Genomic DNA, 44,803 nt, shown 5'->3' on the forward strand with positions numbered 1-44,803 from the left:
CGATACTGGTTGTATCGGGGCGACCCCGACAACGCGGCGAGCGTGCGTGCCAGGCGTCGCCGGGCAGACGGGACTTTCGAAACACGCCCTAGCCGTCCAGGCGTCACGTCACCCGGAGAATGCCTCCGCGAAAGCCCCCGAACTCTGCTGCACCCCGCTGCAGTTGGTCAGCGCGTCGTCCGCGGCGGTGCCCTCCTCGCACTGCTGGTCCCGGAACGTCGACCACATCGACACCCAGGAGATGCCCTTCTCCTCGGCGAACGCCCGCACCTGCGCGGCGTCCGCGAGCGTGAACGTCTCGCCCGCGACGTCGTTGACGCCGATCATCGAGGTGAGCGCCATGCCCTTCCAGGCGTCGGCGTCCCCCGTGCCGAAGACCTCCTTGAGCTGGGCGTGCGCGGCGGTGGCCGAGGTGATGGCGTACCCGCCCATGTCCCCGGCGTACGACTCCCCGTAGTTCATCGTCATCAGGTTGACGGCGGACACCTGGACGTCGTACTTGTTCGCCGAGGTCAGCAGCGCGAGGCCGTCGGAGTCCAGGCCCGACGGCATCACCGGGAGGGTGAACGAGACCTCCAGGTCCGGGCGTTCCTCCTGGAGCGCGGCTATCGCCCGGGAGCGCAGGGCGACCGAGCCGGCGTCGGTCAGTTCCTCGCCCTCGATGTCGAAGTCGGCCTGGGTGGAACCGGCCGCGTCGAGCGCCGCGCCGTAGGCCTCGGTCAGCTCCGCCACGCTGGCGCAGGTGGCCGCCAGTTCCTTGCCGGACGCGCCGCCGAAGGAGACCCGCACCGAGGCGCCCGTCGCGGTGAGCGCGGAGACGCGTGCGGCCACGGTCGCGTCGTTGACCGCGTAGGCGCCGTTCCACTCCGGGGTGCAGTCACTGCCGTCGGAGATGACGAAGGCCAGGTTGTACGTCGCGGGGGAGCCCGCGGCGTCGTTGGCGGAGGCCTCCGCGGCGTTGACGTAGGGGGCGTACGACGTGCCGGACGCGGAACCGGTACCGGTACCGGCGTCGGCGCTCTGTCGCGGTGTCGCGGGTGCCGCGTCCGACGTGCCGTCGGACCCCGCGGAGCATCCCGCCATGGCCAAGGCAAACAGGCAGGTGAGCCCGGCCGCCGGCCTCAGGAAACTCCTCATTGCGCATGCACCCGCTCTCGTGATTTCTGTCTCAGGACGGAAACAAAGACCGTTTCCGAACTCGAAATGTCTCACATTCGGGCGGCCCGCACCGAGGCGGTGAACACACAGCCATTTCATGGACAAATGTGGTCGAAACATGATTTCTTTGCGCCCAAAAGGGGCGATCGGCCCGGCTCCTTCGCGGGTCGGCCGCGCGGACATTCGCCCTTTCTCTCAGGTGAGAGACAGGTTCGGCCGTTCCTCATGGCTGTCTCACAAGAAGACCGGAGTCCGGGGCACATAAAGGCTCCCTAATATCCGGGGAATGCATTCCGAGCCTGCCATCGAAAGCCGTGCCGCCGCTCGCGGTCGCCGTCGCAAACGCGACAACGACTCCGCCGCCGAGGGCCCCGTGTTCGTTGACAACTCCGGACGCCGGTCCAGGCTGCTGCGCCGGATCGGCCTCCTCATGGGCGTCGGCTGTCTCGTCTACGCGGCCGTCCTCGGCGCCGCCTTCATGGGCTGGGGCACCTCGCTCAACCCGTCCTCGCTGCTGCCGTTCGGCGGCAACGCCCAGGAGGGCCAGGGCCCCGGCGGGATGCGCCCGGACGGCGGCCTCGGCAACCAGATCGGCCTGCCGGGCGGCACCCCGCCCACCGGCGCCGCCTCCCCCTCCCCGTCCGCCCCCGCCTCCGCGGCCGCCAACTGACCGGAACGCAGCCACCCCTATGACGACGACTCCCTCCCGCGGCCGGCGCCGCGCCCCCTCCCGTATCGAACGGGCGGCGGGCAAGGCCGCGGCCCTCCAGAAACCCCGCGTCATCCTGGCGGGGCTGCTGCTGCTCGCGCTCACCAGCGTGATGCTGCTCGACGGCTATCTGCGCGCCGAGGTCGGCGGCGACCAGCGGGTCCGCACCGGGGCCAGCGCGAGCAAGGTGCCCGACGACATCCTCGACGGCGGTCCGATCCTCACCTTCCGCGGCGGCCAGGCCACCACCGTCTCGGTGCCGGACAAGACGATCGCGCTCACCTTCGACGACGGCCCCAACCCCACCTGGACCCCCCAGGTCCTGGAGATCCTCGAGAAGTACGACGTGCCCGGCACCTTCTTCCTGGTCGGGTCGATGGTCTCGCGCTACCCGGGCGTCGTGAAGGACATGGTCGAGCAGGGCAACGAGGTGGGCATCCACACCTTCACCCACGTCGACCTCTCCTACCAGAGCGACGCCCGCGTCGACCGCGAGATGGAGCAGACCCAGCTGGCGCTCGCGGGCGCGGCGGGCATCACCACCACGCTGTTCCGCGCGCCGTACTCCTCGGAGACGGACGCCATCGACAACTACAGCTGGCCCGTCTACCAGCGGCTCGGCGAGGACGGCTACACCAGCGTCTTCGTCGACACCGACAGCGACGACTGGAAGAGGCCGGGCGTCTCCGACATCATCAAGTGGGCCACGCCGGAGGACGGCAAGGGCGCCTCGGTCCTCTTCCACGACGCGGGCGGCGAGCGCTCCCAGACCATCGCCGCGCTGCCGACGTACATCAAGAAGATGAAGGCGGCCGGCTACACCTTCACCACCATCAGCGGCGCGATGCAGGAGGAGCGCGCGGCGGCCCGCGAGTCCTCCGGGCAGCAGCAGGCGGCCGGTGCCGGTGCCACGGACGAGGCGGCGGCCGGGGCGGCCGGGGCGGCCGACGGGGCCGTGGGCGGGCTGCAGGCCGCCCACCGTGAGGCCACCGGCGTGCCCCTGTACGAGGGCAAGGCGCTCGTCGCGGCGGTCGCCGTCGCCGAGTGGACGGTGCCGACGCTCTCCGTCGGACTGGCCGTCGTGGGCGTGGCGGTCATGGGCCGCTTCGGGATGATGCTGGTCCTCGCCCGCCGCCACCACCGCAAGCGCAACAGACGCCGCTTCAGCTGGGGACCCACCGTCATCCGGCCGGTCAGCGTGATCGTCCCGGCGTACAACGAGAAGGAGTGCATCGCCAACACCCTGGAATCGCTGGCGCGGAGCACCCATCCGATCGAGATCATCGTCGTGGACGACGGATCGACGGACGGCACGTCCGAGATCTCCCGCGAGGCGGCCGAGGCCCTGGGCATGACGAACGTCCGCGTCATCCGCCAGGAGAACGCGGGCAAGCCGGCCGCTCTCAACAACGGTGTCCGCAAAGCCGGTTGCGACATCGTCGTGATGATGGACGGCGACACCGTCTTCGAGCCCGACACCGTGCGCCACCTGGTCCAGCCGTTCGCCGACCCGAAGGTCGGCGCGGTCGCCGGCAACGCCAAGGTCGGCAATCGCAACACGGTCATCGGCGCCTGGCAGCACATCGAGTACGTCATGGGCTTCAACCTCGACCGCCGCATGTACGACCTGCTGCGCTGCATGCCGACCATCCCCGGCGCGATCGGCGCCTTCCGCAGGGACGCCGTCCTGGAGGTCGGCGGCATGAGCGAGGACACCCTCGCCGAGGACACCGACATCACCATCGCCATGCACCGCGCCGGCTGGAACGTCGTCTACCAGGAGCACGCCCGCGCCTGGACCGAGGCCCCCGGCTCCCTCAAGCAACTGTGGTCCCAGCGCTACCGCTGGTCCTACGGCACCATGCAGGCCCTCTGGAAGCACCGCAAGTCCCTCACGGACAAGGGTCCCTCGGGGCGCTTCGGACGCGTCGGCATGCCGCTGGTCGTCCTCTTCCAGATCGTCACGCCGGTCTTCGCGCCGCTGATCGACGTGTTCACCGCCTACTCGATGATCTTCATCGACTTCCGGGCGGCCCTGCTGGCCTGGCTCGCGGTCCTGGGCGTGCAGCTCGTCTGCGCCGCCTACGCCTTCCGCCTCGACCGCGAGAAGTACCGCTACCTGCTGATGATGCCGCTCCAGCAGCTCGCCTACCGCCAGATGATGTACCTCGTCCTCATCCACTCCTGCATCACCGCCCTCACCGGCGGCCGGCTGCGCTGGCAGAAGCTCAAGAGGACCGGCGAGGTCGGGACCCCGGCCGGGGTGAGCTGAGTGGGGGCGCACAGCAGGGGCCCGGTCCGCGGCACGGCCCGACGGACCGCCGCCACGAGCACTCCGTCCGGCTCCGGCTCCGGATTCGGTCCCGGTCCCGGTCCCGGCTTCGATTCCGGCCTCGGGCCTGGTACCGGCCCCGGTCCCGTCACGGACACGGCTCCCCTGCCCGCGGTGGGGTCGCCGCCGGTGGGGCCGTCGGATGCGGGGAGGTCGGAAGCGGGGCCGCCGGTGGCGGCGCCGCGGGCGGCCGGCCGTGACCGCTACTTCGACAGCCTCCGGGCCCTCGCCCTCATCCGGGTCGTGGCGTACCACACCTTCGGCTGGGCCTGGGCGGGCCTGGTCTTCCCCTCCATGGGCGTCATGTTCGGCCTGGCCGGCACCCTGATGGCGAAGTCCCTGGAACGTCCGGCGCCCAAGGTGGTGCGCGGCCGTCTCCGCAGACTCCTGCCGCCCTTCTGGTTCTGGGGCGCCTTCGTGGTCGTGGCGATGCTCGTCCACGGCTGGATGCCGGGTTGGCAGATCGTCTACTGGATCGTGCCGCTGGGCGATCCGCCGGGCAACGCCTGGGGCGAGCAGGCCTGGGAGATCCTCTGGTACCTGCGCACCTACCTGTGGTTCGTGCTGCTCTCCCCGCTCCTGCTCCGGCTGTTCCGCCTCGCCCCGGTCCCCGTCCTGGCCGCGTCCCTCGCCCCGATCCTGGTCCTGAACTTCGCCTGGGCCGGCCCGGACAACCGCGTCGGCACCGCCCTGTGGGACCTCTCGACGTACCTCTTCTGCTGGATGCTCGGCTTCGCCCACCGCGACGGCGTGCTCCAGCGCGTGAAGCCGGCCCTGGTGGCCGTCCTCTCCCTCGCCGCCATGGCGTACGGCGGCTGGTACGCCCTCGCGCACCGGGCCGGGTACGGCACCTACGACCTGGACGAGAACCCCCTCGCGCAGGCCTTCTGGTCGGCCGGTTTCGTGATGCTGCTGATGTGGGCGAAGGCGTACTTCCGGATCGACTTCGCCGGGCTCACCCGGCTGAGGCGCCTGAACCGGCTGGTCTCCGTCTTCAACGCGCGCGCGGTGACGATCTACCTCTGGCACGAGATCGCCCTGGTGCTGGCGGTCCCGCTGATCGACCGGTTCTGGGACGTGCCCGCCTTCGAGGCGTACCTGCCGCTGGAGAGCCAGTGGTTCCTGTTCGCCGTCGGCTGGCTGCTGATCGTGGTGTTCGTGCTGCTGTGCGGCTGGGTCGAGGACGTGGCCGCCCGGAAGAAGCCGAGGCTGCTGCCATGAGGGCCGCCCCCCTGCTGCCACAATGGGCGGGTGACCCGTGCTTCCCTGAACAAGCAGCCCCACGAAGTCGCCTCGATGTTCGACCGCGTGGCGGAACGGTACGACCTCACCAACGACGTCCTCTCGCTCGGTCAGGACCGCAGATGGCGCAAGGAGGTCGCGCGCGCCGTCGACGCCCGCCCCGCGCAGAAGATCCTCGACCTGGCGGCGGGCACGGCCACCTCCTCACTGCCCTTCGCCAGGACCGGCGCCTACGTCGTCCCCTGCGACTTCTCCCTCGGCATGCTCCAGGTGGGCAAGCAGAAGCACCCCTGGCTGCCGCTCACCGCGGGCGACGCGACGAAGCTGCCGTTCAAGGACGACACCTTCGACGCCGTCACCATCTCCTTCGGGCTGCGCAACGTGCAGGACTTCGACGCGGCCCTGCGGGAGATGCACCGGGTGACGCGGCCCGGCGGACGGGTCGTGATCTGCGAGTTCTCGCACCCGACCTGGGCACCCTTCCGCCAGGTCTACACCGAGTACCTGATGCGCGCCCTGCCCCCGGTCGCCCGCGCGGTGTCCTCGAACCCCGACGCGTACGTCTACCTCGCCGAGTCCATCCGCGCCTGGCCCGACCAGCCCGCCCTCGCCGAGCACCTGCGCAAGGCCGGCTGGTCGAAGGTCGCCTGGCGCAACCTCACCGGCGGGGTGGTCACCCTGCACCGGGGCTTCAAGGAGGACTGACCGGCGGGCCCGCCGGTCAGCCGGTGGCCGCCGGACAGGCCCTCAGCCCGTGATCGGTGCGAAGGAATCCCGCGGCGGGGCCAGTTCGCGCCGCATCCCGCCCCCGCCCGGCGCCGGCAGCCGTGGTTCGCGGACGCCCGCGCCGCCGCCGCCCTCCCCCTCCGCGAAGTCGAACCACACGGTGACGACCGCCCCGCGCGGCACCTCGGCACCGGGCGGCGGGTACTGCCGTACGACGTGGTCGACGACGGCCTGGTGGAACTCGGGCCGGTCGGGCGCGGCCAGCAGCACTCCTCGTGCGGCGGCCGCTTCGCGCGCGTCCACGGCCATCAGGCCGACGAGCCTCGGTACGCGCACTTCGGACGTTTTGGGTCGTACGAGCACAGATGTCACCCCCTGCGGTACGGGAAGAGCAGCCGCGCGAGGGGCCTTCCGGAAGCCCTGGATGCCTTTCCGTGACGATTTGCTACTCACAGTCACGTGAGGGGAGTTGAGTGCTCCGCTACAGGTCCAGTCGGTAGCAGTGCGCCTCTCGCCGTGACTCGGGGGTGGTGAACACGTCAGCGAGCCGCATGCCGAGCCGCCGGGTCACGGCGATGGACCGGGCGTTGCTCGCGACGACCATGGCGACCACGCTCGGCACCCCGGCGTCCCGCACCCGTTCCAGCGTCATCCGCGCCGCCGCCGTGGCGTACCCCTGGCCCCAGTGCTCGCGGCCGAGCCGCCAGCCGATCTCGATCTCGCCGGTCGGACCCCACTCCCGGTCCCAGGGCTGGGCGCCGGTGAAGCCGATGACCCGCCCCGACCCGTCGAGCATCGTCCACAGGCAGAACCCGCGCTCGGCGTCGTGCCGGCGCTGGCGGGCGGTGAGTTCCTCGTAGACCGAGAGCCCCGCGGAACGACCGCCGTGGAACTCCATGACCTCCGGGTGGTCGAAGACCCGGTGCCACGCCACCGCGTCCTCGTCCGTGGGGACGCGCAGCCGTACTACGGGCGGAACTCGGTTCACGGGGGCAGCCCTTCAGCAGGTTGATCGATTCTCCTGAATAGACTGCCCATGTCCAGTGCCGGTCGGCACGCAATTCCGAACCTTGGGGAGAACCCGCCGTGACCGAGCCCCTCTCCGAAAACACCGCCGATGTGATCGTGGTCGGCGCGGGGCCGGCCGGCTCCACGACCGCGTACCACCTCGCCAAGGCCGGCCTCGACGTGCTCCTGCTGGAGAAGACCGAGTTCCCGCGCGAGAAGGTCTGCGGCGACGGCCTCACCCCGCGCGCCGTCAAGCAGCTCGTCGCCATGGGGATCGACGTCTCCGAGGAGGCCGGCTGGCTGCGCAACAAGGGACTGCGCATCATCGGCGGCGGCGTCCGCCTCCAGCTGGACTGGCCGGATCTCGCCTCCTTCCCGGACTACGGCCTCGTCCGCAAGCGCGACGACTTCGACGAGCAGCTCGCCCGCCAGGCCCAGAAGGCGGGCGCCCGGCTCTACGAGCGCTGCAACGTCGGCGCCCCCGTCGTCGACGAGCGCACCGGCCGGATCACCGGCGTGCACGCCAAGCTCGGCGAGGAGAAGCGCGAGGTCACCTTCCGCGCCCCGCTCGTCGTCGCCGCCGACGGCAACTCCACCCGCCTCTCCCTGGCGATGGGCCTGCACCGCCGCGAGGACCGCCCCATGGGCGTCGCGGTGCGCACCTACTTCACCAGCCCCCGCCACGAGGACGACTACCTCGAGTCCTGGCTCGAACTCTGGGACCGGCGCGGACCGGGCGAGGACCGCCTGCTGCCGGGCTACGGCTGGATCTTCGGCATGGGCGACGGCACCTCCAACGTGGGCCTGGGCGTCCTCAACACCTCCGACTCCTTCAAGGAGCTGGACTGGCGCGAGGTCCTGAAGGCCTGGTGCGCCTCCATGCCGGAGGACTGGGGCTACACGCCGGAGAACATGACCGGCCCCATCCGCGGGGCCGCGCTGCCGATGGCCTTCAACCGCCAGCCGCACTACACGCGCGGACTGCTGCTCGTCGGTGACGCCGGCGGCCTGGTGAACCCCTTCAACGGCGAGGGCATCGCCTACGCCATGGAGTCCGGCCAGCTCGCCGCCGACGTCATCGTCCAGGCCCACGCCCGCTCCACCCCCGCGGGACGCGAACTCGCCCTCCAGCGCTACCCCCGCGTCCTCAAGGACACCTACGGCGGCTACTACACGCTGGGCCGCGCCTTCGTGAAGCTCATCGGCAACCCGAAGGTCATGAAGATCGCGACCCAGCGCGGCCTGACGCACCCGCTGCTGATGAAGTTCACGCTCAAGATGCTCGCCAACCTCACCGACCCCACCGGCGGCGACGCGATGGACCGCATCATCAACGGCCTGAGCAAGGTGGCGCCGAAGGCCTGACCGTTCAAGCCGGATGGCTTGGGGCAGTTGTGGTCTACGGTGTGAGCCCGTTCACGCCGTAGACCATGACCGGTTGGCCGATTCGGGATGCGGGTGAGCCAGGCTGCGACTGCGCAGTACAGGGCCGCGTCCGAGCCCTAGCATGATCATGAACCCAGGTGGCTGAAGCCGCAACTTCCCAGCACTACGAAGCCGGATCGGCGGGCGAGCTGTAGGTGGCGGGACATCTTCTCCATGGGGAGCTCTGTCCAGGTTCACCTGGGTTGGTGACGTTGTCGTTCTTGTAGTGCTCGCTCTGATCGTCTTCGTCAGCGTTCTTGCAGTGCTGCATCCGAACGAGAGGAAAGCCCGGCGCACGGTTCGCGTCCTCCGACTGCTACTCAGGTCATTCCTCGGGCGATGAGTTCGGCGGCCGCGCACGCGGGAGCAAAGTGTGAGCTGACCCCGGCACCCCGCTCTGCGGGACCGGGGTCGCCGTCTGCCTCGCCTTTCAGGTCAGATTGCTCCGGCCAGGCCCGCCGCGTCACTGATGGCCTTGAGGTCGTTCGTCCAGGGCGAGCCGATCGTCAGATCGTTGAACGCGTTCATAGTGACCACTGCGGCGGCCTGCCGGTGCAGGGCGGCCACCAGCCCCCAGCCGACCTGAAATGGTCGACGCGGTCCTCGGGGGCGGGAGCGTGGTCTGCGGCACCGTCGACCAGCAGCTTGGTCAGAGCCTCCAGGCCAGGCACTGTCCGCCTGTTGAACTCTGCGATATCTACGGTCACACGCAAAGCGTCCCGCGCGTGGTGTCCCGTGTGCGCCACAGTTTCCGATCTGGAACATCATCGTCTGATGCACCCATGAAAGCCTTTTATGGAAACGGCACACTCTCGCGATGGGCAGCCCACTCTCGGGCGGCGGCGGTGAGGGCGGCGCGGTGCGGCAGCGGTCGAGTCCGCTCCCAGTCTTCCCACGCGCGGAAGACGGTGCGCGCGAACGTGGTGACTGTGGCAGGGGCGGCAGCGCTGTACGCGGGAACCTGCCGGGCGATTGCTTCGGCCTGCTCCGCAGTGTGGCCGGCGGAGATGAGCCGCGGGATGATCAACGCGGTGTCCGCCCATGCGGGGGCGGGGCAGGCCAGAGCCCAGTCGAGCAGCAGCAGCTCGCCGACGCGGGTCACCAGCATGTTGTGCGGCGACATGTCCGTGTGAGCGAGTCCTCGACCTTGCAGCCCGGCTGGAACATCCTCGGGAAGGAAGTCGACCCACCGTGTGTGAAGCGGCTTCTTGCGCAGCGCCTCAGGCCATGGCACCTCGGACACGACGGTGAGCGTCTGGACAAGCGGGGCGAGATCGTCGGATCCCGGTGTCAGGTCCGGGTAGCGTCCCTCGACGTACTCGTACCCGTACAGCAGCCACCCGCCGGCGTCGACGTCCCAGAGGACGTGGGGCGCGCGAGGCGCGTTCCGGGTGACTTGCGCCTCGTGGCGGTACACCCAAGCCTGTGGGTCGTCACGGCGGGTGCCCTTGACGAACATTCGGCCCGCTCGTGTGTCGACGGTGCAGGCGAGTCGAGACATGACGCCGTGCGGTGCGGTCGCGGCCTCCTCGACCGAGCCTGTGTGGTGCTCGACGGCGGTCCGGGTCGCAGGTGGTAGGTCGTGCCATTCGATGCGGTCCACCGCCGGTCTCCCTGCGTTGGTCGAACAAAAGGGCGCCGGCCCCCGGTCTGGCCACAGCGTGGCACAGACCAGAGGCCGGCGGGGGCACCGTCAGGGATGGAACGGGCTGTCCGAGCAGTTCGCGTGGCACTGCGAGCACTCGGCGAGGTCCAGCTCGGGCCAGAACTCCATGTCGATCTCGTACCCGGCGAGTGTGATCGCGTCGACCGTCCGGGCACGGAGGGCCTTGCCGCCCCCGTGCTCCTCCGGGTCGAGGTATCCGGGCTGGTGGTCCAGGAACCGGTCGAACTTCTCCTCGCAGAACTCCCGGTACGCCTTGGTGTGGAGCAGGAAGGCGTGCCAGAAGTCGTCGACGAGGGGCGACGGGCTGAGCGGCTTGTCGCTGTAGTCGCACGCGGCGAGGAAGGCGAGCATCTGCCCGACGCCACGGTCGGCCTTCTCCTCGGTCAGCTGTGGGAACTTGGCGCGCATGTTGTCGACCAGGGTCTCGCGGAGTTCCGTGCTGATCAGCGTCCGTGCGTCGGTCGCGGTGTGCTTCTGTGCGGTGGTCACGTTCCGTGCCTCCTTGCGTTGGGTGGTGCTTCGGACGTGGTGGTGCGAACCGCGGCGGGCCCCGGTTGGTGGCCGCAGCCGCGGTGGAACCCCGCCCGCCCAGAAGGAGCAGGAAGCATCCGGGCGGGCGGGGGCCTTATGCCGCTTCCGGGGCGGCGTCGGGGATGGTCAGTGCCGGGCTGTTGGCTCGCGGGTCGTCGAGTCCGGTGCCTACGAGCACACCGAGACAGGTGAAACCGGTAGTCGTGCCGATGGCCCAGAGCACGCTAAGAAAGCACCCGACGGGATCGGAGAGGCGCCGTAAGCGGGCGAACGCGTGGAGGGCGCTCACAGCTTGCCCCCGCGTGCTGCATCGCGCAGTTCGAGGATGCGCCCAACCTGGTAGGCGTACAGTTCCAGCTGCGCGGGGTCGAGCACGAGCAGGGATTCGCTGGTCCCACCGTCCTCGTAGTGGACGGTGACAGGCAGGCCGCCCTGCTCGGCGCGCTGGTCGTATATCACGTCTCGCTTCTGCGGCGTGATGTGTGTGACCTGAGCGGGGACAGGGCGCAGGGTTGTTCCGTCGTAGGGGGCAGACCACACGTCGCCGCCTCCGAGCGGCACCAGGCCGTAAGTCCGTCTGCCGTCGCCGGGCAGAGCCACGACGACACCGATCTCGCCCTTGGTGGTGTCCCGGGCGAGGTCACCGAGTCGGGGAAAGAACGGCGCGGCGGTCCCTAACTCGCCGCCCTGCGGAGGGAGATGGGGGGTTCCTCGTCGAGTCATGCCCCTGACGCTAAGAGTGCGCCAGGGGCCCCATATGAATCAGAGGAATACGACCCTCATCCGTCGAGGTGGAACCGGTCCGACATGCGGCGCAGCTTCTCGCGCGTCGCGGAGCGCTCGGCGTGGACGACGCTCCGCAGCGTCGCACGAGCCATGGGGTGGTTGCGCACCAGTTGTGGGGCGATGCGCTCGGCGGTCTCCAGTTCGACGAGTGCCTTGTCGCGGTTTCCGTTCCACAGCCACGCTCGGGCGAGGTCCATGTGATGGTGCCCCTGCCTGGAGTTGGGCAGGGCGGCGACCAGTTCGGGACCCGTACGACGGTTTATCGCGAGCGCTCGGGTCTGGTCACCGTATTCCAGCGCAACGCTGATCGCGTGAATCTGCACGTTGCCCGGTGAGAACGTCACAGAATGCCGGTCGTAGACCGGCGGTCCCTGGTGGTTGGTCATCCGTTCGGCGGCGGCGCGGGCGTGCGCGATGCGGTCCTCGGACTCCGACGGCCGACCCGCGCGGGCGGCCGACACAGCGGCGCGCAGGTGCAGAGATCCCCACATGCGGACGGCGAGAGGGTCGCCGCGGTCGTAGTCGTCCTGGATGCCGCCGAGAGCCTTGTCGGACAGTGACAGGGAGTCGTCCCAATCGGCGGTGGCCCACATGTCCCAAACGCGCATCCAGTCGGCGAGTGCGGGCATGACAGGGTCACCGGACAGGCGAGCAGACCATGCTGCACGCTCGGCGGCCATGGCGATCAGTTCGGCGTGTCCGAGGGCGTGGGCGGCCGTGTGGGTGAACTTGCAGGCGACGGCGTAGATGGCGTACGCCTCTTCGCGTTCGTGGCCGTTGGAAACCTCGGCGAGCGCACGCGCCTCACGTAGCAGGTCCGGCAGCACCCGCAGGATGGCCACGTTGGCGGCGGCGTCTCGTAGGCGGTGCAGCCTGGTCATGTCGCGCCACAGTTCGCTGGACTGCCGGGGGGTGCCCTCGAATACCGGCGTGAGGTCGTAGCGGCGTAGTTCACGCAAGATGGACGCGGCGGCGACCTGCCACCGATTGTCAGCCGGGCTGCTGGTGTAAGGGCGCCCGATCAGATCGTTGGGATGAACGTGCAGTTCAGCCGCGAGGGCGTTGAGCAGGCCAACACGGTCGATCTCGATCTGTCCGCGTTCCATCTTGGACACCCACCCCTGAGACTTCCCCAGGGCGGCGGCGAGGTCCGCCTGCGGCATGCCCAGGCGCAAGCGGGCGCGGCGAACACGGCGGCCGATCTCCTCGGCTTCTTCCAGCATGCGCGGGGCTCCATCCGTTCGGGCTCTCTCAAGAACGGTACCCATGAGGTGCGGCGGGCGTCTTCCCCCGGCGGTAGAACGACAGAATGCCCCTCGGTACGGCCTGTGCGGCCGTACCGAGGGGCATTGTTGTGCCGCGTGGAGGCGTGCCTCGTCATCTGAGTCGGGTGAGTGCGGCGAGCGTGAGGCCGCGAGTCCGACCAAGGCACCGACGACGGTCACGCCGGCGCCCTCGACGGCGTCGCGGAACTTGGCTGCGGACCGGGAGAGGACATGGAGAGGTCTCCAGACATGAGAAAACGCCCGGCGCGGGGTGCGGCGGGCGTGCGGGAAGGTGAGGTCAGGTGATGCGTTCGAGCTTGAGACAGCAGTCGGCGAGCAGGACCGTGGCGGCGGTGTTGAACGAGTTCTGTGCCCACCGCAGCGTGAGGTTTCCGGCCGTACTGCTGACGACCGACGCGCCTTGAAAGGTGGCGCTCAAGGCCTGATCGTTCAAGGCCGGGCCGCGTGGCACAAGGCCGAGCGGCTCGGCGTAAGGTGCCGCTCGACCCCTCAGACGTTCACGATCTTCACCTTCGGAGAGCCGGGGAGTTCCTCGGCCGCCTTGCACAGCGCCGGTATGTGCGACTTGTCGGAAGTGACGAGCAGTACGGGGGGTGCGCAGAGCGCGGCCGTGGCCACCACGAGTGCGTCCACGAGGCATTCGTGTCCGTCAAGACCCGAGGCGTCCAGCAACTTCTCGGCGGCGTCCGTCACCGCGTCGTCGACCGGTTTCACGTCGAACCGGGACAGCAGGAACCGGAGCCGCTTGGCGGCCTCTCCGGTTCGGCGTACTTCCAAGGGCGTCAGGGCGGAGAGCGCCACTCGTCTGCCGCTCTGCTGAGCGACCTCGATTCGCGCCCGCATCCTTTCGTCGCCGTCGACGTGCAGCGAAAGCCCTTGGGCGTCCAGGACGAGCGTGCCCTCGCTCTTTTCCTTGATCTTGAGGCGCTTGCTCACCACTCCTGTTCCGCCTGCCGCCGCGCTTCGGCGGAGACGGGGCCGAACGTCTTGCGGTCAGCGGCCACGACCTCGCGGAGTTTCTGCGCGGCGAGCCATTCCTCAAGGGCTTCGGCCACAACGGAGGAGAAGCCGTTCTTGCCGGTTCGCTCCTCGACTTCCTTGATCAGCGATTGCGCGAGCGACACGGATCTCTTGCCTGCCCGCTCGGTGGCCCGGTGGGCTGCGTGGCTGCTCATGCCCAAAACGTAACACCGCCGGTAGGAAAAATCTCGGGTGCGGCACCTCTGCCTTGATGGAACCACGGTGGCTCCCAAGGCCTGACCGGACGCACGGGGCGCGTCCTCACGCCCCCGGAAAGCCCGAAGGGCCGCAGCCCCCGAGCGGCTGCGGCCCTGCCGGTGGATCCGTGCGTTTCGGACCCGTGCGTCTCAGAGCACCCGCACCGCGCCCGACGCCGGGTAGCCGGAGAGGTCCTGGATCACCACACCCTTGGAGGGGTTGGCCGCGTCGAGGTACTGGCCGTCCCCGATGTAGACGCCCACGTGGTACGCGGAACCCTTCCCGCCCCAGTACAGGATGTCGCCGACCTGGAGATTGGACAGCGACACGTCCGTGCCGGCCATCGACTGGTCCTGCGAGACCCGCGGGAGGTCCACGCCGACCTGGCGGAACGCGGCCTGCACCAGGCTCGAACAGTCCCAGGCGTTGGGGCCGGTGGCGCCCATGACGTACGCGTCGCCCACCTGGGCCCTGAGGAAGGAGATGACCGTCGCGACGCTGCCGCTGGCCGGAGCGGAGACGGTCGTCGAGGTGGCGAGGGTGGTCCGCTCCGAGGAACGGGACACGGCGGCCTCGGCGGCCGCCTTGCGGGCCTCCTCGGCCTTCTTCTTCGCCTCGGCCTTCTTGGCGGCGGCGAGGTCCTTCTCGGCCTCCTCGGCGGCCGCCGCGGCGGCCGCGTCGCGCTCCGCCTCGAGCTGGTAGTTCGCGGCGGCCTGCTGCGTGGCGTTCGCGGACTGCGCGATCTGTGCGGCCACGTCGCCCGTCAGCACGGGCAGTTCGAGCGTCTGTGTCACCGGCTCGGCGGCGTTGGCCGATCCGGCCGCGGTGGCCACGGCCAGCGAGCCGAGTACACCACTGGCGACTCCGGCCCGCATCGCGATCGTCGACGCGCTGCGGCGGGGTTTCCGGTGGCTGCGTATGTGAGCGGTGTGGGACATGGGTACAAGCGGTATCAGGGGCTCCTCCATACCTTCAAGAAACGTGTGCTGCGCCACAATTGTTCAATGGGGGCCCCGAACACCTCCCGCAGCACTCTTTATTGACGCCGTAACGGACATTGCGGACGCAGGTGCTCAAGCCTGTGATCATGGCCTTTCGTCGTTACGTCCGGATTGCCCCGCGCCTACCACTGGTTGAGATCGTTGGCCAAGCCCGGCTCCTGGCCGACCCCCGCGAGTGTGGCGGAGGTCACGGAACGATTAACGGAAGGCCCGCGTCCGACGCGAGCGGCACGGCCGGTTCCGCTCGTGAACGCGTGCACGCGTCCACACCCACCCCCTCGGCTCCCCCGGACGTGTGAACGGGTCCAGTACCAAGGTGGCCCGTCCAGCGCCAATTTGCATGCAGCGGAACCCTCTTGATATAGAGACGACCCTCTTGACCTGCGGCGACGAGAGCAAATGTCACTTCTTGTGATCACTCTGACGCTTCGCGTGCGAAGATCACCGCTGATATGACTTCATGATCCTTCGTCAGGTGGTGGAGATCACAAAGCTCGTGCAATCCCCCGTGTCGCAGATCACAGAGCCACAGGCATAGGATGCGAGGCAGTTGGGCTTGTGACCTGCTTCACATGTTCGCGATCTTCGTCGGTGACGGTGGGGTTCGTGGGGCCGGTGAGGCGGATGCGAGCCCCGACATCGCCAGCAGTCAGTGCCGACTGAGAGGAGCGAGGAGCGGTGAACGCGTATGCGCCCATCCTCGTACTGGGAGCCCTCGGGGCAGGCTTTGCGATCTTCTCCGTGGTCATGGCCACGCTGATCGGGCCGAAGCGGTACAACCGCGCCAAGCTCGAGGCCTACGAGTGCGGTATCGAGCCGACCCCCACGCCGGCCGGCGGCGGGCGCTTCCCCATCAAGTACTACCTGACGGCGATGCTCTTCATCGTCTTCGACATCGAGATCGTCTTCCTCTACCCCTGGGCCGTCACCTTCGACGCCCTGGGGGTTTTCGGGCTCGTGGAGATGTTGCTCTTCGTGCTCACCGTCTTCGTCGCCTACGCCTACGTGTGGCGGCGCGGCGGCCTGGAATGGGACTGAGGGGCCTTTAAGCCATGGGACTCGAAGAAAAGCTGCCGAGCGGTTTCCTGCTGACCACCGTCGAACAGGCCGCGGGCTGGGTGCGCAAGGCGTCCGTCTTCCCCGCCACGTTCGGCCTCGCCTGCTGCGCCATCGAGATGATGACCACCGGCGCGGGCCGCTACGACCTGGCGCGCTTCGGCATGGAGGTCTTCCGCGGGTCGCCCCGCCAGGCGGACCTGATGATCGTGGCCGGCCGGGTCAGCCAGAAGATGGCGCCGGTGTTGCGGCAGGTCTACGACCAGATGCCGAACCCGAAGTGGGTGATCTCCATGGGGGTGTGCGCCTCCTCGGGCGGCATGTTCAACAACTACGCCATCGTCCAGGGCGTCGACCACATCGTTCCCGTCGACATCTACCTCCCCGGCTGCCCGCCGCGCCCCGAGATGCTGATGGACGCGATCCTCAAGCTCCATCACAAGATCCAGAACTCCAAGCTGGGCGTGAACGCCGAGGAAGCGGCCCGCGAGGCGGAGGAAGCGGCGCTCAAGGCCCTGCCCACGATCGAGATGAAGGGGCTGCTGCGGTGAGCGACGCCAACGGCACCGGCGCAGGGGCCGGGGGAACCAACCCCGAGAAGGACCTGGCCGCCTCCAACCTCCCCGGACAGCGCGGCCAGGGCGGCGAGGAGATCCGCGTCCAGCACGGCATGTTCGGCGCCGACAACGGCGGCGACACCTCCGGTTACGGCGGCCTGGTCCGCTCGGTGCGCCTGCCCGGTGCGACCGCCCGTCCCTACGGCGGCTGGTTCGACGAGGTCGCCGACGAACTCGAGGGCGCGCTGGAGGAGCAGGGTCTCCTCCCCGAGAACGCCATCGACAAGACGGTCGTCGACCGCGACGAACTCACCTTCCACATCGAACGCGAACACCTCGTCCGGGTCGCCCGCACCCTGCGCGACGACCCGGCCCTGCGCTTCGAACTCTGCACGGGGGTGAGCGGCGTCCACTACCCGAACGACAAGGGCCGCGAACTGCACGCCGTCTACCACCTGCGCTCGATCACCCACAACAGGCTGATCCGGCTCGAGGTGAGCGTCCCGGACTCCGACCGGCACATCCCGTCCCTGGTCTCCGTCTACCCGACCAACGACTGGCACGAGCGCGAGACCTACGACTTCTTCGGGATCGTCTTCGACGGTCACCCGGCCCTGACGCGGATCATGATGCCGGACGACTGGCAGGGCCACCCCCAGCGCAAGGACTACCCCCTCGGCGGCATCCCCGTCGAGTACAAGGGCGCCCAGATCCCGGCTCCGGACCAGCGGAGGTCGTACTCGTGAGCACTCCCAACCCGTCGCCCGGCCACCACCCCTCATCGAGTCCCTCCGGGACCACCTCCTCGATGGCATCGGCACGCGAGACCACCGAGGGCACCGTCTACACGGTCACCGGTGGCGACTGGGACGAGGTCGTCCAGTCCGCGGCCCGCGCCGACGACGAACGCATCGTCGTCAACATGGGGCCCCAGCACCCCTCCACCCACGGGGTGCTCCGCCTGATCCTGGAGATCGACGGCGAGACGGTCACCGAGGCCCGCTGCGGCATCGGCTACCTGCACACCGGCATCGAGAAGAACCTCGAGTTCCGTACGTGGACACAGGGCACCACCTTCGTGACGCGCATGGACTACCTGACGTCCTTCTTCAACGAGACCGCCTACTGCCTCGCGGTCGAGAAGCTCCTCGGCGTCGAGGACCAGATCACCGACCGAGCCAAGATCATCCGGGTGCTCCTGATGGAGCTGAACCGGATGTCCTCCCACCTGGTGTGCATCGCCACCGGCGGCATGGAGCTCGGCGCCACCACGATCATGATCTACGGATTCCGCGATCGTGAACTCATCCTCGACATCTACGAGCTCATCACCGGCCTGCGGATGAACCACGCGTACATCCGCCCCGGCGGACTCGCCCAGGACCTGCCGCCCGGCGCGGTGGACCAGATCCGCGAGTTCGTGAAGAAGATGAAGAAGAACCTCCCGGAGTACGACAAGCTCGCCACCGGGAACCCCATCTTCAAGGCCCGCATGCAGGACATCGGCTACCTCGACCTGGCCGGCTGCACGGCCCTCGGCGCCACCGGCCCGATCCTGCGCGCCACCGGCCTGCCGCACGACCTGCGCAAGAGCCAGCCCTACTGCGACTACGAGACGTACGACTTCGACGTCCCGACCGCCGACTCCTGCGACGCCTACGGCCGCTTCCTGATCCGCCTGGAGGAGATGCGCCAGTCGCTCAGGATCGTCGAGCAGTGCCTGGACCGGCTCCAGCCCGGCCCGGTCATGGTCCCCGACAAGAAGATCGCCTGGCCCGCCCAGCTCGCCCTGGGCCCGGACGGCCTCGGCAACTCCCTCGACCACATCAAGAAGATCATGGGCACCTCCATGGAGGCCCTGATCCACCACTTCAAGCTGGTCACCGAGGGCTTCCGCGTCCCGCCGGGACAGGCGTACGCGGCCGTCGAGTCCCCCAAGGGCGAACTCGGGGTGCACGCCGTGTCCGACGGCGGCACCCGCCCCTACCGGGTCCACTTCCGCGACCCGTCCTTCACCAATCTTCAGGCCATGGCGGCGATGTGCGAGGGCGGCCAGGTCGCCGACGTGATCGTCGCCGTGGCGTCCATCGATCCCGTGATGGGAGGCGTCGACCGGTGACCACCTCTTCTTCGGAGCGGGGCGTCAGCCTGGGCATGCCCGAGTTGCCCGCGCCCGCCTACCCGGACGACGTCCGGGCCCGGCTGGAGGCCGACGCGCGCGAGATCATCGCCCGCTACCCCGACTCCCGTTCCGCGCTCCTGCCGTTGCTGCACCTCGTGCAGTCGGAGGAGGGACACGTCACGCGCACCGGGATGCGGTTCTGCGCGGACGTACTGGGCCTGACCACCGCCGAGGTCACCGCGGTCGCGACCTTCTACACCATGTACCGGCGCCGGCCGAGCGGTGACTACCAGGTGGGCGTGTGCACCAACACCCTCTGCGCGGTGATGGGCGGGGACGCCATCTTCGAGGCGCTCCAGGACCACCTCGGCGTCGGCAACGGCGAGACCACCGACGACGGCAAGGTCACCCTGGAGCACATCGAGTGCAACGCGGCCTGCGACTACGCGCCGGTCGTGATGGTCAACTGGGAGTTCTTCGACAACCAGACCGTGCAGAGCGCGAAGCGACTGGTGGACGACCTGCGGGTCGGCCGTACCGTCTCGCCCACGCGCGGGGCGCCGCTGTGCACCTTCAAGGAGACCGCCCGGATCCTGGCGGGATTCCCCGACGAGCGCGAGGGCGCCGTCGACGCGAGCGGCAGCGCGGGACCGGCGTCGCTGGTGGGACTTCGCCTGGCAAGGGGAGAGACCGCACCCGCGCGCGTGGTCCATCCGCGCGACGGCGGACCGCACGACGCGCCGCAGGACCGGGCCGTGCACGACCCGTCACCGACGCAGCACCTCAGTTCGCACGACGCGCCGCAGGACACGTCGGCCTCCGACCCGGCCCACCCGGCAGGGCCCACCGCCGAGGAGGGGGAGTGATGACCTTGGCACCCGAGCTGAAAGACACCGGCCCCGAGAAGCTGCTGGCACCCGTGCTGTCGGCCTTCTGGGACGAGGACAGGTCCTGGACGCTGGACGTGTACCGAAGGCACGAGGGGTACGAGGGGCTCCGCAAGGCGCTCGCCATGTCGCCGGACGACCTGATCGCGTACGTCAAGGAATCCGGTCTGCGCGGCCGCGGCGGCGCGGGATTCCCCACGGGAATGAAATGGCAGTTCATTCCCCAGGGGGACGGGAAACCGCACTATCTGGTTGTCAACGCCGACGAATCGGAGCCGGGAACCTGTAAGGACATCCCGCTCCTCTTCGCGAACCCGCACAGCCTCATCGAGGGCATCGTCATCGCGTGCTACGCCATCAGGTCGTCGCACGCCTTCATCTATCTGCGGGGCGAGGTCGTCCCCGTTCTGCGGCGGTTGCACGAGGCCGTGCGCGAGGCCTACGCGGCGGGCTACCTCGGCGAGAACATCCTGGGCAGCGGACTCGACCTCGAACTCACCGTGCACGCCGGCGCCGGCGCGTACATCTGCGGTGAGGAGACCGCGCTGCTGGACTCGCTCGAAGGCCGCCGTGGTCAACCGCGGCTGCGTCCCCCCTTCCCCGCCGTCGCGGGCCTCTACGCGTGCCCGACTGTGGTGAACAACGTCGAGTCGATCGCGTCGGTTCCCGCGATTCTGCAGAACGGCAAGGAATGGTTCCGGTCGATGGGCAGCGAGAAGTCCCCGGGCTTCACGCTCTACTCGCTCAGCGGCCACGTCGCCAGCCCCGGCCAGTACGAAGCACCCCTCGGCATCACCCTCCGTCAGCTCCTCGAGATGAGCGGCGGCATGCGACCGGGCCACCGCCTCAAGTTCTGGACGCCGGGCGGCTCCTCCACCCCGATGTTCACCGACGAGCACCTCGACGTCCCTCTCGACTACGAAGGAGTGGGCGCCGCGGGTTCCATGCTCGGCACGAAGGCGCTCCAGTGCTTCGACGAGACGACCTGCGTGGTGCGGGCCGTGACCCGCTGGACCGAGTTCTACGCCCACGAGTCCTGCGGCAAGTGCACACCCTGCCGGGAAGGCACCTACTGGCTGGTGCAGTTGATGCGGGACATCGAGGCCGGCAAGGGCGCCATGTCCGACCTCGACAAGCTCAACGACATCGCCGACAACATCAACGGCAAGTCCTTCTGCGCCCTCGGCGACGGTGCCGCCTCGCCGATCTTCTCCTCGCTCAAGTACTTCCGCGAGGAGTACGAGCAGCACATCACGGGCCGCGGCTGCCCCTTCGACCCGGCCAAGTCGACGGCCTGGGCCGACCGCACGGAGGTGAACGCATGACGGTGACCACCAGCGCTCCCTCCGGGGGCGGAGAGGCGGCTCTCCCGCCGGAGGATCTCGTGACGCTGACCATCGACGGCGTGGAGATCAGCGTGCCCAAGGGCACCCTGGTCATCCGGGCCGCCGAACAGCTCGGCATCGAGATCCCGCGCTTCTGCGACCACCCGCTCCTCGACCCGGCCGGCGCCTGCCGCCAGTGCATCGTCGAGGTCGAGGGCCAGCGCAAGCCGATGGCGTCCTGCACGATCACGTGCACGGACGGGATGGTGGTGAAGACCCAGCTCACCTCCCCGGTGGCCGAGAAGGCGCAGCACGGTGTGATGGAGCTGCTCCTCATCAACCACCCGCTGGACTGCCCGGTCTGCGACAAGGGCGGCGAGTGCCCGCTGCAGAACCAGGCCATGTCGCACGGCAACGCCGAGTCCCGCTTCGAGGGCCGCAAGCGGACCTACGAGAAGCCCGTCCCGATCTCCACGCAGGTGCTGCTCGACCGCGAGCGCTGCGTGCTGTGCGCCCGCTGCACCCGGTTCTCCAACCAGGTCGCGGGGGACCCGATGATCGAACTGATCGAGCGGGGCGCGCTCCAGCAGGTCGGCACCGGCGAGGGCGACCCCTTCGAGTCGTACTTCTCCGGCAACACCATCCAGATCTGCCCGGTGGGCGCGCTCACCTCGGCGGCCTACCGGTTCCGTTCGCGGCCTTTCGACCTGATCTCCGCGCCGTCCGTCTGCGAGCACTGCTCGGGCGGCTGCGCGACGCGCACGGACCACCGGCGCGGCAAGGTCATGCGACGGCTCGCCGCCGACGACCCGGAGGTCAACGAGGAGTGGATCTGCGACAAGGGGCGCTTCGGGTTCCGGTACGCCCAGCAGCGCGACCGGCTCGACACCCCGCTCGTGCGCAACGCCGAGGGCGACCTCCGGCCGGCCTCCTGGCCGGAGGCGTTGCAGATCGCGGCCCAGGGACTGCTCGCCTCGCGCGGGCGGACCGGCGTCCTGACCGGCGGCCGCCTGACCATCGAGGACGCCTACGCGTACAGCAAGTTCGCGCGCGTGGCGCTCGACACCAACGACATCGACTTCCGCGCGCGCGTGCACAGCGGCGAGGAGGCCGACTTCCTGGCGTCCAGGGTGGCGGGCCGCGGCCGTGACCTCGACGGCAGCGGCATCACGTACACGACGCTGGAGAAGGCGCCCACCGTCCTGCTCGTCGGGTTCGAGTCCGAGGAGGAGGCGCCCGGCGTCTTCCTGCGGCTGCGCAAGGCCTGGCGCAAGCACGGGCAGAAGGTGTTCTCGCTGGCCACCCACGCCACCCGCGGCCTGGAGAAGGCCGGCGGCACACTGCTGCCGGCCGCTCCGGGCACCGAGACCGAGTGGCTGGACGCGCTGACCAGCGGCGTCGGCCTGGAGGACGAGCCGGGGAGCCGGGCCGCCGAGGCGCTGCGCGCCGGCGGCGCGGTGATCGTCGTCGGCGAGCGGCTCGCCGCCGTCGCGGGCGGCCTCACCGCCGTCGTACGGGCGGCCACCGCGACCGGGGCGGACCTGGTGTGGATCCCGCGCCGGGCGGGGGAGCGGGGCGCCGTCGAGGCGGGCGCGCTCCCGTCGCTGCTGCCGGGCGGACGCCCCGCCACCGACCCGCGCGCGCGGGAGGAGGTCGCCGCCGCCTGGGGCGTCGCCGAACTCCCGCCGCACTACGGCCGGGACACCGGGCAGATCATCGAGGCCGCCGCGAGCGGCGAACTGCAGGCACTGCTCGTCGCCGGGGTGGAGGTGGCGGACCTGCCCGACCCGCAGCGCGCGCGTGAGGCGCTCGCCGAGGCCGGCTTCGTGGTGTCGCTGGAGCTGCGCCCCGGCGAGGTCACCGACCGTGCCGACGTCGTCCTGCCCGTCGCCGCGGTCGCCGAGAAGGCGGGGGCCTTCCTCAACTGGGAGGGCCGGGTGCGCTCCTTCGAGGCCGCGCTCAAGCCCGAACAGATGACGCGCCGTCCGGCACCGACCGACGCGCGCGCGCTGCAGATGCTCGCCGACGCCATGGACGTCCACCTGGGCCTGCCGGACCTGCGCACCACGCGCGCGGAGCTGAACCGGCTCGGCGCCTGGGACGGGCCGCGGGCCGCCGCACCGCTGGACACCGCCGGCGTCCTGCCGCGGCCCGCCGCCGGTGAGGCCGTGCTCGCCGGGCACCGCCTGCTGCTCGACCAGGGCCTCCTCCAGCAGGGCGACGAGGCGCTCGCCGGCACCCGGCACGCCGCCCACGCGCGCGTGTCCGCCGCCACGGCCGCCGAAGCCGGCGTCAAGGACGGCGACACGCTCGCCGTGACCGGTACCGCGGGGACGGTGGAACTGCCCCTGCGGATCACCGAGATGCCCGACCGGGTGGTGTGGCTCCCGCTGAACTCCACGGGCGGGGGCGTCGCCTCCGACACCGGGGCCCGGCCCGGCTCCCTCGTCCGCATCGGCCCGGCGACGCTCGCCGCCGAGGCCCCCAAGGAGGTGGAGGCATGAGCCCGTACCTCGCCGCTGAAGACCTCTCGATGTTCGGCCGCGACCCCTGGTGGCTGGTCGTGATCAAGGCGGTGTTCTGCTTCGCCTTCCTGATGCTGACCGTGCTGTTCTCCATCGTCTGGGAACGCAAGGTCGTCGCCTGGATGCAGCTGCGCATCGGCCCCAACCGGCACGGCCCCTGGGGCATGCTCCAGTCGCTCGCCGACGGCATCAAGCTGATGCTCAAGGAAGACCTGATCGTCAAACGCGCCGACAAGGTGGTGTACGTCCTCGCGCCGGTCGTCGCGGCCATCCCGGCCTTCATGGCGATCGCGGTGATCCCCTTCGGCCCGGCCGGCAACGAGATCTCGATCTTCGGACAGCGCACCACGATGCAGCTCACCGACCTGCCGATCGCGATGCTCTACATCCTCGCGGTCGCCTCGGTCGGCATCTACGGCATCGTCCTCGCGGGGTGGAGCTCCGGATCCACCTATCCGCTCCTGGGCGGCCTGCGCTCCTGCGCGCAGATGATCTCGTACGAGATCGCGATGGGCGCCGCGTTCGCCTCGGTGTTCCTCTACTCCGGGTCGATGTCGACGTCGACCATCGTCGAGCAGCAGCAGGACCGCTGGTACATCCTCCTGCTGCCGGTCTCCTTCGTCCTCTACATCGTCACGATGGTCGGCGAGACGAACCGCGCCCCGTTCGACATGCCGGAGTCCGAGGGCGACCTGGTCGGCGGCTTCAACACCGAGTACTCGTCGATCAAGTTCGCGATGTTCATGCTCGCCGAGTACGTGAACATGGTGACGGTCTCGGCCGTGGCGACCACGCTCTTCCTCGGCGGCTGGCGGGCCCCCTGGCCGGTCAGCACCTTCTGGGAGGGCGCGAACCACGGCTGGTGGCCGATGCTCTGGTTCGTCGTCAAGGTGCAGCTGCTGCTGTTCTTCTTCATCTGGCTGCGCGGCACGCTGCCCCGGGTCCGCTACGACCAGCTCATGAAGCTCGGCTGGAAGGTCCTCATCCCGGTCTCGGTGGTCTGGCTGATGCTCGTCGCGACCGTGCGGACCCTGCGCAACGAGAACTACGACTTCGCCGACATCGCCCTCTACGTCGGCGGCGGCGTCCTGGTCCTGCTGCTGCTCTCCTTCGTCGCGGACATGTTCCGCGACCGCGGCAAGGAGGAGGCGGCGCCGACCGAGCCCGCCGCCTTCGACCCGATGGCGGGCGGGTTCCCCGTACCGCCGCTGCCGGGACAGGAGCTGCCGCCGGTGCCCAGGCGCCGTCCGCGCCGGGAGCGGGAGCTGATTGTCAGTGGCGGGTCCGATACTCAGAGTGACGGATCTCTGGAGGGAAAGGAGGCGTCCGATGGCTGAGGAGCCCAAGGAGGCCGGGCGGTCGAAGCCCGGTTTCCAGAACCCGGTAGCCGGTTTCGGCGTGACCTTCAAGGCCATGTTCAAGAAGCGGCTCACCGAGCAGTACCCCGAGCAGGAGAAGACCACCGCTCCCCGGTTCCACGGACGGCACCAGCTCAACCGCCATCCGGACGGTCTGGAGAAGTGCGTCGGCTGCGAGCTGTGCGCCTGGGCCTGCCCCGCCGACGCCATCTACGTCGAGGGGGCCGACAACACCGAGGAGGAGCGCTACTCCCCGGGCGAGCGGTACGGGCGCGTCTACCAGATCAACTACGCCCGCTGCATCCTGTGCGGCCTGTGCATCGAGGCGTGCCCCACCCGCGCGCTGACGATGACCAACGAGTTCGAACTGGCCGACAGCAGCCGCGCCAACCTGATCTACACCAAGGAGCAGCTGCTGGCCGGCCTGGACGAGGGCATGGTCGACAGTCCGCACGCCATCTACCCCGGCATGGACGAACAGGACTACTACCGGGGCCTGGTGACGGAGGCCGCGCCCGGCACCGAGCGGCAGGTCGCGCTCTCCAAGGGCGAGGTTCCGCAGGAGGCCGCCACCACGTTCGGCGAGGGCGAGCCCGCCTCCGGGGAGGTGATCGGCCGATGAGCGCTCAGCTCGCCGCCTACTCCACCTCCACCGGCGAGGCGGTCCAGTTCTGGGTGCTGGGCACGGTCGCGGTGATCGGCGCCCTGTGCACCGTCTTCATGAGGAGGGCCGTGCACAGCGCGCTCTGCCTCGCCGGAACCATGATCGTCCTGGCGGTGTTCTACCTCGCCAACGGCGCCTACTTCCTGGGCGTCGTGCAGATCGTCGTCTACACCGGCGCGATCATGATGCTGTTCCTGTTCGTGGTGATGCTCGTCGGCGTCACCGCCGCGGACTCCCTGAAGGAGACCATCAAGGGCCAGCGCTGGCTGGCGCTGGTCTGCGGCCTCGGCTTCGGCGTCCTGCTGGTCGCCGGCATCGGCAACGCCTCCCTGACGGAGTTCGGCGGCCTCACGGAGGCCAACGCGGGCGGCAACGTGGAGGGCCTCGCGGCCCTCATCTTCACCAAGTACGTCTTCGCCTTCGAGATCACCGGCGCCCTGCTCATCACGGCCGCCGTCGGCGCCATGGTGCTCACCCACCGCGAGCGCACCGAGCGGGCGAAGACCCAGCGCGAGCTGTCCGAACAGCGCGTCCGCGAGGGCGTCCACCTGCCGCCGCTGCCCGCGCCCGGTGTGTACGCGCGGCACAACGCCGTGGACATCGCCGGCCTGCTGCCCGACGGCACCCCGTCGGACCTCACCGTCAGCAAGACGCTGCGGGAGCGCGGCCAGGTCCGGGACGTGTCCGCCGAGGCGCTCAACGACCTCAAGGCGATCGAGCAGCGCGCCGCGGAGCGCCTGGAACGCACCCCGATCGAGCCGCCGACCTTCAAGCGGGCCGAGGAGGCGTCGAAGTGAACCCCGTCAACTACCTCTATCTCGCCGCCCTGCTGTTCACGATCGGTGCGACGGGCGTCCTGATCAGGCGCAACGCGATCGTCGTGTTCATGTGCATCGAGCTGATGCTCAACGCCTGCAACCTCGCGTTCGTCGCCTTCTCCCGCATGCACGGCAACCTCGACGGCCAGATCATCGCGTTCTTCACGATGGTCGTCGCCGCAGCGGAGGTCGTGGTGGGACTCGCGATCATCGTGTCGCTGTTCCGTTCCCGCCACTCGGCCTCGGTCGACGACGCCAGCCTGATGAAGCTGTAAGGGGTCGGAAGAATCGTGGAGAACCTGATTGCGCTGCTGATCGCGGCGCCCCTGCTCGGAGCGGCCGTCCTCCTGGTCGGTGGCCGGCGGCTCGACGCCGTCGGCCACTGGCTCGGCACACTGCTGGCGGCCGTCTCCTTCGTGATCGGCCTCGTCCTCTTCGCCGACCTGCTCGGCAGGGACGCCGACGACCGGACGCTCACGCAACACCTGTTCAGCTGGATCCCGGTCGAGGGCTTCCAGGCGGACGCCGCCTTCCGCGTCGACCAGCTGTCGATGACGTTCGTCCTGCTGATCACGGGCGTCGGCTCGCTGATCCACCTGTACTCGATCGGGTACATGGAGCACGACGAGCGCCGCCGCCGCTTCTTCGGCTACCTGAACCTGTTCCTGGCGGCGATGCTCCTCCTGGTCCTCGCCGACAACTACCTGCTGCTGTACGTCGGCTGGGAGGGCGTCGGCCTCGCCTCCTACCTGCTGATCGGCTTCTGGCAGCACAAGCCCAGCGCCGCCACCGCGGCGAAGAAGGCCTTCCTGGTCAACCGCGTCGGTGACGTGGGCCTGTCGATCGCCATCATGCTGATGTTCACCACCTTCGGCACCTTCGCCTTCGGTCCCCTGCTGGGCACGCCCGAGGAGGCCGGACTCGCCGGTGGGGCGAGCGAGGGCACGCTCACCGCGATCGCCCTGATGCTGCTGCTCGCGGCCTGCGGCAAGTCCGCCCAGGTGCCGTTGCAGTCCTGGCTCGGGGACGCCATGGAGGGCCCGACGCCCGTCTCGGCCCTCATCCACGCGGCCACGATGGTCACCGCCGGGGTCTACCTGATCGTCCGCTCCGCGGCGATCTTCAACCTGGCGCCCGACGCACAGCTCGTCGTGACCGTCGTCGGCGCCGTCACGCTCCTGTTCGGTGCGATCGTCGGTTGCGCGAAGGACGACATCAAGAAGGCCCTGGCCGGCTCGACCATGTCGCAGATCGGCTACATGGTGCTGGCGGCCGGCCTCGGCCCGATCGGTTACGTCTTCGCGATCATGCACCTCGTGACGCACGGCTTCTTCAAGGCCGGCCTGTTCCTCGGCGCCGGTTCGGTCATGCACGGCATGAACGACGAGGTCGACATGCGCAAGTACGGCGGCCTGCGCACGTACATGCCGGTCACCTTCATCACGTTCGGCCTCGGCTACCTCGCCATCATCGGCTTCCCGGGTCTGTCCGGCTTCTTCTCCAAGGACAAGATCATCGAGGCCGCCTTCGCCAAGGGCGGCACCGAGGGCTGGATCCTCGGCGGCTGCGCGCTGCTGGGCGCGGCCATCACGGCGTACTACATGACGCGCGTGATGCTGATGACGTTCTTCGGCGAGGAGCGCTGGAGGAACCGGCCCACCCGCTCACCCGAGGCGCCCAGCGCCGAGCCCGCCGCCGCACACGGCGGCGGGGCCGCATCCGGTCACGTCGCCGCCGCGACGGAGGAGCCGCACCCGCACGAGTCCCCGAAGTCCATGACGATCCCCATGATCGTGCTGGCCTTCGGCTCGGTCTTCGCCGGCGCCTTCTTCAGCATCGGCGACCGCTTCCTGCACTGGCTGGAGCCCGTCACGGGGCACAGCCACGGCGACGCGCCGGTCAGCGCGCTCACGGTCACCCTCGCCACCATGGTGGTGCTGGTGATCGGCGTCGCGGTCGCCTACCTCCAGTACGGCCGCCGCCCCGTCCCGGTCGTCGCCCCGCGCGGTTCCCTGCTCACCAGGGCCGCCCGCCGCGACCTCCTCCAGGACGACTTCAACCACGTCGTCCTGGTCCGCGGCGGCGAGCACCTCACCCGGTCCCTGGTGTACGTCGACCACACCCTGGTCGACGGCGTCGTCAACGGTACGGCGGCCTCGGTCGGCGGCCTCTCCGGACGCATGCGCAAGCTCCAGAACGGCTTCGCGCGGTCGTACGCGGTCTCGATGTTCGGCGGTGCGGCGGTCCTCATCGCCGCGACCCTGCTGATGAGGGCGGTCTGATACCGATGTCCTTTCCTCTGCTGACAGCGACGGCGGCGCTCCCCGCGATCGGGGCGGTCGCCACGGCCGCCGTCCCGGCCGCGCGGCGCAACACCGCCAAGACGCTGGCCCTGCTGTTCTCCCTCGCCACGCTCGTCCTCGCGATCGTCGTCCTGGTCCGCTTCGACCCGGACGGCGACCGCTACCAGCTCACCGAGTCCCACTCCTGGATCGCCGAGTTCGGCGTCCGGTACGAACTCGGCGTGGACGGCATCGCGGTGGCGCTCATCGCGCTCACGGCCCTGCTGATCCCGTTCATCGTCCTCGCGGGCTGGCACGACGCCGACCCGCTGGAGACCGGTAGCAAGCGGTGGCGGCCGACGCAGGGCTTCTTCGCCCTGATCCTCGCCGTCGAGGCGATGGTGATCATCTCCTTCGAGGCCACCGACGTCTTCCTCTTCTACATCTTCTTCGAAGCCATGCTGATCCCGATGTACTTCCTCATCGGCGGCTTCGGGGACCGGGCCCACGAGCACGGCGAGGAGACGGCGTCCACCCAACGGTCGTACGCGGCCGTGAAGTTCCTGCTCTACAACCTGGCCGGCGGACTGATCATGCTGGCCGCGGTGATCGGGCTCTACGTGGTCGCCGGGAACTTTTCGCTGACGGAGATCGCCGAGGCCCGGGCCAACGGCTCGCTCGACATGGCGACGAACACCGAACGCTGGCTGTTCCTCGGCTTCTTCTTCGCCTTCGCCGTGAAGGCGCCCCTGTGGCCGCTCCACACCTGGCTGCCCAACGCCATGGGAGAGGCCACCACCCCGGTCGCCGTCCTCATCACGGCGGTCGTCGACAAGGTCGGCACCTTCGCGATGCTGCGCTTCTGCCTCCAGCTCTTCCCGGAGGCCAGCAAGTGGGCCACGCCCGTGGTCCTCGTCCTCGCCGTGATCAGCATCATCTACGGTGCGCTGCTCGCCGTCGGGCAGCGGGACATCAAGCGGCTGGTGGCGTACGCGTCGATCTCGCACTTCGGCTTCATCATCCTGGGCATCTTCGCCATGACCAGCCAGGGCCAGTCCGGCGCCACGCTCTACATGGTCAACCACGGCATCTCGACGGCCGCCCTGATGCTGGTCGCCGGCTTCCTCATCTCGCGGCGCGGTTCGCGGCTCATCGCCGACTACGGCGGTGTGCAGAAGGTCGCTCCCGTGCTCGCCGGCACCTTCCTGATCGGCGGCCTCGCGACCCTGTCGCTGCCGGGACTGGCGCCGTTCGTGAGCGAGTTCCTGGTCCTGGTGGGGACGTTCTCGCGCTATCCGGCGATCGGCATCGTCGCCACGTTCGGCATCGTCCTCGCCGCGCTCTACACCCTCGTCCTCTACCAGAGGACGATGACCGGTCCCGTCAGACCGGAGGTCGCCGCGATGCCGGACCTCCGCGCACGTGAGCTGATGGTCGTCGCCCCGCTGATCGTTCTGCTGATCTTCCTGGGCGTCTACCCGAAGCCTGTCACCGACATCGTCGACCCGGCGGTCAAGCAGACGCTGTCCGACGTACACAAGAAGGACCCCCAGCCCGAGGTGGAGGCGGCCAAGTGAACACAGCAGTCGTCCACAACCTGTGGACAACCGCGGCCGACCCGATCTCGAAGATCGACGCGCCGAAGATCGAATACGCGCAGCTGTCACCCACCCTGATCGTCGTGGGCGCGGCCGTCGTCGGGATCCTGGTCGAGGCGTTCGTGCCGCGCAGATCCCGTTACCACGCCCAACTGTTCGTGTCCGTCGTCGCGTTGATCGCCGCGTTCGCCGCGGTGGTGGCGCTGGCGGCGGACGGATACGGCACCACCAAGGCCCACATCGCGGCGATGGGCGCGATCGCGGTCGACGGACCGGCCCTGTTCCTCCAGGGCACGATCCTGCTGTCCGCCCTGGTGGGACTGTTCACCTTCGCCGAACGGCGGCTCGACCCCGAGGCACACGGCAACCGCGTCGACTCCTTCGCCGCCCAGGCCGCCTCGGTGCCGGGCAGCGACAGCGAGAAGGCGGCCGTCAAGGCGGGCTTCACCACCACCGAGGTCTTCCCGCTGCTCCTGTTCGCCGTCGCGGGCATGCTGGTCTTCCCGGCGGCCAACGACCTGCTGACCCTCTTCATCGCCCTGGAAGTCTTCTCGCTGCCGCTGTACCTGCTGTGCGCGCTGGCCCGCCGCAAGCGGCTGCTGTCGCAGGAGGCGGCGGTCAAGTACTTCCTGCTCGGCTCCTTCGCCTCCGCGTTCACCCTGTTCGGCATCGCCCTGCTGTACGGGTACGCCGGCTCGGTGTCGTACGCGACGATCGCGCAGGTCGTCGACGGCACGGTCACCAACGTCAGCCCGGCCCTCGCCGACACCATGGGCAACGACGTGCTGCTGCTCATCGGCGCCGCCATGATCGTCATGGGGCTGCTGTTCAAGGTGGGCGCCGTGCCGTTCCACATGTGGACGCCGGACGTCTACCAGGGCGCGCCGACCCCGGTCACCGGCTTCATGGCCGCCGCCACCAAGGTGGCCGCCTTCGGCGCGCTGCTGCGGATCCTCTACGTCGTGCTGCCGGGCCTGCGCTGGGACTGGCGGCCGGTCATGTGGGGCGTCGCGGTCGTCACCATGCTGGGCGGCGCGATCGTCGCGATCACCCAGACCGACATCAAGCGGCTGCTGGCGTACTCGTCGATCGCGCACGCCGGGTTCATCCTCGCGGGTGTCATCGCGACCACGCCGGACGGTGTCTCGTCCGTCCTGTTCTACCTGGGCGCGTACTCGTTCGTGACGATCGGCGCGTTCGCCGTGGTGACGCTGGTGCGGGACGCCGGCGGCGAGGCGACGCACCTGTCCAAGTGGGCCGGGCTGGGCCGCCGGTCGCCGCTGGTGGCGGCCGTGTTCGCGGTGTTCCTGCTGGCCTTCGCCGGCATCCCGCTGACCTCCGGGTTCGCGGGGAAGTTCGCCGTGTTCAAGGCGGCGGCGGAGGGCGGTGCGGCGCCGCTCGTCGTGGTCGGTGTGATCTCGTCGGCGATCGCCGCGTTCTTCTACATCCGCGTCATCGTCCTGATGTTCTTCAGCGAGCCGCGGCCCGAGGGCCCCACCGTCGCCGTGCCGTCACCCCTGACGATGACGACGATCGGGGTGGGTGTGGCGGTCACCCTGGTGCTCGGTGTGGCACCGCAGTACTTCCTGGACCTGGCGAGCCAGGCAGGAGTGTTCGTGCGCTGACCCGCGGAGCTCGTGCGACGGGCCCCGGTTCCCCGCGGAGGGGGCCGGGGCCCGTCGCATGCGCCGGAGCGGGTGCGGCGGGCACATCCGGCGGGCCGGTCCGGCGGCCGGCCGGCATCCGGCGGGCGGCGGGCCGGCCCGTGCGGAAGCGGCACCGTGCGGGCGACGGATCACCGCGGGCCTGTGGACAACTCCGGCGGTGTCGGTCCGGACCCCTATCGTGGACGCAGTGGTCGAGGACGACGTACGGGGGACGGGACGATGCGAGGGACGGGCGGGATCAGGGAGATGCCAGTAACCACCGAGATGGCGGGCACCGAGAGCGAGGCGCTGGCCACGCTCCACCGGGTCTTCGGGTACGAGGCCTTCCGGGGCGAGCAGGGCGAGGTCATCGAGCATGTGGTGGCCGGCGGGGACGCGGTCGTCCTCATGCCGACCGGCGGCGGCAAGTCGCTGTGCTACCAGATCCCCTCCCTGGTCCGGCCGGGCACGGGCGTCGTGGTCTCCCCGCTGATCGCGCTGATGCAGGACCAGGTGGACGCGCTGCGAGCCCTGGGCGTGCGGGCCGGATTCATGAACTCCACCCAGGACTTCGACGAGCGGCGCACGGTCGAGGCCGAGTTCCTGGCCGGCGAGCTGGACCTGCTCTACCTGGCGCCGGAGCGGCTGCGCCTGGACGCCACGCTGAACCTGCTGTCGCGCGGCAAGATCGCCGTCTTCGCCATCGACGAGGCCCACTGCGTGTCCCAGTGGGGGCACGACTTCCGCCCCGACTACCTCACCCTCTCCCTGCTGGGCGAGCGCTGGCCCGACGTCCCGCGGATCGCGCTCACCGCCACGGCCACCCACGCGACGCACCAGGAGATCACGCAGCGGCTGCGCATGCCGACGGCCCGGCACTTCGTGGCGAGCTTCGACCGGCCCAACATCCAGTACCGGATCGTGCCGAAGGCCGACCCCAGGAAGCAGCTGCTGAGCTTCCTGCGCGAGGAACACGCGGGTGACGCGGGAATCGTCTACTGCCTGTCGCGCAACTCCGTCGAGAAGACCGCCGAGTTCCTCTCCCGCAACGGCATCGAGGCCGTGCCGTACCACGCCGGTCTGGACGCGGGCACGCGCGCGGCACACCAGTCGCGGTTCCTGCGGGAGGAAGGCCTGGTCGTGTGCGCGACCATCGCCTTCGGCATGGGCATCGACAAGCCGGACGTGCGGTTCGTCGCTCATCTCGACCTGCCCAAGTCGATCGAGGGCTACTACCAGGAGACGGGCCGCGCGGGCCGTGACGGACTGCCCTCGACGGCCTGGATGGCCTACGGCCTCAACGACGTCATACAGCAGCGCAAGATGATCCAGTCGAGCGAGGGCGACGAGGCGTTCCGGCGCCGGGCCGCCGCCCACCTCGACTCGATGCTGGCGCTGTGCGAGACCGCCCGGTGCCGCCGCGGGCAGCTCCTGGCCTACTTCGGCCAGGAACCGGACCCGAAGGGCTGCGGCAACTGCGACACCTGCCTCACACCCCCACAGACCTGGGACGGCACGGTCGCGGCGCAGAAGGTGCTGTCGACGGTGGTGCGGTTGCAGCGGGAGCGCGGCCAGAAGTTCGGCGCGGTGCAGATCGTCGACATCCTGATGGGCAAGCGCACGGCCAAGGTGATCCAGTTCGACCACGACCAGCTGTCGGTGTTCGGCATCGGCGAGGAGCTGTCCGAGGGCGAATGGCGCGGTGTCGTGCGGCAGCTGCTGGCGCAGGGGCTGCTCGCCGTCGAGGGGGACTACGGCACGCTGGTGCTCACGGACGCCAGCGGGGAGGTGCTGCGCCGCGAGCGCGAGGTGCCGCTGCGCAAGGAGCCGGAGAAGCCGGTCACGGCGAAGACGTCGGGTTCCTCCACCGGCAAGGGCAGGGCGAAGGCGGCGGCGGTCGAACTGCCCGAGGCACTCCTCCCCGCCTTCGAGGCCCTGCGCGCCTGGCGCGCCGAACAGGCCCGCGAGCAGGGCGTGCCGGCGTACGTCATCTTCCACGACGCCACGTTGCGGGAGATCGCCACGGCCTGGCCGACGTCCGTGCGGGAGCTGGGCGGGATCAGCGGAGTCGGCGAGAAGAAGCTGGCGACGTACGGGGAGGGAGTGATCGGCGTGCTGGCGTCCCTGGGCGAGGCCCCGGACCCGGCATCCGGCGCCGCCCCGGCATCCGGGACGGACTCGGGCTCCGGGAGGGCTTCGGGCTCGGGCAAGGCCTCCGACGCCGTGTCCGCCGCGGGCGGGGCGCCCTCCGCCGACGGGGCCGACGACCACTGGCCCGAGATGGACGAGGAACCGGAACCCGAGGACTGGAGATAGGCGGCCGGACACCGGGGACCGGAGCGCCGGGTTCCAGCCCTCTCCGGTCGGGGGTCAGCTCAGGGCGGTCAGCCCCGGGGCGAAGGTGATCAGCAGCGGGAGCAGGGGGACCAGCGCCGCCACGGTCGTCGTCAGGGCCCGGTGTCTGCGCAGCAGCCGTGGAGGCGGCTGGAGGAGGCGGTCCACGCGTTCGCCCAGCAGCCGGTGGGAGGACGCGCAGGACAGGACGCCCCGGTGCTGGTTCAGCTCGATCAGCGCGAGCGCCGTCGTGAGGTGACCGCAGCGCCGGGACGCCGTGTCGTCGGCGGAGAGTTCGACCAGGCGGTGGGTCTGGTCGCAGAAGTGGGTGAACAGCGGGACGCGCGGGAATCCGGTGGCCAGGGCCGTCGACAGGTGCAGCAGCCAGTCGTGGTGGGCGCGGGCGTGACCTCGTTCATGGGCGAGGACCGCGTCGATCTGGTGGGAGGTGAGGCGCTGCAGGGCGCCGGTGGTCACGATCAGCTGGGACGGGCTGCCGGGCATCCACCAGGCGTCCGGGTAGTCGTCCTCGAGCACCAGCAGGGGGCCCCGGGCGGAGGGCAGTCCCGCGGGCAGGTCGGGCGCGCGCTCCCGCAGGTGGGCGCGGGCCAGGCCGCGGCGCCGGCGGGCCTCGACCAGCTCGCGGGCGAGCATCGCGGTGGTCCAGGCGGCGCCGCAGGCCAGCAGCAGCGTGAGCGCCGTCGCCCACACCGGGGCGGTCGAGAGGTCGTAGGCCGCTGTCACGGCCGGTGGCGCCGGGGCGAAGACCTGGGTGCGGACGGTGTGGAAGACGGCTGCCGCCCCCAGCACGAGCGCCGTCAGACAGCACAGCAGCACCGTGGCGACCAGGCACTGCCACACCCACAGCGCCACCACCGGCTCCCGCTCGGTCCACTCGGCCCGGGTCAGCGCGCGCGGGACCGGCACGGCGGCGGTCAGGGCGACGACGCTCAACAGGAGCAGGCAGAGGGTCATTGCCATGGGCTCCGGATCCTGGTCGGGGAGAACGGGGCGGTGGTGACGGGCGGTTCCGTGCTTCGGGACGGTAGGTGCGGCGGGCCCGGTGCGGGGACCGTTCCCGCCGTCAGTATGACGGCGGGAACGGCTGGAGTCAGCCCGTGCGGACCCTCCCGCTCACCTCGCCCAGACCGACCCGCAGCCCGTCCGGACCGGGGGCCCACGCCGACAGGGTCACCACGTCCCCGTCCTCCAGGTACGTCCGCTTGCCGTCGGGGAGTTCCAGGGGGTCGCGGCCGTTCCAGGTCAGCTCCAGCAGGGAGCCGCGCTGATCGTCGGCCGGGCCGCTCACCGTGCCGGAGCCGTAGAGGTCGCCGGTGCGCAGGGAGGCGCCGTTGACCGTCAGGTGGGCGAGTTGCTGGGCGGCCGTCCAGTACATGGTGGAGAAGGGGGGCTCGGAGACGACGTGGCCGTTGACGGCGACCGAGATGCGCAGGTCGTAGCCGGCGGGCTCGGTCGCGGAGTCGTCGAGGTAGGGCAGCAGGGGGTGGGTGCGTTCGGGGGGTGACAGCCGCGCCTCCTCCAGTGCCTCCAGCGGGGTGATCCACGCCGACACCGAGGTGGCGAAGGACTTCCCGAGGAAGGGGCCGAGGGGGACGTACTCCCAGGCCTGGATGTCGCGTGCGGACCAGTCGTTGAGGAGGCACAGGCCGAAGACGTGCTCACGGAAGTCGGTCAGCGGGACCGGGTGTCCCTGCCGCGACGGCGTGCCGACCACGAACCCGACCTCGGCCTCGATGTCGAGCCGTCGGGTGGGGCCGAAGACGGGGGCCGGATCGGTGGGCGCCTTGCGCTGGCCCGACGGGCGGACGACGTCCGTGCCGGAGACCACGACCGTGCCGGCGCGGCCGTGGTAGCCGATCGGAAGGTGCTTCCAGTTCGGCAGGAGGGTGTCCGCGGCGTCCGGGCGGAAGATGGCGCCCGCGTTCCGGGCGTGGTGCTCGGAGGCGTAGAAGTCGACGTAGTCGGCCACCTCGAACGGCAGGTGCAGGGTCACCGAGGAAAGGGGGTGCAGGAAGGGGAGCAGCGTCTGCCGGTGGGAGGGGTCCGTGACCCACTCGGTCAGGGCTCGGCGCACCTGGGACCAGACCGTACGGCCCGCCGCCAGCAGCGGGTTGAGGGTCGGCCGGCCGAGCAGGGCGGCGTGCGGGGAGCCGAGGGCCCGGGCCGCCGCACCGGCGTCGAGCACGTGGTCGCCGAGCCGGACGCCGACGGTCCGCTGCCCGGAGCCGGAGCCGGAGCCGGAGCCGGAGCCGGAGCCGGAGCCGGAGCCGGAGCCGGACCGGGACTCGGCGTCAGGGCTGGAGCCGGAGTCGGGGTCGGGGTCGGACAGGGAGAAGACGCCGTACGGGAGGTTGTGCGGGCCGAAGGGGTCGCCCTCGGGGAGGTCGAAGGGGGCCAAGGGGGGCATCGGGTGCTGCCTCACTTTCGTGCTCACCATCTGTTCGCCAGGTCTGCGCCTGCGCTCGCCACGGCCGGGTGCCGGCCGTGCGCAGGTGCTCCGCGGTGCTCTGCGGGTGCGCCGAGCCGCGGCACACGTTACGGCCGACCTCGCGGGAGGGACACCGCGGCGACACGGGAGTGACCCAGGAGGCCGGAGATCGGGCGGTCCGGCCGGAGCGCTCCGCGTCCGTCCGGACACGGGAAGTCGTCCGCAGCCCGGTCCGCAATCTTGACGGAGCGGTGCGAAAGGGGAGACTCTGGACGGGTGCCGGAAGGCCTCGGGGAGGGGGCGTTCCCACGGCACCTTTGGGGGGCGGATGGCCACAGGGGAGGCCGGTCTCGCGTCGGCGCGGCATGTTCCACGGCCGAAACGGCTGGAAGAGACCATGCGCGGCAGACTCGGCCGGGAATGCGTGTACGTGCCGTCGTGCCGGTTCGGGCTGTTCGTGGCCTTGCGCCACTGGTGCCCGCCGGGCGGACGGGTGCTGATGTCGCCTGTGAACGACGACGTGATCTTCTTCGTCGTGCTCGCGGCCGGACTCAGGCCCGTGCAGGCGCCGTTGAACCCGCTGGACGCGTCGATCGACGTCGACGCGGTGCCGGACGACCTGTGGGGTTCGCTGTCCGCGGTGCTGACGACGAATCTGTACGGCAATCCGGACGACGCGCCGCGGCTGCGTGCGAAGTGCGACGCGTCGGGGATTCCGCTGTTCGAGGACGGGGCGCACGCCATCGGCAGTGAGGTGGGCGACCGACCGGTCGGAGCCTGGGGCGACGCCTCCGTCTTCAGCCTGTCCAAGCACGTCGGCGCCAAGGCGGGCGGTTTCCTGTCCTGTGCCGACCCGGGCCTGCGCGAGGCCCTGGAGAAGACCTGCGAGGACCTGCTGCTGCCCGGCCGGCTCACGGCCGAACTGGCCTACACCGTACGGCCGTACGCGGAGGCGGCGGTGCGGGGGCTGCGGCTGCGGCGGGCGGCGTGGGCCACGATGCGGCTGCTCGGGCTGACGGAACGCGAGGGGATCCGGATGCCGTTGCGGCCCGAGGCACTGGCCGGGGCGGTCGGTGCGGCGCCGGACCTCACCGCGAGCGACTCCTGGGTCCGGGTCGACATGCACGACTACCGCTTGCGTTCCGGAAACCTGCGCCTGGGCCGGATCGGCCGCAGACTCGACCGTCTCGACGAGGTCCTGGCCGCCTGCCGGGCGGGCACGGAGCAACTGCTGTCCACGCAGTGGGCGCGGCCGGTCCCGCGCGGTGGCGCCGAGGGGGAGGCGGGTCTCCGGGCCGAGGCGTCCGGCGACTCACCCGGCGCCGGGCAGGGGCCCGGACCGTCGGCCGTCGCCCGGGCCGTCCCCCGGCCCGTCGCCCCCGTCGTCCGGCCGGATCCCCAACCCCTCTTCAGGGTGCCCCTGTTCGTCGCCGACCGGGACGCCGCGATCGCGGCTCTCGCGCGGCGGGACATCGTCGTCGGATACCTCTACGATCCGCCGCTCGACGACTACGCGGGTGTCGACTTCACCGACCTCTCGCCGGATCCGGCGGGGGCCCGGTGGTTCGCCCGGCATGCGCTGCCGGTCGATCCGCTGCGGGCATGTCAGGTCGTCGACATACTGGAGGAGTCCGGCGCGCGGCCGGCCGAGGCGCCGGGAGGGCTGGAGCCGACCCGTGGCTGACACCCAGGCCGGAACACACGCCGCGACCCCGGCCGAGGCACGGGCCGGCACCGAAGCAGTGGCGTCCGCCGAAGTCGTGGCGTCCGCCGAAGTCGTGGCGTCCGCCGGGGCCGTGGCGTCCGCCGGACCCGGGACCGGGACGTCCGCCGGGACCCGAGCGTCCGCCGGGACCGGTGCCGGGACACCCGCAGGGACCGGAACCGGGGAGCGCACCGGGGCCGGTCCCGGTGCGCGGGCCCCCGCCCCACCCGGGACGCGGGCCCCCGCCCCGGCGGAGGCGGGTGGCTCCGGTGGTGGGCGGGACTCCGACTCGCTGTTCCGGAACGCCTACTTCCTGATGCTCAGCACCGGTGTCTCCGCCGTGCTCGGCCTCGGCTTCTGGCTCGTGGCCGCCCGTTACTACACCGAGGAGGCCGTCGGGCAGGGCTCCGCCGCGATCGCCGCGATGCGTCTGCTGGCCAGCATCACGGCGACGACGATGATCGGCGCGGTCGTGCGCTTCGTCCCGCGCGCGGGACGGGCGACCGGTTCCCTGGTGCGGCGGGCGTACGCGGCGAGTTCGGTGGTGGTCGCCGTCGCCGCCGTCGGCTTCCTGCTCACGCTCGACACGTGGGGGGCGTCGTACGCGCCGCTCGGCACGCCGGTCGCCGGGGCGGCGTTCGTCGTCGCGTGCGTGGCCTGGGCGCTGCTCACCCTCCAGGACGGCGTGCTGACCGGACTGCGCAGGTCCGGATGGGTCCCGGTCGGCAACGCGGTGTTCTCGACCGGCAAGCTGATCCTGCTGGCCGTCTTCGCCACCGTGCTGCCGGCGCTCGGGATCTTCGTGTCCTGGGCCGCCGCCATCGCCCTGTCGACGGTGCCGCTGGGCTGGCTGATCTTCCGCAGGCTCATCCCGCGCCAGGCCGCGGCCGACCGGGACCTGGAACCGCCCGGGGTCCGCGAGATGGGCCGGTTCCTGGCCGGGGACTCGCTCGGCGCGCTGTTCAGCCTGGCGATGATCAACCTGCTGCCGGTGATGGTCGCCGTCCGCTTCAGCGCGGCGGAGAACGGCTACTTCTACGTGGCGTACACCGTCGGCGGCACGATGGAGTTCATGGCCATCAACATGGCCTCCTCCCTCACCGCCCACGCCTCGCACGACCCGCGCCGGCTCGCCGACGGCGTCCGCGGGGCGCTGCGCCGCATGACGCTGCTGCTGGTGCCGGTGGTGCTGGTCCTGGTGGTGTTCGCGCCGCAGATCCTGCTGCCGTTCAACGAGGACTACGCCGAACACGGGACCACCGTGCTGCGGTTGCTGGCCGCCGGGGCGCTGCCGCGGGTCGTGGTGGAGCTGTACATCGGGGTGCTGCGCGTGCAGGGCCGCACCGGCGTGCTCGCCGCGCTCCAGGGCGCCATGTGCACGCTGGTCCTGGGCAGCGCGGCCGTACTGTTCACCCCGGCCGGGATCGCGGGCGCGGGCTGGGCGGTGCTGCTGAGCATGTCGCTGATCGCCCTCGTGTCGGTCGCCGGGCTGCGGGCGGCGCTCCGCGAGGGCGGCCGGGTGCCCGCCACCGTGCCGGCCGACGCCTCGCCCGCGGACCGCTCCGCCCCGGCCGTCGCGACCGCCACCCGCACCGCGACCGCCACCCGCACCGCGACCGCGACGCGCACTGCGTCTGCGCCCGAGCCCGCGACCACGCCCGAGCCCACGCCCGCGTCCGCGGCCAGGACCGACGGCACGGTCGAGGTGGGCGGCGCGCGCGGGGCCCGGCTGAACGCCACCGTCGGGTACGGCACGAGCTGGGCGCGCCGGGCGGCGTACGAGCACGGGGCCCGCGACGAGGACACCGTCGCGCTGTTCATAGGACGCCCCGGATACGAGAGGGAGGCTCTCCAGGCGGACACCCTCGCGCTGATCGTCCGCCCGCACCGGGGCGCACCGCCGGTCGAGTCCGGCGAGGGACCGAGCGCGCCGGCGCCCGGCCCCGGGGGCGACGGCCTCTGGTCCGAGCGCGGACAGCGCCGACTGCGCGCCGGACTGTGGGGCCTCCTCGGCGTCGCCACGGTGTCCTACGTCGTGGCGCTGCGGAACCTGCCGTGGCTCGGCGGCCGGCTCACGGGCGGTCTCGCCGAGCCGTTGAGCGGGCGCGGGATGCTGGGCCTGCTGCCCGGCCCGGCGCTGCTCGCCGGGGCAACGCTGCTCCTGCTGTTCGTCGCCGCCGTGACACTGGTGACGCGGCGCGAGGCGTGGCTGCCGGGCACGGCGCTGGGAGCCGTCGTCCTCGCGCTGTACGCCGTACCGGTGGCCCTGGGACGGGAACCACGGGCACTGGGTGGGACGTTCTCCACGCAGACGGCGGATTTCTTCGCGCGGACCCTGGGTCTTCCCGGCCCCGACCCGCTGCTGCGCTGGGTGCCGCCGGTCTGTCAGCTGCTGTGCCTCGTGCTGCTGTGGCTGCTGCTCGACCGCGCCGGCCGGCGCTTCGGCGACCGGCCGGTCGGGCGGTTGCCGTGGGCGGCGCGCTGGGGGATCGTCTATCTCACCGCCGTGGGGGGCTGGGCGGGGAGAGAGGCGCTCGCGCCCGCCACGCCGCCGGTGCTCGGCCTGCTGTTCCTGCTCGTCCTGCTCCTGCCGCTCCGCCGTGCCGACCCGCCGTCGGAGCCCGCGCCGGATCCGCACCTGTCACCGACGGGCGGCAGAAGCGGCCGAGACGCCCCGAACACACCCAGCGACCCGTCCCGCGACTGATCAAGCCCAGAGCCGAACCGCCAGGGGGGAACCGTCGTGCGTCCGCCAACCACTCCACGGGAGAGATCCGAGCCGGAGCCCGCGCCCGCCGCGGACGCGCCGGGCCCGGCGGGCGGGGAACCCGTGAACGATCTCTCCGACCTGCCACCGGGCCGCCCCTGGTGGCACGCCGCGCTGCACCCCGCGCCCGCGCTGCTCGTCGCGCTCGCCCTGTGGGGCTGGGCGGTGACCCGCACCGACGTCTCCGACCTCGACGACTTCGGTCTCGTCACCGCCGTGCATCCCGCCTTCTGGGCGGGACTGACGCTGCTCACCGCCGGCTTCTGGGTCACGCTGCGCGGCCCGCGCCGCCACCCCCTCTGGGCACCGGCGTACGTCGTGGCCCTGCTGGTGATGGAGCGCGCCACCCAGGCGGTGCTGTACCCGACGCCCCTGTACGCCTGGGCGTGGAAGCACGACGCGGTCGTCGACCACCTGCTGACGGCCGGCCGGCTGGAGAACGCGGACGCGATCGGCGACATGGCCGTCTACGACCAGTGGCCGGGCTTCTTCGCCGCCCAGGCCACGCTGGTGCGGCTGCTGGGAGTGGACTCCGCCGCGCACGTCATGGCGTGGTGGCCGCTGGTGTCCGGCCTGCTGCTGCTGCTCCCGCTGCTGCTGCTCTACCGCACGTTCACCGAGGACCGGCGGCTGATCTGGACCGGAGTCTGGCTCTTCTGCGTCGCCAACTGGGTCGGCCAGGACTACTTCTCCCCCCAGTCCGTGGCCTTCGCCCTGCACCTCGGCGTGCTGACCGTCGTCCTGCGCCGCTACGGCCGCCCCGGCCGGTCCGCCGCGCGGCAGCGGCAGGCGGTGTGGACGGTGCTGCTCACCCTGCTGATCGTGGCCGTCGTCATCACGCACCAGCTCACCCCCGGCATGCTGATCGTCTCGCTGGCCGCCCTCTTCCTCATCCGTCGCTACCGCGACGGGGTCCCGCTGATCACGGCCGTCGTGATCTTCCTGGCCTGGTGCCTCACGGCCGCCCTGCCCTTCCTCTCCGCGACGATGCCCGACATGATCCGCTCGATCGGCGACATCGGCGGCAACGTCTCCACCGGCTACGGCGCCACCCCGACCGGTACCGGCGCGGTGACCACGTCCTGGGTGGCCCGGCTGCTGTCGGCCTCGGTGCTGCTGCTCGCGGTGGTGGGCGCGCTGCGCCGGCCGGTGCTGCGTCACCGCGCGACGCCGCTGCTGCTGATCGCGGCGGCCCCCCTGCCGATGCTCGGGGCGAGCAGCTACGGCAGCGAGATGATCTTCCGGGTGCTGATGTTCACGCTGCCCGGCGCGGCCTTCTTCGCCGCGGCGGCCCTGCTGCCGCAGGTGCGCACGCTGACGGCGATGCAGAAGGCCGGTCGGACCGAGCCCCGCCGCTACCTGTGGCTGCCGCCGCTCGCCCTCCTCGTCGGCACGCTCGCCTTCGTGCCGAGCTACTCCGGCAAGGACCGCATCAGCTACTTCCCGCCGGCCGAGGTGGACCTGGTGCGGCAGGTCGTCGACCGGGCGCCGGACGACTCCCTCGTCGTCGCGGCCGACCGCAACTACCCGCTGGCCTTCGCCGACTACTGGAGAGTGGACCACTACTGGTTCCTCGACGACGGCCGCGAGCACGTCGACGCCGTCGTGCGCGATCCGGCGACCGTACTGGCCCGCGACATGTCCGTCGTGAAGCCACCGGGCCGGGCCTACCTGCTGTTCACCCGCGGTCAGTTCGCCGACGCCGAGATGAACGGGCTTCTCGAAAAAGGCCAGTTGGACCGCATCCGGCGGTCCGTCGCCGCCTCGCCCCTGTTCGAGCGGGTGGCGGGGAACGACGCCGGGGTGGCCTACGTCCTGAAGGAGACGGGCCGATGACACCGCGGGAACTGGTCGTACGGGCACTGCCACCGCTCGGCGGCTGGCTGGCGCTGTCGGCGCTCGCGCTGCCCGACGGCTCCGTGCTGCGGGGCGCGGTCATGGTCGCCTTCCTGGCGGCGGGGCCGGGCGCCGCCGTGCTGAGGATCTGCGGTCCCGCGCTGGCCGTGGTGCCCGCCGCGGGGCCCGTGGAGCGCCGGGACCCGGCCTTCGAGCGCCACTCCGACCTGCTCGAACGGCTGATGCTGGCCGTGTTCGTCAGCGTGGCCCTCGTGCTGCTCGCCGGGACGGTGTTCATCGCCACGCACGCCTTCAGCGCGCAGCGCGTCCTGCTGACGCTCACGCTGCTCACCACGGTCGCCGCGTTCTGCCCGCGGCTGCGCGCCTCCCCACCGAGGACTGCGAAGGGTTCTGCTCTGTGAGGTTGCTCCACCCCGGCGGCGACGGCCACTCGCCCGGCGACGACGACCGCCCGTTTCCCTGCGACGGCCGAGCTCAGCGGCACCGGCGCCCGCGTGACCTCGGCCCCGCTCCCCGCCCCCGCCCCCGCGTGCCCCGCTCCGCGGGCCCCGGTCCCCGGCCCGGACCCCGCCCGCGCTTCCTCACCGTCGCCGCGGTCGCCTGTGCCGTCCTGATCGTCGTCCTCCTCCTGCGGGGCGGCACCGGCCTGGGCGACTCCGGTTCCGGGCCGGTTCCGGGCGGGTCGCGGCCCCCCGCCCTCGGCGGCAGGTGCGCGCCGACCGCGCTGCTTGAACCGCCCTGCGGGGCCTGGTTCGGCGCGTTCGTGCCGCACGGCAAGGACAACCTCGCGGAGAAGGTCCGCGGCTACGAGCGGCGCATCGGCCGCAAGCTCGACGTCGTGTACACGTACCACGACATGTCCCTGGTCCAAGGGAGCCGTCTGGAAGGGCAGTTGCTCACCCCGGAGGAGCAGCGCGTCGCCGGCGAGGAACATCTGCTGCTGCTGTCCTGGGAGAGCAAGTGGTGGGGCGGCACGAAGGCGCAGCAGCCCACCTGGAGGCAGATCGCGGACGGTGACCTGGACGCCTCGGTCATCGACGTCCAGGCCGCCCGGGTCAGGGAGTTCGGGGAGAAGGTCTTCCTCTCCTTCGACCTCGAGATGGACACCCGCACGCCCGCCAACGGCACCCCCGAGGACTACGTGCGCGCCTACCGCCACATCCACGACCGGTTCCGGGAGCTGGGCGTGACCAACGTGGTGTGGACGTGGATCACCACCGGTTATCTGGAGCACGCCGACCTGATCGAGCGGATGTACCCGGGCGACGACTACGTCGACTGGATCGCCTACAACCAGTACAACTACTACCGGTGCCACGAAGCGGGCTGGCTCTCCTTCGCCGAGACCCAGCGGGCCACGCACGACTGGATCCGCGAGAACATCTCCGACGACAAACCCCTGATGCTCTCCGAGTTCGGCACGGCCGACGACCCGTCCCGGCCGGGCCGGCAGGCGCAGTGGTACGCGCAGGTGCCGACGGTCCTGAAGGGCCTGACGGGCGTCAAGGCCGCGCTGCAGTGGAACTACCGCGACCCCGGCCCGCACTGCGACCTCGCGCTGGCGGGCGACGAATCCTGGGCCAGCCTGCGCAAAGCGGTCTCCGACCCCTATCTCAACCAGCCCTTCGGGTGACCCAGTCCTTCGGGTGACCCGGACGAGCCGTGGGCCTGGGCGTGTTTCGAAAGTCCCGTCTGCCCGGCGACGCCTGGCACGCACGCTCGCCGCGTTGTCGGGATCGCCCCGATACAACCAGTATCGGGGCGA

Annotated in this window: 38 protein-coding genes; 25 read left to right on the top strand and 13 right to left on the bottom strand. The window is 70.7% G+C overall.

Annotated features, from left to right (window positions below; all coding sequences use genetic code 11):
• Nucleotides 1–108: 108 nt before the first annotated feature.
• Nucleotides 109–1,137 (bottom strand): chitinase, encoded by a 1,029-nt coding sequence (locus tag AB0N31_RS31005; protein ID WP_366061786.1) that lies wholly within the window; start codon nt 1,135–1,137, stop codon nt 109–111.
• 307 nt (nt 1,138–1,444) lie between these two features.
• Here AB0N31_RS31005 and AB0N31_RS31010 point away from each other — a divergent pair, with 307 nt between their 5' ends.
• From AB0N31_RS31010 to AB0N31_RS31025, 4 genes are all read left to right on the top strand, one after another.
• Entirely contained in the window at nt 1,445–1,828 is a 384-nt protein-coding gene (locus AB0N31_RS31010; RefSeq protein WP_366061787.1) for a hypothetical protein, read from the top strand.
• A gap of 19 nt (nt 1,829–1,847) precedes the next feature.
• Entirely contained in the window at nt 1,848–4,139 is a 2,292-nt protein-coding gene (locus AB0N31_RS31015) for a glycosyltransferase (RefSeq protein ID WP_366061788.1), read from the top strand.
• A gap of 231 nt (nt 4,140–4,370) precedes the next feature.
• Nucleotides 4,371–5,420, top strand: a complete 1,050-nt coding sequence (locus tag AB0N31_RS31020) for an acyltransferase (RefSeq protein WP_366061789.1) — start codon at nt 4,371–4,373, stop codon at nt 5,418–5,420.
• A gap of 30 nt (nt 5,421–5,450) precedes the next feature.
• Nucleotides 5,451–6,146 carry a demethylmenaquinone methyltransferase gene (locus AB0N31_RS31025; protein WP_366061790.1) on the top strand — a complete coding sequence of 232 codons (696 nt, stop codon included), beginning with the start codon at nt 5,451–5,453 and terminating at the stop codon, nt 6,144–6,146.
• A 42-nt stretch (nt 6,147–6,188) separates the two neighbouring features.
• Here the strand turns inward: AB0N31_RS31025 and AB0N31_RS31030 are convergent, their stop codons facing one another.
• Nucleotides 6,189–6,503 carry a PASTA domain-containing protein gene (locus AB0N31_RS31030; RefSeq protein ID WP_366061791.1) on the bottom strand — a complete coding sequence of 105 codons (315 nt, stop codon included), beginning with the start codon at nt 6,501–6,503 and terminating at the stop codon, nt 6,189–6,191.
• 145 nt (nt 6,504–6,648) lie between these two features.
• The gene (locus AB0N31_RS31035; protein ID WP_366061792.1) at nt 6,649–7,155 is read right to left on the bottom strand and encodes a GNAT family N-acetyltransferase; all 507 of its coding nucleotides are present in this window, start codon (nt 7,153–7,155) and stop codon (nt 6,649–6,651) included.
• Nucleotides 7,156–7,253: 98 nt separating this feature from the next.
• Here AB0N31_RS31035 and AB0N31_RS31040 point away from each other — a divergent pair, with 98 nt between their 5' ends.
• Entirely contained in the window at nt 7,254–8,540 is a 1,287-nt protein-coding gene (locus tag AB0N31_RS31040; RefSeq protein ID WP_366061794.1) for a geranylgeranyl reductase family protein, read from the top strand.
• An 853-nt stretch (nt 8,541–9,393) separates the two neighbouring features.
• On the opposite strand, the gene AB0N31_RS31045 is transcribed toward AB0N31_RS31040, so the two are convergent.
• The 8 genes from AB0N31_RS31045 to AB0N31_RS31080 all read right to left on the bottom strand — a co-directional run bounded on the left by AB0N31_RS31045 (nt 9,394) and on the right by AB0N31_RS31080 (nt 15,055).
• Nucleotides 9,394–10,203, bottom strand: a complete 810-nt coding sequence (locus AB0N31_RS31045; RefSeq protein ID WP_366061795.1) for a phosphotransferase — start codon at nt 10,201–10,203, stop codon at nt 9,394–9,396.
• Nucleotides 10,204–10,293: 90 nt separating this feature from the next.
• Nucleotides 10,294–10,755: a hypothetical protein gene (locus tag AB0N31_RS31050; protein WP_366061796.1), complete on the bottom strand. Its 462-nt coding sequence runs from the start codon at nt 10,753–10,755 to the stop codon at nt 10,294–10,296.
• Between the two features lie 327 nt (nt 10,756–11,082).
• Nucleotides 11,083–11,520, bottom strand: coding sequence for a hypothetical protein (locus AB0N31_RS31055; protein WP_366061797.1), 438 nt, complete (start codon nt 11,518–11,520; stop codon nt 11,083–11,085).
• A gap of 56 nt (nt 11,521–11,576) precedes the next feature.
• Nucleotides 11,577–12,806: a helix-turn-helix transcriptional regulator gene (locus AB0N31_RS31060; RefSeq protein WP_366061798.1), complete on the bottom strand. Its 1,230-nt coding sequence runs from the start codon at nt 12,804–12,806 to the stop codon at nt 11,577–11,579.
• A 340-nt stretch (nt 12,807–13,146) separates the two neighbouring features.
• Nucleotides 13,147–13,287, bottom strand: coding sequence for a hypothetical protein (locus AB0N31_RS31065; protein WP_366061799.1), 141 nt, complete (start codon nt 13,285–13,287; stop codon nt 13,147–13,149).
• Nucleotides 13,288–13,358: 71 nt separating this feature from the next.
• Nucleotides 13,359–13,805 (bottom strand): DNA-binding protein, encoded by a 447-nt coding sequence (locus AB0N31_RS31070; RefSeq protein WP_366061800.1) that lies wholly within the window; start codon nt 13,803–13,805, stop codon nt 13,359–13,361.
• Nucleotides 13,802–14,044 carry a hypothetical protein gene (locus AB0N31_RS31075; RefSeq protein WP_366061801.1) on the bottom strand — a complete coding sequence of 81 codons (243 nt, stop codon included), beginning with the start codon at nt 14,042–14,044 and terminating at the stop codon, nt 13,802–13,804. Before AB0N31_RS31075 ends, AB0N31_RS31070 begins: the two co-directional genes overlap by 4 nt.
• 192 nt (nt 14,045–14,236) lie before the next feature.
• Entirely contained in the window at nt 14,237–15,055 is an 819-nt protein-coding gene (locus AB0N31_RS31080) for a C40 family peptidase (protein ID WP_366061802.1), read from the bottom strand.
• Nucleotides 15,056–15,766: 711 nt separating this feature from the next.
• Between AB0N31_RS31080 and AB0N31_RS31085 the strand changes: the two genes are divergently transcribed.
• The 15 genes from AB0N31_RS31085 (at nt 15,767) to recQ (ending at nt 34,242) form a co-directional block, all read left to right on the top strand.
• A complete protein-coding gene (locus AB0N31_RS31085) occupies nt 15,767–16,126 on the top strand; it encodes an NADH-quinone oxidoreductase subunit A (protein ID WP_007383963.1) in 360 nt (119 codons plus the stop codon).
• A 14-nt stretch (nt 16,127–16,140) separates the two neighbouring features.
• Entirely contained in the window at nt 16,141–16,695 is a 555-nt protein-coding gene (locus AB0N31_RS31090) for an NADH-quinone oxidoreductase subunit B family protein (protein WP_055635348.1), read from the top strand.
• A complete protein-coding gene (locus tag AB0N31_RS31095; RefSeq protein WP_366061803.1) occupies nt 16,692–17,447 on the top strand; it encodes an NADH-quinone oxidoreductase subunit C in 756 nt (251 codons plus the stop codon). The genes AB0N31_RS31090 and AB0N31_RS31095 overlap by 4 nt, the downstream gene beginning before the upstream one ends.
• Before the next feature lie 62 nt (nt 17,448–17,509).
• Nucleotides 17,510–18,820 (top strand): NADH-quinone oxidoreductase subunit D, encoded by a 1,311-nt coding sequence (locus AB0N31_RS31100; RefSeq protein WP_366061804.1) that lies wholly within the window; start codon nt 17,510–17,512, stop codon nt 18,818–18,820.
• Nucleotides 18,817–19,689 carry an NADH-quinone oxidoreductase subunit NuoE gene (gene nuoE / locus AB0N31_RS31105; RefSeq protein ID WP_366061805.1) on the top strand — a complete coding sequence of 291 codons (873 nt, stop codon included), beginning with the start codon at nt 18,817–18,819 and terminating at the stop codon, nt 19,687–19,689. The genes AB0N31_RS31100 and nuoE overlap by 4 nt, the downstream gene beginning before the upstream one ends.
• A complete protein-coding gene (nuoF, locus tag AB0N31_RS31110) occupies nt 19,686–21,035 on the top strand; it encodes an NADH-quinone oxidoreductase subunit NuoF (protein ID WP_366061806.1) in 1,350 nt (449 codons plus the stop codon). The genes nuoE and nuoF overlap by 4 nt, the downstream gene beginning before the upstream one ends.
• Nucleotides 21,032–23,539 carry an NADH-quinone oxidoreductase subunit G gene (locus AB0N31_RS31115; protein WP_366061807.1) on the top strand — a complete coding sequence of 836 codons (2,508 nt, stop codon included), beginning with the start codon at nt 21,032–21,034 and terminating at the stop codon, nt 23,537–23,539. Before nuoF ends, AB0N31_RS31115 begins: the two co-directional genes overlap by 4 nt.
• The gene (gene nuoH / locus AB0N31_RS31120; RefSeq protein WP_366061808.1) at nt 23,536–24,897 is read left to right on the top strand and encodes an NADH-quinone oxidoreductase subunit NuoH; all 1,362 of its coding nucleotides are present in this window, start codon (nt 23,536–23,538) and stop codon (nt 24,895–24,897) included. Before AB0N31_RS31115 ends, nuoH begins: the two co-directional genes overlap by 4 nt.
• Nucleotides 24,890–25,540, top strand: coding sequence for an NADH-quinone oxidoreductase subunit NuoI (gene nuoI / locus AB0N31_RS31125; RefSeq protein WP_366061809.1), 651 nt, complete (start codon nt 24,890–24,892; stop codon nt 25,538–25,540). Before nuoH ends, nuoI begins: the two co-directional genes overlap by 8 nt.
• Nucleotides 25,537–26,379 (top strand): NADH-quinone oxidoreductase subunit J, encoded by an 843-nt coding sequence (locus AB0N31_RS31130; protein ID WP_366061810.1) that lies wholly within the window; start codon nt 25,537–25,539, stop codon nt 26,377–26,379. Before nuoI ends, AB0N31_RS31130 begins: the two co-directional genes overlap by 4 nt.
• Entirely contained in the window at nt 26,376–26,675 is a 300-nt protein-coding gene (nuoK, locus tag AB0N31_RS31135) for an NADH-quinone oxidoreductase subunit NuoK (protein ID WP_003974374.1), read from the top strand. Before AB0N31_RS31130 ends, nuoK begins: the two co-directional genes overlap by 4 nt.
• A gap of 15 nt (nt 26,676–26,690) precedes the next feature.
• Nucleotides 26,691–28,682 (top strand): NADH-quinone oxidoreductase subunit L, encoded by a 1,992-nt coding sequence (gene nuoL / locus AB0N31_RS31140; protein WP_366061812.1) that lies wholly within the window; start codon nt 26,691–26,693, stop codon nt 28,680–28,682.
• Nucleotides 28,683–28,687: 5 nt separating this feature from the next.
• Nucleotides 28,688–30,259, top strand: a complete 1,572-nt coding sequence (locus AB0N31_RS31145) for an NADH-quinone oxidoreductase subunit M (protein WP_366061813.1) — start codon at nt 28,688–28,690, stop codon at nt 30,257–30,259.
• Nucleotides 30,256–31,905, top strand: a complete 1,650-nt coding sequence (gene nuoN, locus AB0N31_RS31150; RefSeq protein ID WP_366061814.1) for an NADH-quinone oxidoreductase subunit NuoN — start codon at nt 30,256–30,258, stop codon at nt 31,903–31,905. Before AB0N31_RS31145 ends, nuoN begins: the two co-directional genes overlap by 4 nt.
• Before the next feature lie 261 nt (nt 31,906–32,166).
• Nucleotides 32,167–34,242 carry a DNA helicase RecQ gene (gene recQ / locus AB0N31_RS31155; RefSeq protein ID WP_366061815.1) on the top strand — a complete coding sequence of 692 codons (2,076 nt, stop codon included), beginning with the start codon at nt 32,167–32,169 and terminating at the stop codon, nt 34,240–34,242.
• A 54-nt stretch (nt 34,243–34,296) separates the two neighbouring features.
• On the opposite strand, the gene AB0N31_RS31160 is transcribed toward recQ, so the two are convergent.
• Together AB0N31_RS31160 and fahA are read right to left on the bottom strand one after the other, a co-directional pair.
• A complete protein-coding gene (locus AB0N31_RS31160; protein WP_366061821.1) occupies nt 34,297–35,235 on the bottom strand; it encodes a M56 family metallopeptidase in 939 nt (312 codons plus the stop codon).
• A 136-nt stretch (nt 35,236–35,371) separates the two neighbouring features.
• On the bottom strand, nt 35,372–36,679 hold the full coding sequence (gene fahA / locus AB0N31_RS31165) for a fumarylacetoacetase (protein ID WP_366061822.1): 1,308 nt from the start codon (nt 36,677–36,679) through the stop codon (nt 35,372–35,374).
• 358 nt (nt 36,680–37,037) lie between these two features.
• Between fahA and AB0N31_RS31170 the strand changes: the two genes are divergently transcribed.
• From AB0N31_RS31170 to AB0N31_RS31190, 5 genes are all read left to right on the top strand, one after another.
• Complete coding sequence (locus AB0N31_RS31170) at nt 37,038–38,393, top strand: DegT/DnrJ/EryC1/StrS family aminotransferase (protein ID WP_366061816.1); 1,356 nt, start codon at nt 37,038–37,040, stop codon at nt 38,391–38,393.
• A gap of 337 nt (nt 38,394–38,730) precedes the next feature.
• On the top strand, nt 38,731–41,121 hold the full coding sequence (locus AB0N31_RS31175) for a lipopolysaccharide biosynthesis protein (RefSeq protein ID WP_366061823.1): 2,391 nt from the start codon (nt 38,731–38,733) through the stop codon (nt 41,119–41,121).
• A gap of 123 nt (nt 41,122–41,244) precedes the next feature.
• Complete coding sequence (locus tag AB0N31_RS31180; protein ID WP_366061817.1) at nt 41,245–43,017, top strand: glycosyltransferase; 1,773 nt, start codon at nt 41,245–41,247, stop codon at nt 43,015–43,017.
• Nucleotides 43,014–43,439 (top strand): hypothetical protein, encoded by a 426-nt coding sequence (locus AB0N31_RS31185; RefSeq protein ID WP_366061819.1) that lies wholly within the window; start codon nt 43,014–43,016, stop codon nt 43,437–43,439. Before AB0N31_RS31180 ends, AB0N31_RS31185 begins: the two co-directional genes overlap by 4 nt.
• Nucleotides 43,440–43,567: 128 nt before the next feature.
• The gene (locus tag AB0N31_RS31190) at nt 43,568–44,671 is read left to right on the top strand and encodes a glycosyl hydrolase (RefSeq protein ID WP_366061820.1); all 1,104 of its coding nucleotides are present in this window, start codon (nt 43,568–43,570) and stop codon (nt 44,669–44,671) included.
• Nucleotides 44,672–44,803: the final 132 nt, after the last annotated feature.

It is taken from the genome of Streptomyces sp. NPDC051051 (genome assembly GCF_040682975.1).
GTDB lineage: Bacteria > Actinomycetota > Actinomycetes > Streptomycetales > Streptomycetaceae > Streptomyces.

What these genes read in the sequence shown, in the direction of transcription:
- nuoH (WP_366061808.1), top strand. Translation starts at nt 23,536, where the DNA reads ATGAGCCCGTACCTCGCCGCTGAAGACCTCTCGATGTTCGGCCGCGAC.
- AB0N31_RS31130 (WP_366061810.1), top strand. Translation starts at nt 25,537, where the DNA reads ATGAGCGCTCAGCTCGCCGCCTACTCCACCTCCACCGGCGAGGCGGTC.
- AB0N31_RS31090 (WP_055635348.1), top strand. Translation starts at nt 16,141, where the DNA reads ATGGGACTCGAAGAAAAGCTGCCGAGCGGTTTCCTGCTGACCACCGTC.
- AB0N31_RS31160 (WP_366061821.1), bottom strand. Translation starts at nt 35,235, where the DNA reads ATGACCCTCTGCCTGCTCCTGTTGAGCGTCGTCGCCCTGACCGCCGCC.
- AB0N31_RS31075 (WP_366061801.1), bottom strand. Translation starts at nt 14,044, where the DNA reads ATGAGCAGCCACGCAGCCCACCGGGCCACCGAGCGGGCAGGCAAGAGA.
- AB0N31_RS31100 (WP_366061804.1), top strand. Translation starts at nt 17,510, where the DNA reads ATGGCATCGGCACGCGAGACCACCGAGGGCACCGTCTACACGGTCACC.
- AB0N31_RS31115 (WP_366061807.1), top strand. Translation starts at nt 21,032, where the DNA reads ATGACGGTGACCACCAGCGCTCCCTCCGGGGGCGGAGAGGCGGCTCTC.
- recQ (WP_366061815.1), top strand. Translation starts at nt 32,167, where the DNA reads ATGCGAGGGACGGGCGGGATCAGGGAGATGCCAGTAACCACCGAGATG.
- AB0N31_RS31005 (WP_366061786.1), bottom strand. Translation starts at nt 1,137, where the DNA reads ATGAGGAGTTTCCTGAGGCCGGCGGCCGGGCTCACCTGCCTGTTTGCC.
- AB0N31_RS31015 (WP_366061788.1), top strand. Translation starts at nt 1,848, where the DNA reads ATGACGACGACTCCCTCCCGCGGCCGGCGCCGCGCCCCCTCCCGTATC.
- AB0N31_RS31060 (WP_366061798.1), bottom strand. Translation starts at nt 12,806, where the DNA reads ATGCTGGAAGAAGCCGAGGAGATCGGCCGCCGTGTTCGCCGCGCCCGC.
- AB0N31_RS31010 (WP_366061787.1), top strand. Translation starts at nt 1,445, where the DNA reads ATGCATTCCGAGCCTGCCATCGAAAGCCGTGCCGCCGCTCGCGGTCGC.
- AB0N31_RS31080 (WP_366061802.1), bottom strand. Translation starts at nt 15,055, where the DNA reads ATGGAGGAGCCCCTGATACCGCTTGTACCCATGTCCCACACCGCTCAC.
- AB0N31_RS31170 (WP_366061816.1), top strand. Translation starts at nt 37,038, where the DNA reads ATGGCCACAGGGGAGGCCGGTCTCGCGTCGGCGCGGCATGTTCCACGG.
- AB0N31_RS31055 (WP_366061797.1), bottom strand. Translation starts at nt 11,520, where the DNA reads ATGACTCGACGAGGAACCCCCCATCTCCCTCCGCAGGGCGGCGAGTTA.
- AB0N31_RS31175 (WP_366061823.1), top strand. Translation starts at nt 38,731, where the DNA reads ATGCTCAGCACCGGTGTCTCCGCCGTGCTCGGCCTCGGCTTCTGGCTC.
- AB0N31_RS31185 (WP_366061819.1), top strand. Translation starts at nt 43,014, where the DNA reads ATGACACCGCGGGAACTGGTCGTACGGGCACTGCCACCGCTCGGCGGC.
- nuoI (WP_366061809.1), top strand. Translation starts at nt 24,890, where the DNA reads ATGGCTGAGGAGCCCAAGGAGGCCGGGCGGTCGAAGCCCGGTTTCCAG.
- AB0N31_RS31145 (WP_366061813.1), top strand. Translation starts at nt 28,688, where the DNA reads ATGTCCTTTCCTCTGCTGACAGCGACGGCGGCGCTCCCCGCGATCGGG.